Origin of the sequence: Ulvibacterium marinum (assembly GCF_003626755.1) — a bacterium.
Lineage (GTDB): Bacteria > Bacteroidota > Bacteroidia > Flavobacteriales > Flavobacteriaceae > Ulvibacterium > Ulvibacterium marinum.
In genome coordinates, this window is sequence record NZ_RBCJ01000006.1 from 1 (window position 1) to 57,671 (window position 57,671).

Genomic DNA, 57,671 nt, shown 5'->3' on the forward strand with positions numbered 1-57,671 from the left:
AGCCCGCCAGCGCCGATGGTACTGCCCGAAAGGGCGGGAGAGTAGGGAGCCGCCTTCCTCAAGGCCCCCCTCCACATAACAGTGGAGGGGGGCTTTTTTTATACCTGTTTCTTTCCGAAGATGGAATTTTCAGAGAATATTTCATCCATAAATTTTCATATGATCTATATATCAACTTTTATAGGATAAAGCGCTATCCTTACGTCTTTCCTTTAGTATTTTTATGGAAAAATAAATCTGGCTTACAAAGAATACTTTTTTGTATACTTGCAGCTATTTGAAATACGGTGTATTCTTTAGGAATTATATGGTTTCACAATGCTCTAACTAACATGTGCACTGGAATTCTCATATAGTCAGTAAATCCATAACTATTTATAATAAACAGGATTTTTCAAGGTATACCGGTATCGGTCAATTACGTGATACGATTAGGCAATTAAACCTAATGGTCTTCATGGACAAATTTTGATTTTTAGAATGCCAAAAGAACAATTTTACAAATGGGAAGAAAAAGGTAATGCCATTTCCCATGGTTTTGGCGCAATTCTAGCCCTTTTTGGACTTTTTCTTCTTCTCAAGACCAATTCATACAAAACGATTTACGCAACTTTTGGAATAGTACTCTATAGCCTTACCTTGATTTCCATGTTCGTGGTGTCCACACTGTATCATGCAGTACAAAGTTCCACGCTTAAACACCGATTACGGATTCTGGATCATATTACTATTTATTTTCTGATCGCTGGTACTTACACACCATTGACCATTATCACTTTGGAAAGTGGCAATGGGTGGTGTATTTTTTATACGGTTTGGAGTATTGCTGCCCTGGGAACGGTCCTTAAATTATTTTACACCGGGAAGTATGAATTGGTTTCTCTGCTTCTTTATTTGGTGATGGGTTGGCTTATCATAATAGATTTTGAAAATCTTTTGGAAAGAACAACAACACTGGGAATTTGGCTTTTATTCGCTGGGGGCGCTTTTTATACATTGGGAATTTTATTCTATGCTTGGGAAAGAATACCCTATAACCATTTCATTTGGCATCTATTCGTTTTGGGTGGAGCAATTAGCCATTGGTTTTTTATATATAAAAACGTTGTATGACCGAAGTTGAAAAAGGGAACAATTTGTGATATGATGACATTTGATAAAATAAGGGAATTGAAAATCAAAGGCTGTTTTTTGTGGGTACTTTTAGTATTCGGTTGCAGAACTTCTTATGAAGAGCCTAAAATTCTTTTGGATGAATACCAACTGGAGAATGGTTTTACGCTACAAGTGGTCGCTTCGGAACCACACTTAAAAGCACCTGTAGCTATTGATTTTGATACCAGAGGTAGGATTTGGGTCACCCAAATACCTGGTTATATGAATGATATGCAGGGAAGCGATGAAACCAATCCCGTAGGAAATATCAAAATTTTGGAGGACTTGGACAGGGATGGTGTGGTTGACCATTCCAAAATATTTCTTGATAGTCTTGTTATGCCCCGAGCCTTGGCCCATGTTTATGGTGGATTGTTGTATGCAGAGCCTCCTAAACTATGGTTCGTTGAGATTGAAGATGACAAACCTGTACATAAGGTGCTTGTCGATTCGATTTACGCAGCAGAGGGAAACCCTGAACACCAACCTAACGGACTGCTTTTAAACATCGATAATTGGATCTACAATGCCAAATCGAATTTTCGATACCGTAGAAAAGATGGGGTTTGGGAAAAGGAACCAACTACCTTCCGGGGGCAGTGGGGAATAAGTCATGACAATTTCGGAAGATTGTACTACAATGATAATTCAAGACAATTATTAGGAGATCATGTCCTGCCAAATCGCATGGTACGCAATCCATATTTGACACCCAAAGCAGCTGTGGATCAAATGCTTACCAAAGATCAGCGTGTATATCCGCTACACGCAACTACCGTGAATAGGGGATATGCCGAAGGTGTTTTGAACAAGGACAGCATTCTTGTAAATGCCACCGCTGCTTGTGGACCATTGGTATATAGAGGAGGAACATTCCCTAAAGACTATGAACAGAATGTATTTGTCTGCATTCCCGAGGGAAATTTGATCAAACGGAATATTTTGAGATTTACAGGAGATTCTACAATAGCGCAACAGGCATGGGAAGACCGGGAATTTTTGGCTTCGACCGATGAAGGTTTCCGTCCCGTAAATTTGAACAATGGCCCGGACGGTAGTATGTATATAGTGGATATGCATCGCGGTATGATTGGGCATCACGCTTATTTAAGTCCCTATTTAAAGCAGAAAGTAAAGGGGAATCAATTGGATACCCTCATTAATTTTGGCCGTATTCTAAAGGTGCAAAGTGGAACGAACGTGGCCGAGCCCCTTCCAGATTTTGGCACTTTAAGCACAGAACAGCTTGTAATTCTATTACAACACAAGAATGGATGGATACGTAGTCGGGCCCAACACTATTTGATTTTCAAGGAAAAAGGGGAAGCAATAGAAAGTTTGAAAAATTTGGTGTTACAAGAGGGAAATCCATTGGCCAAAATTCATGCGTTGTATGCTTTGGAGGGGTTGGATGCCCTTTCCTTCGATTTTTTAGTTGACGTGGCGAAGAAAGGTTCTGCCGATGTTGTTATACACGCAGTTGTTTTGCTGGAAGCATATGTATCCAAAGAAAACAGTAGAAATGCCGAGTTGCTTTTTAAAGACTTGATTGAGCGCGAGAATAGTGGTATTGACCTTTACCTAGGTAGTTCATTGGGCTTATGGATGGGTGTGGACAAGGAGCGCTTCTTTCCTCAAATGGTCACGTTGCTTAGCAGATATCCAAACAAACCTATTTTTCACGAGGCAATTTCGAGTGGGCTAGCGGAGCATGAATTGTATGTGAAGGAGTCTTTGGCCATATTGCCTGATTTTGACGATGTGCAATTTATGTCATTGCTGACAAGAATTATCGAGCAACGAGAAAAGGGAACCATGAATCCCATTTTCACTAGAGCTTCCCTGGCCGTGGACAATAGAACACACGGAGCCAAAATGTTCTTTGAAATCTGTGCTTCTTGCCACGGCATCAATGGGCAAGGCATCCAAGGTTTGGCACCGCCCCTTATGAATTCCGAACATGTCGTGGATTCTGAAAGATTGGGATTAATCATACTTCATGGATTGGAAGGACCAATAGAGGTAAATGAGGAACCCTATAATTTTAATCTTGCCATGCCTGGCCTCATCAGAAATGAAAATATAACGGACAAAGATATTGCGGACATCATTTCCTATGTGACCAATGCTTTTTCCGACAACCCCAAAGCACTTACAGAAGAAAAAGTAGGCGAACTTCGGAGTACAAAATCTAGGAGCGGTTCGGAATATACTATGAAGGAGCTGTTGGAATATTCAAAAAAGTGAGGTCTTGTCAATTTCGCTACCGTACAAAAACTTAAACCTCCAACCTTTCGATAACCGCATCTTGCGGTACTTCAAAAACTTCTTCGTTTGAAATCTCCTTTAAGAATTGAATGTCGCTAAAAATGCGTAAGTGGTTCTTGCTTTTGCCCATTGCCCCATCGTTCCATTCAAAGTTTTCCATTTTATGGGGCATCATTAGCCCTTGCACTTTTTTATAGTCGGAATAGACCTTTGCACTGCTCACTACGGAATTTTCCTTATCGAAATAGGAAATGGAATAGGTGAGGATTTCCATAAGATAGGTTTCTGGATTTATATATAGATAGTACACATCCTCCGGGGTAAGGCCCACTTCCGAACCGAATGTCACTTTTAAGGATTCGAATGTCCGGTCATCGATTTTGGTTTTCCCCGCATAACTTATGTTCACCCCAGGGTCTTTTAAAAGAAAGGGTACACCGATGAAATAAAAATCCAAATTGTAATAAAAAGCGGCAGATTTCCCGGATACTTCATTTGCATTAGGGACTGCCCAAGCAACTTTTCCGTCAAAACCAACCTCATATTTTTTTGATTTAAGGTAAGCACGTCTGTCCTTTAAATGGGTAAGTTGATAGACTTGTTTTCCATTATCATTAAGGTTGTATTCCAATCCTACAAAGGATTTCCAGATATCCATTCCTCCATGGGCCTTGAGACAGTTCTCAAGGAGTTCCATTCCCTGTTTTTCTTCTGGACTTAGAATAATTGGGTCACTTTTCTGGGGTTCTTCGGAGGCACTAGTGTCCGCCTTTTTTTCGGTTTTACAAGCAAGCACTAAAATTAGTGCAGTACATCCCAACCATGTTTTTATTTCTCTCAAGGCATTGATGATTTAGAAGATTAATATTACGTTTTATTCTTGAAATGGCTAAGGTTCGGAATCATAATTTAACTCATGGACATATAATATTTTGCTGCTGAGTTCCATTCTGTCAATTCCGTTGACCTCAAAAAAAACTTCATAGTATTTGGGCAATCGGCCAAATTTAGATTGCAGTTCCGCCTCTAATCCTTGCAATAATTTTGCTTCGGTAAAATTCTTAAGGCTTTGTGTGGCACCCGTATCCCAAATTCCTGAGAAAAGATAAATGGTATTGCCGTTTGGTCCCGGAACTTTGGTCAAGAGGCTATAGTCCGTGTGATATGAATCCGCATTTCCACTTGGTTTGTAAATAAGGGTCTCCCCATTTCCATCAGTATTATATAGAAATGCGTCATTTTCCACATCATAGTCAAAAGCCGAATCTTTATAAAACGACTTAAAGACGCCCAAAGTTTTTTGCATGCCAACGACTATAATATCATAGTCTTGAAGTTGTTTTGGGTTGAATCTGGACATGGTGCGAATAACATAGCTTTTATCGATCGAGTAAAAAACCTCCGAGAGTTTTCTTATCCATTGAGCACTACCTAATATAAGATGTGTATACGTTAATGGCTCAATTTCGGTATGGGTTCTTGTATTGGTTGATTTGAACATCTCGAACTCCTGTAGGGAATTTATGCCTGGATCCCGTATAGTGCGCGTCAATTGTATTGCGGTATCCCTTTCGTTATAAACAAAAAGATCGCCCATTATCAACATAGTAGGAAGTTTGCTATGCATTAAATCCCCCCAAAGTCCGTCTTCGTTTACTATTGGTCTTTTATTGTTCAAAGTGCCTAGATAGAGATTCAATGAAAGTGATATAAACAATATTGCAAGTAGCGGGATTATCCATTTTTTACTACGAGGTACGGACTGATCTGAAATGGCATTCTTCCTTTCAATAACTTCAATGGCATAGCTTCCTTTGGGTATCGTTAATCTTTTTTCATCGGCATCACCTTCATTTTGATAGTAGGTCTTTAATTTTTTACGTAGATTATAAACATATACTCGAATTAAAGTGCTTTGCGAGGGATCGAATTCGGTTTTTCCGAAAATTTCAGATGCGATAGTGGTTTCCTTGGGGATATTTTTATTTAGGGAACAAGCCACTAAGTACCTTAAAAGATTGGCATAGGTATCCGATCTACCGAAAGATTTACTGGCTATGATTTTTTCAACAATACCGTGAAAATCCTCTTTTAACATGTGCCAAACCTACGTTTTACTAAAGGTATGAATTTATTATTAACAGTTAATAAAACTGTTTTTACACCTTAGCTTCGCGTAGCATTATAATTATATTTGATTGACTGACAATTAATTATGACGGGATACAGAAAGCTAATACTAGGGTGTTTATCGGTGATAATCTTCTCCAATTGTACTTGGAACCCTCCAGATTTAATTGAAACCGCTTATGAGGAACTCCCGGATCAAATCGATTTTAATTATCACGTAAAACCCATACTTTCCGATAAGTGCTTTGCTTGTCACGGTCCGGATATGGCAAATCAGAAAGCTGGGCTTCGCCTTGATATTGCTGAAAATGCCTATGAAGCTTTAGAGGGGTCCGGGAAACATCCCGTAGTACCGGGTAGACCAGGGAAGAGCGAAATTGTAAAGCGCATGCTCTCCGAGGATCCGGAGGTTAAAATGCCTTCGCCGGAGTTTAAGGTGGAGTTGAGCGAAAGGGAAATTGCAACCTTGGTCAAGTGGGTAGAACAGGGTGCGGAATACAAACCCCATTGGTCTTTCATTGCACCAAAAAAAGAAGAATTACCAAAGGTTTCCACTAAAGATTGGACCAATAATGAAATTGATTTTTTTATTGGAAACAAGTTGGACAAGGAAAAACTGAAACCTTCCGTAAGAGCGACCAAGGAAAGTTTGATTCGGAGATTGAACTTTGATCTGATCGGCCTACCCCCAACCTTACAACAGATACAAGACTTTGTGAACGATACTACCGATCAAGCTTACGAGAAGGTGGTAGATCGGCTTTTGGCCTCTCCGGCCTATGGGGAGCGTATGGCCTCGGAATGGATGGATGTCGCTAGGTATGCGGATAGTGATGGATATTTGGACGACAAACACCGGGATTTTAGCCCGTACCGAGATTGGGTCATCAAGGCCTTCAATAAAAATATGTCCTATGAACAGTTCACCACCTGGCAGTTGGCGGGGGATCTTATTGAAAATCCAACCCAGGAAAGTAAACTAGCTACAGCCTTCAATAGATTGCATAAACGAAACTCGGAGGCCGGTATCGTTTTTGAAGAGTACCGCGTAGAATACGTGGCCGATCGTACCCTATCGGTGGGTAAGGCATTTTTGGGACTGAGTGTGGAATGTGCCCGATGCCATGATCATAAATATGATCCTATCAGTCAAAAAGATCACTACGAACTATTTGCCTTTTTCAATAGTACGAACGAGCTGGGTACAGCGGTATATGGCCCGGGCCAAGTTCCGGGGCCATCGCTTTTATTAACCAACGAGGAGCAGGAGAAGGTATTGCAATATATTGATACCAATATCAAAGTGGCCAAGAAGGAATTGGTTTCCGTACAGAACGAAAAGCTCAAGGGAATACCGGTCACCAAACTTAAAACCAATCTCGATGCCCACTTACAAAGGGGGCTTCAAAAAGGTCTAGTGGCCCAACTGAATTTTGATAGCTTTATCCCGGAGGATAAGAAAACCTTGTTGACCAAAAGCGGTGATCAAAGTGGGAATATGACCGTCATTAAAGAACCCGAACTTAAAAAGGGGGCAAATGGAAAAGCAGTATTCTTTAACGATTACACCGCCATTACTTTACCTAAGAAAGTAGGCTGGTTTGACCAATCCGATCCCTTTACGGTATCGGTTAGCGTCTTTCCGGATACACTTTATGAAGAGGCTTCCCTTTTTACCCATTGCGAAGAAACCCGATTGGGTTTAAAGGGATATTCCATGCATTTGGAGAACAATCATTTAAAATTTATTATGGCTCGTTCCTGGCCCAGTAATGCCATGCAGGTGAAGACCAAAAAACCTATTCCTGAAAAAGAATGGAGTAATATCACAGTTTCCTATGATGGGCTTGCCAGAGCGGAGGGTGTACATATCTATATAAATGGCAAGGAAGCTCCTGTCGAAATCGAAATCAATAACCTATATAAATCCATATTGTTTCGAAAAAACGTCCATAACTATCCGTTTTATGGTTTTACGATGGGCGTTCGGGATAAGTTCAAAACTTTTAAGGACGGCGGAATTGACAATCTTAGAATTTATGATAGGGAATTATCGGCCTTGGAAGTCTTGTATGATATTGTCCCTGAGGAAGCTTTAAAATTAGTTAAAGAGGAGAAGAATAGCGATTTCCTAACCGACTTCTATTATACCAGTATAGATCAAGAAACCGAAGCGAAGCGAAAGAAGTTGCAAAAGTTACGGAAGGAAAGAATACAGGAGTTGGAACCTATCAAGGAGATTATGGTCCTTGGAGACCTCCCAGATCCTCGACCCACATATATACTTGACCGTGGCATGTACGATGCGCCTACGGAAGAAGTGGTTCCCGATGTACCGGAAGCTGTTATGCCTTTTGGTGAAGATTTACCAAGAAATAGATTGGGGCTTACCAATTGGTTGTTCGATGAGAATAATCCCTTGACATCTAGGGTTTTTGTTAATCGATTATGGCAAATGCATTTTGGTCGTGGTCTTGTGGCCACATCCGATGACTTTGGTAATCAGGGAAATCTTCCATCGCATCCTAAATTATTGGATTGGCTGGCCGTTGAGTTCATGGAATCTGGCTGGGACATCAAAAAAATGCACAAATTTATGGTCATGTCCGCTACTTATCAGCAGAGTTCCGAAGTGAGGCCGGAACTACTTGAAATAGACACCGACAATGTATTATTGGCACGAGGCCCCAGTCGGCGCATGACCGCCGAAATGGTAAGGGACAATGCCTTGGCCATAAGCGGATTACTTTCTCCAAAAGTTGGGGGTCCCAGCGTGTATCCCTATCAACCCGAAGGCTTATGGGATGAAATCAGCAATAAACCTTGGCGTTACAGATATAAACAAGAACCTGGGGAAGGGCTCTACCGGAGAAGTCTCTATACCATTTGGAAGCGCACATCGGCTCCACCTTCCATGCAAATTTTTGATGTTGGGGACCGAAGTGTATGCACGGTAAGTAGGAGACAAACAAGCACTCCTTTGCAGGCATTGGTGTTGCTGAACGACCCACAGTTTGTTGAAGCTTCCTATATATTGGCCGAAAACATCATCGAGGAAGTTGGAGATCATACCGAAGAGCAATTGGAGCAAGCATTTCAATTAAGTACGGGACGTGCGCCCAAATCGTTGGAATTGAACCTATTGAAAAAGTTCTATGGTGATGAACTGGAGCGCTTTCTGGCAAAAAAAGAAGATGCCATGGCATACTTGGGCATGGGCGATGCAAAAATAAAAAATACCTCCGATCCGATCCAAGTAGCAGCCTTGGCCACTGTCATTAACGGAATTATGAATACTTCGGAAGGGTATACCTTAAGATAAATTGTATGTTATGAACGAGTTTCAGGAAAATCAAAAATTTGAAGATACCCGAAGAGGTTTCCTAAAAAAGGCCTCATTAGGCTTTGGTTCCATAGCACTGTCAAGTCTATTGGGACCAACGAATTCCTTTGCCAATGATTTATTGGGTTCTAAGAAAGTTCCTATAGTGAATGGTGACGGTGGAGTATTGAATGGCACACATTTTCCGGCAAAGGCAAAGCGTATCATTTATTTGTTCCAGAGTGGTGGACCTTCCCAAATAGAAACCTTTGATTACAAACCAGAATTGGCCAAATGGCACGGACAGGAAATTCCGGATTCTGTACGAGGGACCCAAAGAAACTCGGGAATGGTTACGTCCCAGTCCACATTTCCATTGGTACAATCGATTTATAATTTCAAACAATACGGTCAATCAGGAGCTTGGGTCAGTGAATTGTTCCCCTATACGGCAAAGGTTGCTGATGACCTTTGTATTATTAAATCCATGTATACGGAGGCTATTAACCATGAGCCTGCCGTAATGTTCTTACAGACAGGATCACAATTAAGCGGTAGGCCTTCCATTGGTTCCTGGTTAAGCTATGGACTGGGGAGTGACAACAAAGACTTGCCCAATTTTGTGGTAATGCTTTCAAAAGGTGGGGGTGCCCAGCCACTGAGTTCGGCCGCTTGGGGCAATGGTTTTCTTCCGTCCCATCATCAAGGGGTACAGTTTCGATCCGGTAAAGATCCCGTTCTATATTTAAACAATCCACATGGTGTTCATGACCATGATCGTAGAAGGGCATTAGATTATATATCGAAATTGAACAACCATCAGTATGATATTTGGAAAGACCCAGAAATTCAATCAAAGATCAACCAATACGAAATGGCATACCGCATGCAAAGCTCGGTGCCGGATGCAGTAGACACTTCCAATGAGCCGGACCATATTTATGAATTGTATGGTGAGGATGCGAAGATACCCGGTACCTATGCGGCCAATTGTCTTCAGGCAAGGCGTTTGGCCGAAAAGGATGTGAAATTCATCCAATTATATCATATGGGTTGGGACCAACATGGTGGACTCCCAGGGGGGATTAAACGACAGGCTTTAAGCACAGATCAGGCCACTGCCGGACTCATTACCGATTTAAAACAAAGAGGGCTTTTGGAGGACACTCTGGTGATCTGGGGCGGTGAATTTGGCCGTACCAGTTTTTCACAGGGCAGATTAACAGCCGATAATTATGGCCGGGACCACCACCCGGGTTGTTTCACCATGTGGATGGCCGGCGCCGGGGTTAAACCAGGCATGGTCTACGGCCAAACGGATGAGTTTAGTTACAATGTGGTACAGAACGGGGTACATGTTCATGACTTTCAGGCAACCTTGATGCACCTGTTGGGTATAGATCATGAAAGACTTACCTTTAAACATCAAGGCAGAAGATACCGCTTGACCGATGTACATGGGCATGTGGTAAAGGATATTTTAGCGTAACCAAGAGATTCATGGACAGAAGAAAATTTTTAAGAAAAACAGCAAGGACCAGTGGGGCTACTTTGGCCTTTACGTCGGTTCCCTTCTATATTATGCCCACAAAAGCAAGATTAGCCGGAACTATTCTTGGGCATGGTGATTTTAAATACCGTTTGGAAAAGGAATGGGGAGATTTAAATCCCGAGAAGTATCCTGTGAATAATTGCCATGAAATGGTAATGAATGGTCAAGAAAGGCTTTACATGCTCACAGATCATCCGAAGAATAATATTCTGGTTTATGATACCTCCGGAAAACTTTTGGATCATTGGACCTTGGATTTACCTGGAGCACATGGTCTTACCCTGCATGATGAAGGGGGAGATGAATTTCTATATATCACCGATCCTGGGCTGGGCAGGGTCATAAAAAGCACACTCGATGGTAAAATTGTCATGGAATTGGACCATCCCTCAAGGATTGGGGCTTACGATGAGAAATCAGCTTTTCGACCAACGGAAACGGCCATAGGCCCCAATGGAGATATTTATGTAGCCGATGGTTATGGCTCGCAATTTATCCTGCAGTATGATGCAAAGGGAAAGTTTATTCGGAAATTTGGGGGTGATAGCTTTTTGCAGGAGTCCAAGTTTAAGCAGGCCCATGGCGTAGCATTGGACATTAGGAATCCGGGCAATCCTACCTTGATTTGTTCCGCGAGGATAAAGAACTCATTTAAACGGTTTTCCTTGGATGGGGAATACTTGGAGACGTTTTATATGCCAGGCCTATTCATAAGTCGACCCATCTTGGACGGTGAGAATATTTATTCCGGAGTCTGTTTCGGGATGGAAGAGGGTAATTACAATATGCAGCTAAATAAGGGGTTTGTTACAATTTTGGATAAGGACAATAAAGTAATCTCCAACCCAGGGGGTACTGAACCCATCTATGAAAATGGCAAATTGCAATTGATGCTCCAAGATCAACCTATTTTTAAACACTGCCACGATGTTTGTGTAGATCGGGATAAAAACCTTTATGTATGCCAGTGGAATGCCGGAGGAGTGTATCCCTATAAATTACATCGGGTGTAAGCCCTAGGAGTTGATTTTCACTTTGGTTTTCCCATGGGGGAATCGTCACACTTCAAATCCCCCAAAACATACTGGAGACCGTCCAAAAAGTATTGTAACAATTCCGGATTTTCCAAACTCTGTGCATTATGGGAGGGAGAAGAATAGAACACCCGTCCCTTACCGTATCTTTTAATCCAGGAAACGTAATTGATGTTGTTATTAACCGCTTTTCTTACATCTTCTAATTGGTCTACTTCAATATACAGTAGCGGCCTAAAATTGTAGTCGAAATAAGCATTTTTAAAAAAATAAGGTTCGTCTACATGAGTAAGTCCCTTTCCCTTGAAAGCTCGGACCAGGGGATGGTTTGTATCTACTTCCTTCACATGCATTTCCTGTTGCTTGGGATGGTAGTCAAAGCTGCCTCCCGTCATTTTACTGAATTCCATTGAATTGTTCTGCACGGTAATGGCGCCATGCAGTATCATTAGCCCACCTCCCTTTTTGACATAGTTCATCATATTCTCCTCATATGCTGGAGCCTTGATTTTAATTTCGGCATCGGACAATGATGTGTTTTGACGGAGCAAATCGGCAAAAAGATCTCTATCCGGGCCACTGGGGTTACAATTGTTAAAAACCACGGCATCATAGTTTTTGAGGCTTTTCTTTTCGAATTTTTGAATATCGTAACCCACATGAACCTCAAAGATTTTGGTCTTTTTGGCAAGAATTTTTAGCATCTCAATATTATGTGGGATGGTCCAATGGTAGAACCCAGTCGCTTTGGAAAAGACCAGGATTTTCTTTTTACTTACATTTTTGACCGTTGGTTCGTTCGGTGCAATTTTTTCTATTTTGGCCAACCATTCATCATTGGGCTCAAACTCTTGAATGTTCTGTGCTTTGGCAAGCAAACAAAAAATGGATAGTAGAGCGGTTAATGTTACTTTTTTCATAATAAGCCGATTATTTTTGGGTAGATTCCCGAATTATCAAGGTATGCCTAAGGGTAATTTGGTTTGCGGACTGTAGGTTTATTGCACCGTTTAAATGCCCAATAATACTTTGCCCGGCCAAAACGCCCATTTTATAGCCAGGATAGTCCATTGTACTCAGATTAGGGCTAATGACCTCGGATACTGGGTCATTATTGAAACCCATGACTTTTATATCCTGGGGAATGTTATATCCTTCTTTTTTGAGTTCTTTGATGCAATGGACTGCAAAGGTATCATTGGCCACGAACAGCCCATCAATTTTTGGGTCGGATTCCTTTATATGGGTTATTACTTCCGGTACCCTGCTTAAATCCAGGTCTACTTCAACCAAGTTATCCTCTTTAAAGGTAATGCCATATTTTTCCAAAGCCCTTTTATAGCCCTTGAACCTTTGGCAATATACATTTCTTTTCAAACCCCCGGCAATATGTAGGATATTGGTGCAACCCTGATTTATTAAATGTTCCGTGGCCTCATAGCCCGCAGCTTCATTATCAATTAAAATGGTAGGGCAATTAGGCAGGTCAAATACCCGGTCAAAAAACAATAGAGGTATCTTTCGATCTATAAATGTGGTAAGATGATCAAAGTTTTCGGTTCCATAGGCCAAAGAAATCATGAGTGCATCCACCCCACTATCATATAAGGTCTTGGCATTCAATACCTCCTTTTCGGCCGATTCCAGGGATTGACTAATAATAAGGTTATAACCTACATCGTTGGCCACTTTTTCTATGCCCGCCAGTACGGTAGACATGAAATTGGAATTCAACCTTGGCACGATTACACCAATGGTATTGGATTTTTGTTGGCTGAGGTTAGCGGCAAATTTATTGGTGCGGTAGCCCAAGGATTTGGCCGCGTCAATTATTTTTTCCTTGGTTTTTTTGCTTATGGATGGATGATCGTTCAAACTTCTACTCACCGTTGCCGGGGAGACATTGAGCTTTTTTGCCAAGTCGTAAATCGTAATTTTTTTACCCATAATGGCCGCACTTAATGCAACAATAATACGCAACAAATATGGAATCTAGAAAAAAAGCAGATAAAAACTTGTATTTAATCCATTTTAAGAGGACTTGAAATACCTATTTAACATTTATTGCGTTAAAAAAACCATTTGTTTCATAAATTTTTACGCAATCGATTGCATTAATGCGATTTTTGTTTAGATTTGTTTAACAATTCAACATTCTAAACTTAAATGACCGATTTTATGAAACACTTATTTGAAAAAGCGAAAGTTCCAAAAAAGGCATGGATTCTATGCTTTTTTGCCGTGATGTTCACTATATTTTCGTATAGTCAGGACTCTTTTACGGTGACGGGAACAATAGTGGATGATGCGGGAGTGCCCTTACCTGGAGCCGCCGTGGTAGAAAAAGGCACTACCAATGGTACGTCCGCGGATTTTGATGGAAACTATTCCATAGAGGTCGCCAATGCCAATGTTACTTTGGTTTTTACTTACATTGGTTTTGAAGCCCAGGAAATACCCGTAGGGGGCAACTCATCGATTAATGTTACTATGGTGGCTACGGCTTCAACCTTAGACGAGGTTGTTGTGGTGGGCTATGGTGCCGTTAAGAAAAAAGATTTAACAGGGGCGGTCGCACAGTTGGATGCTACCCAGATTTCCAATCAATCTGTTAACACAGTCACTGATGTTTTACGAGGTAATGTTGCCGGTCTAAATATAGGATTTTCGGCTTCTCCAAAAGGAAGCAGTGAAATCCAAATACGGGGGAACAACAGTTTGGCTGCAGGGAGTAGTCCTCTGATTGTCGTGGATGGTATTTTGTATACGGGAGACCTTTCCGATATTAATCCGGCAGATATTGATAAACTGGATGTATTAAAGGATGCTAGTTCCGCAGCCGTTTATGGAGCCCGTGGAGCGAGTGGTGTTATCTTGGTAACCACAAAAAGGGGAACAAGCGATAAGCCTATAATCAACATCAACACCAGTGTGGGGATAACCCGCGAAGCAAATCCTGTTAGGCCTTATAGTCCAGAAGGTTATGCTAACTGGAGGGTAGATGTTTTTAAGAGTAGCCGAGGCCAGTTAGCCTCAGAAAATCCCGGAATATTTGATAACCCCAATAACTTACCGGCCGGGGTTACGCTAGATCAATGGTTGGGTTATACCGGGGCACAAGGAGATCCAACAACAGTTTGGTTGACAAGAATAGGGTTTCAAAACGTAGAGGTCAATAATTACTTGGCCGGCAATAGTATCAATTGGTATGATAGGATTATGCAGACCGGTTTTAGAAATGAGCAGAACGTGAGCATTTCCGGAAGCAATGGTGGACTGAACTACTACTGGTCCATAGGTCGTATGTCCAATGAAGGCATAATCGCTGGCGATAAATTTGAGACCTTGCGATCTCGTTTGAATTTGGATGCCAAGATCAACGATTGGTTGACCGTGGGGATGAACACCCAATTTGCCAAAAGGGACGAAGGCTTTTTACCGGCTGACCAAAACCAGGTTTTTTCCTCCTCCCCTTGGGGTTCCGAGTTTGACGATTCCGGGGAATTCTTGAGAATCAGTCCACAGGACGACCCTGGGGCAGGTGCCCAAAGTGCCTTTTTAAGACCTACTTACGATGATTGGGTAGATTTGGAACACTCCTTCAATTCCCGAATATATGCCAAGGTAAAACTCCCTTTGGGTTTCTCCTATGAATTGGGTTATACCAATCGGTTGGATATTGAGGAATACTTCGTTCATGCCTCATCGTTGAACCCTAACAATCAGGTAGGGCGGTCTCAACGTTGGAATCGTAAGCAAACGGAGTATCAGTTGGATAATATTATCCGTTGGGATAAGACCCTAGGTAAACACACCTTCGGTTTGACCGCCCTTTTCTATGCGGAAAAGTACCAAACTTTTACCACCATCGCCAATTCCAATACCTTTGAGCCCAATGACGCTTTGGGTTTTGGTGCCTTACAGGCGGGGCTTATCCAAGGTGTATTCTCGGATGATGAGGAGACCACGGGCGATGCCATAATGACACGTCTGAACTATAATTATGATTCTAGATACAATCTAAGTTTAACCATGCGTAGGGACGGTTATTCGGCCTTTGGTGTTGCCAATCAAAGAGGTTTTTTTCCCTCTGTTGCTGGCGCATGGACCATTTCCGAGGAAGATTTCTTTAAGTCCGAGCTCATCACCTTTTTAAAACTTAGAGCCTCCTATGGTGAAAATGGAAACCGGGGTTTTGGTAGTGGAAGACGAATCAATACAAGTCCCAGTCCAGGAGGCTTTAGATCCTTTGCACCTGAACGCGGTTTGGGAGCGTATGCCCAATTATCCCAATTGGCGGCAGGCAACTATCTTAATGTAGGTGACTCCGGAGTAATACCGGTAGCTACCCTTAATAATACTACCCTTCAAAACCCTGATTTGCGCTGGGAAAGGACCAAAGCGGTTAATTTGGGACTGGATTTCAGTTTTGCCGGAGGTGTTGTTGAGGGATCGATCGATGCCTATAGAAACATCACTACTGATTTAATAGTTGAACGCGAATTGCCCAATGTTACAGGATTTCAAAATGTCTTTACCAATTTGGGAGAAGTACAAAACCAAGGGTTGGAATTTGTAATATCCACTCAAAATTTTAATAGGGAGAACTTTGCGTGGAGTACTAATTTTAACTTTTCCTTTAACAGAAACAAGATTAATGAGCTTTATGGGGATTTGGACGAGAATGGTAATGAACTGGACGATATTGCCAATAGAAGATTTATTGGTCAGCCGGTGGATATTATTTGGGATTTTGAGGAATTAGGGGTATGGCAATTGGACGAAGCTGATGAAGCGGCCGCTTTTGGTGTAGAACCTGGCGACTTTAAACTTCGGGATGTGGATAATAACGGAATTTTGAATGATGATGATAAGGTTTTCGTAGGGAATCGTGCTCCCCAGTACATTTGGGGTATGACGAATAGGTTTACATTTTTCAAGAACATCGATTTTGCCTTTGAATTATACTCCAATCTGGGCCAAAAACGCCTCTTTAATGAGGCCAAGAACAGAAATGGTTTTGTAGATCGGGTAAACTCTCCTGTAACCCCTTATTGGACTCCGGAAAACCCCTTGAACGACTACGCACGTCTGTTTTCCAATGATGGTAGTGCCGCCTTCGATATTTATCGGAGCAGTTCCTTTATTCGATTGAGCAATATTACCTTGGCATATAGACTCCCAAAAGCTTTATTGTCAAGGCTTAGGATAAACAGTGTACGCATTTATGGTAACGTCCGTAATGTAGCTGTTTGGGCACCGGACTGGGATTTCTATGACCCCCAAGGTTCCAATATTAACGGTGCTAGCAGGAATAGTCAAGGTCAATTGGTGGGTAATGGTCGGGAACCTGTGCCAAGGTTCTTTACACTGGGTCTTGATATAAGTTTATAATAAAAAGAAATAGATAGAACTATGAAAAATTTAAGTAAGAAATACAGATACAGTGTAGTGCTACTGTTTGTTTTGGCATGCATCCCACTTTCGTGTACCAAGGAATTCTTGACACAGGAACCAAAATCCTTCTTTACACCTGAGAATGCCTTGAATACTCCTGCAGGATTGAATGCCGTGCTGTCCCAAGCTCTAACGGGTATCAGGGCAGAGTTTTATGGAGACGGGGCCCCAATGATTACGGAAAACATTTTTTCCGAGGTGGCCATAGAAGGTACTACGGATAAAGCGGGTCCTGCACAGGACTTGAATGCACAGATTCTGCCGGATGCCAACCTCAACAGTTCCAACACCAACAAGATTGGATGGTTTTGGGAGGAATTTTATGAAGGCATTAAATTCGCCAATACCGTAATAAACCGATTGGACGATGCCGAATTCGATAGTGAGGCCCAGCGAAACGATATCTTGGGTAGGGCCTTGTTCCATAGGGCATATCGCTATTATCGCCTTACCCATCAATTTGGGGATATTCCCTTTGTCTTGGAGGAGGTCTCTGGACCTCGATTGGATTTTGTATCCACCGAAAGGGATGTTGTCCTAAGGAAAATTCAAGAGGATCTTAATATGGCGGTACCCATGGTTAACGAAACCGCTGCGGGCGGAGAGGTCACTAGAGGTGCCGTATTACACTTATTGACCAAGGTAAATTTGGCATTGGGTGATTTTGACGCGGCGATTGCATCAGCATCCCAAGTTATCAATGGAGGCAACTATGATCTCATGAGAAACAGATTTGGGGTCGATGAATCCAATGCTGATAAAGATGTTACCTGGGATTTACACCAAGTAGAAAACAAAAGTCTCCCGGGCAATACAGAAGGGATTTTAGTGGCCATAGATCGGCTTGAGTTTAGGGATAGGGGTGCTTTCGGTAGCGGTACCAGTATTATGCGCCAGGCCGTTCCGCTATGGTGGCGATTTATCAATACCCCAGATGGCCAGGACGGTATGTCAGACGACCCCTTGGCGGATATCCCATTGGTTTTGGAAGTGGGCCGGGGTATCGGTAGAAACCGGGGTACACGTTATAGCACCATAGATGTTTGGGAGGATGCCAACAATGACCAGAGACATAATCGTAACAATGGGAATTGGATCGATATGGAGGATTTGGTCTATAACGAACCTCAGTTGTTGGCAGATGGCAATTCATTTTACGGCCAAAATTTACAGTTATACCTACCGGATGGTACGCCTTTGTGTTCGGATACCATACGTAATTGGTATGGTTTTCCCCAGTATAAATTGTTCGTGGAAGATCCTACCGCCACCAGACCATCAGGAGGACATGGGGATTGGTACATCTATCGTTTGGCAGAAACCTATCTGTTAAGGGCCGAAGCTTATTTTTGGAACAATAATAACGCCATGGCCGCTGCGGATATCAATGCAGTTCGCGAAAGGGCGGAGGCAGATCCAATAGACGCATCCGATGTTAATATTGCTGTGATTTTGGACGAACGGGCCAGGGAACTCTATTATGAGGAACCTAGAAATACGGAATTGACACGTATAGCCTATATTTTTGCGAGAACTGGAAGAACATCTTACCTAGGAACTTCCTATAGTTTGGATAATTTTTCGCAATCCAATTTTTGGTTTGACCGTATTATGGATGTAACCGATTTTTACAACGTTCCTGGACTTCGAACCATATTTGGTGTAGCGTTTACCATGAGTCCTTATCATGTATTGTGGCCCGTGCCCGCACCGGCCATAAATGCAAATACGCAGGGTACCATCAACCAAAACGAAGGATATCCAGGGGCGGAGAACAATATTCCTCCGCTGACCAGCATACCTGAATCCGGTGAATGATATAAGTTGAGTGAGTTTGAGTTTGTTAGTTTTTTCTTAAATTCCGTCGCCTAAGCCTTTGTCTATGAAACAGATTTTTCTTTTTTGCCTTGTCATTACCTTAGGGTCATGCCAGGAAAAAGAGATATATCAATTTGAAGTGAAGGAAGGCGACGGTTTTTTAAACGCTATCCCAGTGATTCTGGAACTTGACTATTTCAAGAATATTGCTGACGATGATTACATGATTTTCAATGATGGGGAACCAGTTTCGTACCAACGGGATAAAGAGGGGCAAAAACTCTGGTTTCTTCATCATCCTGATAAAAAAGCTTCTTATAGTTTAAAAAAAGTTGAAAGGAAGCTCATCAATGGACCAGATTTATCGACTACCAAGGATAACGGGAATCTCCAATTGTCTATTAAAAATTCACCATTGGTACAATATAGGTATGAAATGATGCATCCTCCTCCGGGTGTTGATTCCCTCTATAAAAAATCCGGCTATATACATCCCATAATAACACCGAAAGGAGATACGCTCACACGTATTCAGCCTCCGGACCATTACCATCACTATGGACTTTGGGGACCTTGGACCCATACGCAGGTCGATGGAGAACGAGTGGATTTTTGGAATTTGGGTCAGGGTATGGGAACCGTACTTTTTAAAGAGTTTAGGGAAACGCGTTCCGGAAATATCTTTACATCCTTTACGGCAGCCCAGGAACACATCGATTTAAAAACGGCCAATGCGCCTCAGGTGGCATTAAAAGAAGATTTAAAGGTGCAACTTTGGAATTTAGATCGGCCCGATCGGTACATGTTGGATTACACCACTACCTTTACCTCACCCTTGGAATCGGGAATACTTTTTGAAGCCTATCGGTATGGTGGTGGTATTGGTCTGCGATTTAATGAACGCTGGCATAAGGATAACTGTTCCGTGCTCACTTCCGAGGGGAAAGATCGGCTGACGGCCGATGGCAGTAATGCCCGTTGGTGCATTGTAAGCGGTGCATCTTCTGATGGGCAAGGAACCCATGGTATTCTGTTTCTGAGTCATCCTGAAAACCGGATGCATCCGGAACCTATGCGTATATGGCCTATGGATGCCAATGGGGGTAGAGGCGATATGTTCTTCGAGTTTTGTCCTATTCGACATGAAGAATGGAAAATTGAGCCCGTTAAAGAATATGAACTGAATTATAGAATGGTGGTATTTGATGGTGAACTTAAAGCCGAAGAGGCCGAAGCCTATTGGCAGACGTTTGCAAACCCACCAAAAGTACAAATGATCAAAGAGTAAAAATAAAACTAGAATATCGTGAAGCGAAGAAATTTTATGGAAAAAACAGCAATGGGAACAGCTGCAATGGTAGGTTTCCCCAGTATAGTGCCCGCACATGTCTTGGGCAAGGAAGCGCCTAGCAATAAAATCAATATTGGTCAAATCGGTTGTGGACGTATTGCCCGATCTCATGATATTCATGATACAATACGTTTTGATGATGCGCGGTTCGTTGCCGTCTGTGATGTGGATTCCAAAAGGGCCGCGGATGCCAAAACTTTGGTCGATGGCTTTTATAGGGAAAAGACGGGCAAGGCCAAATACATGGATACCAAGACCTATGGGGACTATCGGGAAATGCTCATGGACAAGGATATTGATGCCGTGGTGATAAGCACCCCGGACCATTGGCATTCGCAACCCGCTATGGAAGCAGCTTTGGCCGGGAAGGACATCTATTTACAAAAACCGACATCCTTGACCTTAAAGGAAGGCCAACAGTTGCGGGACGTCATTAAAAAAACGGGGGCAATTCTTCAAGTAGGTACACAACAACGTGCTATGCCCCAGTTTAGGGTTGCCGCGGAACTTGTTAGAAATGGAAGAATTGGAAAGATACATACCGTAAAAATCGGATTGCCCGGAGATCCATCGGGTCCTGTAGCGCCCGAAATGCCTGTGCCTTCCAATCTGGATTTTGACATGTGGTTGGGTTCTACCCCTGAGGTGCCTTATACAGAAATCGGCGTCCATCCGCGCGAAGGATATAGTAGACCTGGTTGGTTAAGGTTACGAAGTTATGGAGCCGGGATGATTACCGGTTGGGGGCAGCACCATTATGATTCTGCAGCCTGGGGAATGGATACGGAGTTGACCGGGCCAATTTCCGTAGAGGCATTGGCTGAATTTCCAAAGTCGGGGCTATGGAACGTACATGGTGATTTCTTTGTGAAACATGAATATGATAATGGCATGACCGTCTATACGAGTGGAGGTTATACCAACGGAATTCGATATGAAGGTACAGATGGATGGATTTTCGTCTCTCGTGGCGCCTATCAAGCGTCTGCATCCGATCCCGTGGATAAGGAAAAAAGCGCAAAGGCCCTAAATTCCTCTGACCCTAAAATATTGGAATCTGTCATAAGTGATAACGAAATACATCTTGAAAAAATCGAAGATCAGCACGGCAACTGGTTGGAGTGTATCAAAACGCGAAAGCAACCCATTTCACCTATTGAAAAAGGGCATAAGGCCTGTGCCATTTGTTTGATTAGTGACATCGCCATGCAATTCGATAGAAAATTGGAGTGGGACAATGAAACGGAAACTTTCGTCAATGATAATGAGGCCAATGCCATGTTGGCACGGGAACAACGTAAACCCTATGGAACGGATTACGTAAAGGTTTAAGGATGTAAGTACTCTGGCCCATTTCCGTTTATGGATTCAAAGTAGAAATACCACGTTTCGAAAGAATTATATTTCATCTAAAAATCATATCTTCCCCTTCGCAAGCAATGAAACCAAAAAGAATGAAACTTAATGCCTTGTTTTTATTGATACTCTGCCTTGCCTGTGCAGAAAAAAAAACCAATGAAAAAATGGATGGGGAAGCAGCAGTGGAAAAGGTGAAATTGATGACTTTGGATCCGGGCCATTTTCATGCGGCCCTAGTACATAAGACCATGTATCCCCAGGTTGATTCCACCATCTATCTTTTTGCTCCCGAAGGGCCAGAGGTACAGGACTTTTTGACAAAAATTGAATCGTACAATAGTAGGGACGAATCACCAACAGATTGGAGCATAAAGAATTACCTTGGCCCCAATTATTTGGAAAAGATGCTTACCGAAAAACCTGGAAATGTAATGATCGTTGCCGGGAAGAATTCAAAAAAAATCGATTATGTATTGGAAGCGGTCAAGGCCGGCCTCAATGTATATGCAGATAAGCCGTTGGTCATTAACCCAGAGGGGTTTGAAAAATTGAAGGAAGCCTTTCAAATCGCACAAGAAAAGAACCTTCTCATCTATGATATCATGACCGAGCGTTTTGAATCGACAACGGTCATGCAGAAACTTTTTTCCACAATACCTTCCGTATTTGGTGAATTGATGGAGGGTTCCCTAGAGGAACCGGCCATTAGTAAGGAAAGTGTCCATCATTTTTTCAAATATGTCTCAGGGCAACCTTTGGTACGTCCTCCCTGGTTTTTTGATGTAAACGAAGAAGGTGAGGGTATAGTAGATGTAACCACACATTTGGTAGATTTGGTACAATGGGAGGCCTTTCCCGGCCAAATTATCGATTCTACTAATATTGAAATGCTTAGCGCCAAACGTTGGCCTACGATTTTAACCAAGGACGAGTTCCAGAAAGTTACGGGTCTTGGTACTTATCCGGACTATTTACAAAAGGACATTAAGGACGATAAACTACATGTATACTGCAATGGGGAAATGCGTTACAAGATAAACGGAAAGCTTGCTAAGGTTTCCGTAATTTGGAATTACCAGGCTCCTGAGGGAACTGGCGATACCCATTATAGTATTATGAGAGGCACCAAAAGTGATTTGATCATTAAACAGGGCACTGAGGAGAATTATAAACCTATACTATACATTCGGCCAAAGCAAAAAGAAGGTTTTGAAGCAGACCTAACGAATGTAATCGATACCAAAATAAACGCCGAGTTTCCAGGTACAGCTATGGAAAAGCTTTCAGATGGTACGTATCGTATTACCATTCCCGATGAATTCAAAATTGGTCATGAGGCGCATTTTGGTCAGGTGACCCAAAACTATTTGAAATATTTAGAAGCTGGAAAACTTCCGGAATGGGAAGTTCCCAATATGATTTCAAAATATTATACAACAATTGAAGCTTTAAAAATGGCACAGCAAAAATAAATTGCAAGAACCACTTTCTTTCCTATATTTATAAGCGGTAAAGAGAATATTCCATACCACCTGACTTCATTACTTAAAATATGCACAATAGATACCGTTACACTTTTTTAACTCTCCTATCTATTGCTGTATTAGCCCTTTTTCAAGTTTCCTGCTCTGAGATTAGAGACCAAAAAGTACTCTATTTTGCGCATTCCTTGCCCATAACGCATCCTGTACATAAAGGTATTTTGGATATGCAAACGTTCGTGGACGAGAAATCCGATGGCAAGCTTCAAATAAAGATTTTTCCGGACGGCCAATTGGGGACGGAACGTGAGGTTTTGGAACTATTGCAGATTGGCAGTATTGCTATGACCAAGGTAAGTGCGGCGTCCATGTCCAATTTTGCCCCGGAATACAAAGTAATGGGAGTACCTTACCTTTTTAGGGACAGGGAACACCTTTTTACGGTTTTAGAAGGTGAGGTAGGACAGGAGTTATTAGAGGGAGGAACGGAGTACCTTTTACGCGGGCTTTGCTTTTATGACGCAGGCAGCAGAAGTTTTTATACTAAAAGAAAGCCCATCCAGACTCCGGATGATTTGAAAGGCCTGAAGATACGGGTCATGAACGATCAAATGTCGGTTGATATGGTCAATACCTTAGGTGCTTCTGCCACACCCATGGCCTATGGTGAACTCTATACCGCGTTGCAGCAAAATGTCGTGGACGGCGCGGAGAACAATATTCCCTCCTTCGTAACCTCCAATCACTATGAAGTATGCAAGTATTATTCCTTTGACCAACATAGTATGGTCCCTGACGTAGTAGTAATAGGAACCAAGTTTTGGGATACCCTATCCGACCAAGAAAAGGAATGGCTACATTCGGCAGCTTCCGAAAGCGTGGAAAAACAGAAGCAATACTGGCAAGAAACGGTAAAGGAGAATATGGAAGTGCTTAAAGAGGCCAAAGTGGAATTCAATTATCCGAAAAAGGAACCTTTTGCCTCAAAGTCAAGTCCTGTAATGGAGCGATTAATGGAAGACCCAAAAATGAAGCAGTACATCGAGAAAATTAAATCGCAATGATGAAACGTTTGTACCGCTCATTGAATAAAATCATCGAAGCCTTTCTGGTGCTCATTTTTGGGCTCCTAGTTATTGATGTCGTATGGCAGGTGGTTTCTAGGTATATCGTGGGACAGTCCAGCTCGTTTACCGAGGAGTTTGCGCGGTTTGCACTTATTTGGCTAACCCTTCTGGGGGCTACCTACATTAACGGGATGGAGGAAGGACATCTTTCCATGGATTTTCTCGTCTCCAAACTTTCTCCTGAGAAAAAAAGGAAACGACAAAGAAAAATACAATGGCTTATGGCTCTTTTTGCCTTGGTGGTCATGGTCATTGGTGGCGGTAATTTGGTGTACACTACCTCGAAATTAGGTCAGATTTCGCCTGCTTTAAATGTTCCGCTTGGGTTTGTATATTCCATTGTGCCCGTTAGTGGACTTATCATAATTTTCTTTTGTTTGTACCACATAACCATAACCTTTAGCCCAAAAGCCCATGAGCATTGAAACCATAAGCATTCTAGTCTTGTTCATCAGTTTTATCGGTCTGTTGGCCTATGGCGTCCCTGTTGCCTATTCCATTGGTATCTCTACTACGCTTACTTTGCTTTTGAACATTGTTTTTATGCCGGCAACTACCACTGCAGCGCAACGCATGACCACAGGAATAGATAATTTTGCCCTATTGGCCATTCCGTTCTTTATTTTGGCCGGGGAACTCATGAACCGTGGGGGGATTGCAAAACGGTTGATCGACTTTGCCAAATCGCTTATCGGCAGCCTTCCTGGAGGCCTGGCTTACGTGAATATCATAGCAGCTATGTTGTTTGGTGCAATTTCAGGATCGGCCATTGCTGCGGCATCGGCAATAGGTAGTACACTTACAGATAAGATGGAAAAGGAGGGCTATCCAAGGGAATTTAGCGCTTCGGTAAATATTAGCTCTTCGACTACCGGTCTTTTGATTCCTCCCAGTAATGTACTTATCGTTTATGCCCTAGCCAGTGGAGGAACGGCGTCTGTAGCAGCTTTGTTCATTGCCGGCTATGCTCCGGGTATCTTGGTGGGACTAGCTTTGATGTTTATGGTGTTCCTTTATGCCAAGAGAAAAAATTTGCCCCGTGCTCCGCGTGTTAGCTTCAAGCAACTTTTGATCGATTTCAAGAATGCTTTTTTAAGCCTTACCCTTTTGGTTATCGTCGTGGGGGGAATCGTTGCCGGAATATTTACGGCTACCGAGGCTGCCGCCATAGCTGTGGTCTATGCAGTCCTGTTAGGGTTTTTGAATCGGGAACTGAAGTTTACGGATTTTAGGCCCATTTTGCTACAAAGTGCTAAAACAACTGCTGTAGTCATGTTCTTGATTGCTACTTCAATGGCCATGTCATGGTTGTTTTCCTTTGAAGGTATACCACAAATGTTGACATCACTTTTGGTAGAATCTGTAAATAATCCCTTTTTAGTGCTTCTATTGATCAATATTACATTGTTGATTGTGGGTACTTTTATGGACATGACCCCTGCTGTTCTCATTTTTACGCCGATTTTTCTACCGGTGGCCATGGCCTTAGGGATGCATCCCGTACAATTTGGAATGGTCATAGTACTTAACCTATGTATCGGTGTCTGTACCCCGCCTGTTGGAACCCTGCTCTTTGTAGGAAGCGGAGTTGCTAAAGTACCTGTGACAAAGGTCATAGCACCATTGCTGCCATTACTGGGTGCTATGGTTCTGATTTTGTTGATCATCACTTACTTTGGCGAAATTTCCCTTTGGTTGCCACGCCTTTTTGGTTTGATAGAATAGTAAATTCCTTCAGTTTTCTTTTCATATGATTTCCTTCAAAAGGATTTCGGTTTTAGTACGAATAGGATAATCCGTGTCCATATGGATACAAGGGATTTTCCGAATCGTAGGGAACGTCCTCTAGCTGTTTTTCCACGGCCTCTACTGAGGATGGAATTTCAATGGGGAGTTTTCCACTGGGGTTGAATTTTCCGAAAATCAATTCCAAGATAATATCGTCCTCGCATTCAAAATCCGCGATCACGGCTTTGCTAGCCGCATTTATTTCTGGGATTACCGGAGGCCTTTGTATAGTAAGTACTGTAATAGTAGGCTTGGAACGGGTACGTTCCAGGATTTCCTCTTTTTCGTCCTTTGGAAAATCCAACCTTCCTTGGGGGATAAGCCTTTCCAAAAGACTACCTCCCTCGGGTGGTGAGGAAGGGGTTTCCAATTTTTGAACGATGATATCTGCTTCATCGATATCCTCCACGATTTGCGGAAATTTCTCATTAAGCCCTTTTTGTTCCATTCCTTCAAGATATATTTTCGTATTGGCGGAGAGCGGCAGTAATTTCCCTTCATTTTTTAACAAAACCAGGGATTTTCTTTGGGCCTCTCTTCCTTTCCTAACAAAACCGGGATTCCCAACGATATCTACGCCGTCCAAATCAACATAGGGATTGTCAAAGAGCCCCAATCTGAACTTATCCCTTAAGATTCGTCTTATCGAGATATCGATTCTTTCTTCCGACACCTCGCCGGTTTCAACAAGATCAATGATATGCTCGGTTACATATTCTCCTCCAAAGACGTCGCACCCGGCGTCCAAGACCTTTTTTACCCGTTCTTTTTCAGATAGGTGTTCCACACCCCAGGCCGAGGCATCTTTGACGACCATATCGGAAATTATGCCCCAATCCGTGGCTACAACTCCATCAAACTTAAGAGAATCACGTAATAGTTCCTGGATCATTTCCCTACTAAAGGAAAAACCTACCTCTTCTTTTACCTGACCTTTTGGAACTCCATAGTACGGCATTATTTGGGCTGTATTTGCCATGAAGGCACCTTCCGTAAAGGGAATCAGATGATAATCAAAATTATCCCCCGGATATGCCTGGCCCTTACCACTTTTAAAATGAGCGTCCCATCCATCTTCCTGCGGCCCGCCTCCGGCGAAATGTTTGGTTTGGCATGCCACGCTTTGCGGACCGAGACTATCGCCCTGAAAACCTTGAATGTATGCTTTTGTGAGTGCCGCGCTTAGCCGAGCGTCCTCACCAAACGTACCGTTGATCCTGGCCCAACGTGGATCCGTTGCGATATCCGCCATGGGATGTTGCGCCAAACGAATACCGAGAGCCAAGTATTCTTGCCGCGCAATGTCGCCAAATTCCCGGACCAAAACTGTGTCCCCAATGGCACCAAGCCCTAGTTGGGATGGCCAGACGGAAATCCATTTGGCCTCGGCACTCGCACCGGGCATGGCCATGGTACCATGCCTTGGATCGGAAATAAGGGTTACGGGAATCCCTAGACGTGTTCGTTCCGCAAATTTCTGTAGGTTGTTGTTCCAGGTAGCGTAGACCTTGGCGGAAGCTCCGCCAAGATTCTGAACATGGTTCATTTTCTTCTTCAGTATGGTTCCGGAGGTACTTTCGGTCATAAACGAAAAAGGGTCGGAGAAAGTTGGAATTTCAAGTAATGAACCATCTTGTTCCATACCTAGAAAATGAGCGAACATGAGGCCGGCTTTTTCATCTAGGTTCATCTGCGAGATTAAATTTTCCACCCGCTTTTCCAAAGGTGCCCTGGAATCCTCATAAACATCTAATTTCCCATTTTTGTTCAAGTCCCGGAATTGGTATCCGTTGGCTGTTAAAACCGGGGCTTCATCCCCGGCCAATTCCATATTGGCGGCTGATTCCCGATGCCATTTAATGGTGAAAACAAGATAGATCAACAAAAGGATTAAAATCAATCCTGCTAAGATGAATCCGGTAATTTTTAGAAACTTTTTCATGGGTTTGTTTTTAGGTGTTATCAAATTAGTAGGGATACCAGATAGGATAAAGCCTTATGGGATTGTTTAAGCATAAGAATTTCGTTCTTGAATTTTCGAAATAATGGGATTTTAAGTTCATGACTATTTATTGTGGGTTAGTTTATTGTTGGTTTTTGATTAAAATTGGCGAACAAATCCTTGAAGGCAACTCCAATTCGTAAGTTATTTACACTTCTATTGTAATCAATGAGATCTTCGGAGTAACCCCCGAAATATTGCAAGTATATGAACTGGTTACTATTTTTTGAAATCTTAAGACTTAGTCCGGCCTCAACACTACCTCTTAATCGTGCATCATAGGCGGGCTGGAGGTCTAAATCAAAAAAGAAGTTCTGAGTGATTCTATGGGTAGCCCCCAATTTAAAATATCCCCTATATGAGGTAATGTCCGGATTACCGTCAATATTACCAACAGGTAGCCATGCTTTGGCCCGAAACTGCCAATTCTGACCACCAACTTTAAGGTATTGTATGGAAAAATAATTCCAACTCCTGGAATCGTCTCCACCTAGACCATTGGACTCATGTTCAAATGAAAACCAAAGACCTGCCTTGATGCCTTTGTTATCCACAAACAATTTGGCCAATCCCAAAGTGGGATTATAATTGGTCTCACGAAACGGGAAGGAATCCTTATAAATATCCCAAAATGATTTTTGCTGATACGTAAAGAACAGAAAGGTTTCCCACGGCATTTCAAGATTTGTCAAACGCTGTTTGAACCCCAACTGAAATTTGGCATCGCTTGTTTCCGAAGAAATCGTTTCGTTCAGGGAAGTTCCGGTAATGAAATAGTTGTCTTTGTACATGGTAAATGCTGGAAGATTCTTTACATACCTTTTAAAATTAGTGCTGTCAATTTTATCTTGGGCCTTAAGTCCCGCCCGGATGGTAACTAGGAATACTACCAAAACAAGGGTTTTGTTGGAAATGCAGTTTGGTTTGCGGTTTTTTTTCATCGTATGGATGCGGTGCTTCAATATTTTAAGGCGTACACTTTGCTCTCATTGGCCTTACCCCTTAATTTTAAAGTAGCAATAAGCTCATGTTCAAAAAAAGGGTGTCCCAAGGATTTTAAATAAAATTGGGTAAACAGAATATCTCTTTTATATTTTTTACAGAGGCCCAAATGTCTGGCGGTCGTGTTAAGTACATCGCCGTGATAGGCTATGTTTTTCATCTTCCCTCCAACCAAGGTTGCAGTAACCTTGCCCGTACTCACGGCCGCCTTAAAAAAAGGCCGGACACCAAACTTTGTTCGATATAGATTATCAAAAAGTCGGAACTGATTTTTTATGGACAAATACATGTGCACGGCCTGTCCCTTATCGTTCTGGGAGGCGGGCCAGGTAAACACCACTTCATCGCCGACGAATTGATAAATATCATATTCGTATTCCTTTACTGCATTTATAATGTCATCAAAACAACGATTCAGGAATCGGCTATACTTTACATGTCCCAGTTCCTCGGCTATTCGGGTTGAATCGTTTGAATCCAAAAAAAGGAAAGTTCTATTTTCCTCCAAAGGTTCTGTATATCTCTCTATAAGGTAATTGTAAAAAACATGTTGTCCAAAGCTCGTGTGCAAACGTCGCAAAAAACTCACCAGGATGCTTAAAAAATAGAAATAAATGAAAAAGGACAGAAAGAGCCCAGTAGCCATAAATGCCAAGGATTCCTTGACGGCCAATTTTACGGAAAGTTTGTCTTCAATAATCCCAAAAAAAATGTTCAGCACAAAGATGGGAATCAGAATAATGAAGGCTACATCTACTTGCCAGACCAATCTTCTAAAAAATAAGGATGAAAAACGTTTGGTAATCTTTGGATGTATGTGGGACTCATACCAAAGAATAAGCATACCGATTATAGCACCCCCTATGCTTATCCGCAAATGAAGAATGGAAGAGGGCTCGTTTATCCGGGAATTGATGGCCATGGCGGGATTTTCAATCCCAGCCATTTTTAAGAAAATGAAAAAATTGGCCCCCGCAACAAAGAGCAATATCAAAATAACATTTTCTATTAGCGTTTGATGTTCGTTCCGTTTGGACATAAGGTCAATTGCGAATCATTGTTGTTTTTTGTAGCTCCATACAGCTGCTACATTAAATAGGATGGCCAGTATGATGGTGTATATAAATTCCCAGCGTATGTCCCAAAAACCACTTCCTTTTAAAAGTACTTTCCGTGTTACGGAAATGAAATGGGCCAATGGATTGGGTATTGTGGCGTATTGTGCCCATTTGGGCATACTCTCGATGGGGGTAAAGAGCCCGCACATTAAAATAAAGATGAGCACGAAAAAAAAAGCAACGAAAATAGCCTGTTGCTGGGTGTCCGCAAAATTTGAAATGAGCAATCCCAGACCTAGGACACATATCAAATTTATGATGGCATAACCAAAAACGAGCAAAAGGCTGCCGCGTATTGGAATATCGAAAATCAGTTTACTGGCCACCAAGCCTACCGTGACCAAAATCAGTCCAATACACAGAAAAGGTACCAGTTTTCCTAAAATGAATTCCCATTTTTTTATTGGGGTCACGTTGATTTGCTCTATGGTACCTATCTCTCGCTCACGCACCACGTTCATGGCGCTTAGTACAATGGTCAACAAGGCAGCCAATTCCGCTAAAATTCCCGGGGCCATGAAGTGTGGATATTTTAATTCAGGATTATACCAGTTATTGGAGGATACTTCCACCAAAGCTGTTGCCCGGGGAGTGGAAGTGCTCATCACTAGGGATTCATCTCTCTGAATTTCAGCACTTAGGGAAGCAATGATATTGTTGAGGTATCCACTCCCAACCGTGGCCTGTTGTCCGTTAATGGCGTTTACCAGCATCTGCACTTTTGGGGTCTCTCCTCTATAGTATTCCCTTTCAAAATTGGAGGGCACTTCCAAAATGATATCGACTTTATTGCGCTGCATAAGTTCAAAGGCGGCATCATGGCTAAAAGAGACTTCCACCAATGTAAAACGATCGTTGGCGGAAATTTTCCGGGTTAATGAACGGGAAATTTCCGATTGGTCATTATCCACCATGACCAAACGTACGTCCTTTACATCATTCGAAGCCGCATTGGAGAGTACGATTAATTGAATAATGGGCAACAAGGTCATCATGGGCAACAAAGCCTTGTTCCGAAATATCTGGATGAATTCTTTTTGAATAAGGTATCGCAACGTTTGCATTATGCCATTTTTAGTTAAACCCTTAGGGTATTCCTCTACTCCAATCGAATTTTAAATTTTCGCCAAGCAAAAAATAGAAAGACTATGGTCATTACTGCTAGAATTACCACTTCGTACAAAATAAAATTGAGGCCTACCCCCCTCAACATAACTGCTTTTAGTATTTCAATAAAGTAAGTTGCAGGAACAATTTGGCCAAGGTATTGTAATGGTATGGGCATACTGGTCAGTGGAAAAATAAAACCTGACAAAATCATCGATGGCATCATTAGACCCATTAAAGATCGCATCATCGCGTCCTGTTGCGTTTTTGAAACGGTTGAAATCAAAGTACCCAAGGCCAAGGCCGTCACCACATATAAAAAGCACATCAGCAATAAGAGTCCTATGCTGCCCACAATGGGCACATCAAAAACAAAGTGGCCCAATAAAAGCACCAAAATGGCATTTGTAAAGGACAAAATGGCATAGGGAGTTACTTTTCCCACAATTATGAGAAGTGGAGGTAGGGGGGAGACCAAAAGTATTTCCATAGTGCCCGATTCCTTTTCCCGTGCGATGGTAAGGGAGGTCAACATGGCACAGATAATGAGCAAAATCAATGCAATGGTTCCTGGCACAAAATTGTAGGCACTTACCAGTTGGGGGTTATATATCATCCTGGATTCCACATTTATCCGATATGCATTGGGCGATGCCATACCCCGTTCCATTTGGAAACGGCTGACCATTTGTGTAACGTACTGTACCAAGGTATTTGCATTGTTAGGGTCTGAACCATCGGCCAGTACCTGAATTTTCAAGGGCTTTCCACCATAAAAGTCGGCCGAAAAATTTTCAGGGATCGCAATGACCAACTTGGAATCACCTGCTTTCATTCCGGCCTCCATTTGGGTTTCAGTAAGCAGGACCTTGTTCAATTGAAAATTCCCTGAACTTTGTAAATGCTCTATAAATTGAATACTGGTCTCATCTTTTGCGTAATCCAGTACATCTATTTGGGCATCGTTAAATTCATTGGTCACTGCATAACCGAAAATAAGGATCTGTGCCAATGGCATTCCAAAAAGGATGAGCAAGGTCCGTTTATCCCGTAAAATGTGATAGAACTCCTTTTTTACAAATGCCCGGAAGACTTTTGCCATGCTTTTAGTTTATGATAAACTTCATACGAAGCTCTTTGTTTTGGCTATTGAGCTGAAACGAACACTTTTTAAATGATGGTTTGCCCATTTTGGTCATATTGCTAGCTCCGACCGGTTCTTTGGGCATACCGATAAAGTTTGATTTAATTTCGCCGTTCTTGTCCTTGTCCTGAAATACAGAAACCGCATACGTCCCATAGGGAACTTTCTTAAATGTATAGCTGGCCGAGGCGGAGAAATCGGTGACCACGCCTTTTTTAAAGGCCTTGGAAGGTTCTTTGGGAAAGCCATCCTCTTTAGCAAAAAGCATAAAAACAATCTCCCCTTCCTTACTTTCAATATCCGTTAGGTTAATAGTTAAGTTACCCGAACCAGGTTTTGTGAATCCCATCAGGACAACGGTCATTACTGCAATAAGGTGTTTTCTCTTCATAGCTTACTTTTTTAATAGCGGACGAGTTTTAAAAAGACTTCGTCCATCGTGTTTGCATTATATTCTTCTTTTAGTTTTTCAGGGGTGTCCAAGGCTTCTATCTTACCGGTCACCATGATAGACACGCGGTCACAATACTCGGCCTCGTCCATGTAGTGGGTAGTGACGAAAATGGTTCTTCCTTGTTCGGCAACTTGGTAAATAGTCTCCCAAAACTGCCGCCGCACATAGGGATCTACACCCCCAGTGGGTTCATCCAAAAAGACGATGTCCGGATCATGTACCATGGAAATAGCGAAGGCCAAACGCTGTTTCCATCCCAAGGGAAGTGCAACTACCGGTTTGTTGGCGACTTCCTCAAGATGTAACTCTTTTAGGATTTCCCGGGTCTTTTCCTTAATACGATTTTTGGAAAGGCCGTATACCCCCCCGTAAAACCGTACGTTTTCCTTTGGGGTCAAATCGTCATAGAGACTGAATTTTTGTGACATATAACCAATATTCCGCTTTACCTGCTCAGCTTCCTTATCAATGTCAAATCCGGCTACCTTTCCCATCCCTTCGGTAGGTCTGCTTAAACCTATCAACATCTTCATGGCTGTTGTCTTACCTGCTCCGTTGGCCCCGAGAAACCCAAAAATTTCTCCCTTCGCCACCTGAAATGAAATGGCATCCACAGCGGTAAAATCACCAAATCTTTTGGTTAAACCCTCAACCTCTATGGCGTTTCGCTTATCCATTTATAAATTCGTCGGTGTTGGAGAGATCTAGAAAAATATCTTCAATGCTAGGGGCAGCGATTTTCACCTCTTGAATCGGAATGCCCACCCGTTCCAAATCGTCCTTTATCTGAAAAGGTTTGTATGGCTTGGCTGTGGTTAGGTGAATGAACTCGCCAAAAGGCAAGGCACTTCTGGTATATGAAGCACTGCGTAAATAGTTCAATGTAGAATAGGTATGTTCCGTTTTAATGGCATATAGAGGCTTTTTGAAATCCCTAACCATTTGCTCGGGACTGTCGATCTTAAGTATTTCTCCATTTTGAATCAAGGCAATACGGTCGCATAGACTGGCCTCATCCATATAGGGAGTACTTACCAAAATGGCAATATTTTTTTCCTTTAGGCTTTGTAACATTTCCCAAAATTCCTTTCGGCTCACGGCATCTACCCCCGTTGTGGGTTCATCCAAGAAAAGAACCTCAGGTTTGTGGATGAGGGCGCAACAAAGAGCAAGTTTTTGCTTCATGCCCCCGGAAAGTTGTCCGGCCAACCTTTTTTTAAAGGGTTCTATCTGCACATAGATATCCTTGACCAAATCATAGTTTTCTTGAATGGTGGTACCAAATATTGTAGCAAAAAAGGACAGATTCTCTTCAACGCTCAAGTCTTGATATAAGGAAAAACGTCCAGGCATATACCCGACTTTTTTCCGGATTTGTTGATATTCCCTTATGACATCATGGCCTGCCACGGAGGCCCTTCCCTCATTGGCCAGAAGCAAAGTCGTCAAGATTCGGAACAGGGTTGATTTACCGGCTCCATCGGGACCTATTAGTCCGAATATTTCCCCATCGTTTATCCGAAAACTGATGGATTTCAAGGCGGTAACATGGCCATATTTTTTGCTGATATTTTCCAGTACTACTGCTGCCATTATTCATTTTCCTTTTTGAAAACAACTTCGCCGGGCATACCAATTTTTAAGGTTCCATCATTTTTGACCTTTACCTCCAAGGCATAAACCAGGTTTACCCGTTCTTCTTTGGTCTGTATGGTTTTTGGTGTAAACTCGGCTTCGCTTGCTATCCAAATTATGGTTCCATCCAGTTCCCGGAAATCATCCTCACCCTTATCAATTCGCACGGTTACCGTGTCATTTAATTGCACATCCTGTAAAAGTGTTGCACTGGTATAGGCACGCAACTTTATTTCATCCAAATTGGCCACTTTGTAAAGTGGTGTTCCCATACTCATTAGTTCCTTGGGTTCAGCGAATTTGGTGAGTACCGTGCCGGAAATGGGGTTTTTTACTTTATGGTCTTCCAGTTGTTTTTTCACCAGGGCAATTTGAGCTTCCAAGGGTTTGCGTTCGGCCAGGATGCCTCTATTGGCGATATTGATGTTGCGTCTTGTGGAATTAATACGCTGTTCGACTAAATCAATTTTACCGTTATAGTCGTCCAATTGTTGTTGAGTGGCCGCTTTTTGTTGCAATAGACGTTGCGTCCTGTCCCGTTCCCGGACCAGGTTACTTCTGTCGCGCACCAATATGGCCACCTCCGGTGCGGCCTCTTGTAACTTTAAGTCCAATGCTTGTAGCTGTGCTTCCAGCCGTACTTCTTCCAGATGTATTTGAGTCGTGTCTATAAGACCTACCCCTTGATCGGCCTTTAATTTTTGGCCTTCCTCAATGTTGAGAAAAACAAGCTCTCCATTGCCCATTGCGCTAACGGTTACACTTGTCGCTTCAAAGTTTCCATAGGCGTCGGCAATTTTGCCGTTACCGCAGCTAGCCAGGAAAACCACACAAAAAAGCGAAAGGACCTGAGGTAATTTGGTGTGCATTCTTTTGATTTTATAGTTGACCGATTAAGGTTAAATAATTTATTATGGTCTGCTGTAATTGAATTTTATTGAATTCCAATTGTTGTTCGGCATTGAGGGTGGCATTTACCTGGGTTACGTAATCATTGGAATTGATTACCCCATTGTCCAATTGGACCTTAGATTGTGTTAGTATGTCCTTTTGCATAGAGACAATGGCTTCATCATTTTTAATCTGCACCTGCAGAGCGGCCATGTCTTCCTGATATTCCAAACGATCGGAATCCAAATCAAAGAGGAAGAGTTCACGATCTACTTCAATCTGTTCCTGTTGCAACTTGATGCGTTCCCGTTCTTTTTTTCCTTTGCCCCAATCCAAAAAGTCCCATTTGAGCTTAACGCCACCCAAGGCGTAAGTGGCGGTACTGATGTCCGAAAAGTCTAAAGGATTTGGATAGCCAACCCCTCCCTGTGCAAAGAGGGATATTTTAGGGCGGGTGCTGGCGGCAATGGACGCTTCCTGGGCGGCAAATAACGATTTTTGATTATCAAAAAGTAACTCTTCAGGCCTATTGATGGCTTCCGCCTGAAAAGTTGGAACAACATAGGGTAGTTCAAATTGCACATCCTCAGGAAACGTCTTGCCAGTTAATTGCTCCAGAAGGGAAACATAGGTTCGGATATCCCCTTCTGTTTTTATGATTTCGGAGGTAAGTTCCAATTGCCGGACCATCAGCTTCGTAACTTCGCTTTCCAGTACCGTACCATTTTCAAAACCTGCCTGAAGGCTCTGAATATTTACTTCTAGATCCTCTTTGGAGGTTTGTAGGATCTGCTTTTGCTTTCTTGAAAGGGCGATTACGAAAACAATGGTGTTTACTCTATCCTTAAGGGAACGCAATTGTACCTCTAAAGATTTGCGTTCTACATTGGCTGATGCAATTTCCGAAGCCTTTTGTGCTTTTTTAATGCCGCCATCATATAGATCATAGTCAATGCCCACATATGCGGAGAAGGTCTCCAGGGGGGCATTGATAGCGTTATCGCCGATGGGAATGTTGATATTTTCGGACTGCAATTGTCCTTGCCCATTTAGACTGATTTTTGGTAGTCCGGTCTTACCTATGTTATTTAAATTAATGGCTTCTATTTTGTCAATAAGGTCACTATCCTTTATGAGGGGATAGTGCTGCTCCGCCCATCGGTAAGCTTCTTCAAGTGGAATTGAGTTAGATTGGATTTGTCCAAGAACGGAAACACTGAAAAAGCATGAAGATAAAAAAAGACTGAGTTTTAACTGATTCATTTTTAGTTAATTGAAATTAACCAAATGGTTAGTTTTTATTCAAAAAATATATGCCGATCAGCATATTAACCAAATGGTTAATGCAAATATAAAAAATTTAGTTCACGAAACTGGACTTTATGATTTCTTTGACAATCTGTTTGCGCTCACTCATCATTTTAACGTAGAGGTGAGAGGGAATTTCCAACATTCGTTCAAATATGGGACGTGCAATAAACGGGAATACGATCAGGGACATTGTAGTGAGCATGATGTGCTGGGGCGGTACGGGTTTCAAGATACCTTGTTGCTGCTCTTCTTGCATTTGCTCCAAAAATTTTAATAAGGATTGATCATCGTCGATAATCTTTTTCATTTTCTCAATGGAATCTTTGTTGCCCTGCGCCATTTCATGTAACAGGAACATAGGCATGTCCGGATTTTGGACAATAGTATCGATATAGGTATCTACCAACAAACAGAGTTTATCATACACACTGCCCTTTGTATGGAGCACCGCAGAAAGTTTTGGGGCCATGATCTGTATGTTGGCCACAACGATGCCTTCGAACAATTTGCGTTTGCTCTTGAAATAATAATGCAACATGGCCTTATTGATTTCGGCCTTGTCCGCAATTTCCTGCATACGCGCCCCGGCAAACCCCTTTTGAATAAAGATAACCTTGGCCGCTTCAAGAATTTTTTGTTCCGTTTCGTTTTGCATAAGTAACCCGTTTTAGCAAGTTCAAATTTAGGAAAACTATTGTTTTGTATATTTTGTGCCAAAGTAGAAAACGCGAACAACAAAATGAAAACACAGGTAATTTTAGTTTTTCGTAAAAAAGGCACCTCACACTACCAAGGACAAACAATATGGATAAGAGACCGCTGGATTTCTGTGTACAATGGCATAGGCGCCGCAGAAATTCGGTTTTGACAATGGGTTCTTTTTTTTTGAGGAAACTACTGCTCGTAAGGGTTACAAATCCGTCGTTGACAGATTAAAAAAAGAGTAAAGAAAAAAGATGAATATCTTTAAGAAGAACTTCATCACAGATTGCTTTTAAAATTGATAAAATGCAAGGAAACAAAATCTCAATAAAAGTAGTGTCCGGTTTAACATCATTTATGTTGTTTTTACTAGTGTTGAACGTGCAGTCTCAGGAAATAGCCCCTAAAACCGATCTCGATAAAAAAGTAGAGGCTTTCCTAGAGGATTATGAGGGAAAGTGGCGTGATATGAATATCCCAGCTTCCGATGGAAAGTTACTTTATGACATTATCCTGAAAAACGGCTATACCAAAGGTCTGGAAATAGGCACTTCAACAGGGCATTCTGCCATATGGATTGCCTGGGCGTTCAGTAAGACCGGAGGAAAATTGATCACTATCGATATCGATGAGACTCGGCACAAGCAAGCCCTAGCCAATCTAAAAGAGGTAGGATTGTCAGAATATGTTGATGCCCGCCTTGCCGATGCCCATAAGTTGGTAAAGGAATTGGGCGTTACCTTCGATTTTGTATTCAGTGATGCGGATAAAGGTTGGTACATTAATTATTTTAAGGATATTGCGCCAAAATTAAAAAAAGGAGGTTGCTTTACCGCCCACAATGTAAGACCAAAAAATTCGGGACAAAGAGGAATGCGAGGGACAGGGGAGTACTTGGAGTACGTTTTAGGCCTGGATACTTTTACTACAACAGTGGATAATTCCGGTGGAGGTTTGGCCATCAGTTACAAAAATTAGATTCGTTTGGCTAGCAAGGAAAAAGATAAGCTTGATCGCAGTCTGGGGTTTTTTTCATTGACGAATATCGTCATCGCCAACATGATCGGAGCAGGAATATTTACGACTTCCGGCCTGTTGATGGGCGACATCGGAAATCCGTGGATACTTCTTCTTTTTTGGGTGATCGGCGGTGTTTTGGCACTATGTGGTGCCCTAAGCTATGGAGAATTAGGGGCAGCCATGCCCCAAGCGGGAGGAGAATACAATTTTTTATCCAAGCTTTTCCATCCCATATATGGCTTTTTAAGCGGATGGGCATCTTTCATTGCAGGGTTTTCGGCACCCATCGCCGCTTCGGCCATCGGTTTTAGCGCATATTTTTTTCGGGCATTTCCGCAGTTCGGTTCTACCATGGGTCTTTCCATGGACACCAACAAGAAATTGGTGTCCATCTGTGTAATTCTCTTATTTTCTGCAGTACACCTTAGAGGGATTAAGTTTGGCGCCAAAGTCCAGAACTATCTTACCGTATTCAAGGTGGTATTGGTAGTCGGTTTACTGATTGTTGGCTTTTTATGGGGCAATGGTGACCTATCTCATTTCTCAGATCAAGTAAGGGTTACATCGGATTTCGGAAGTTGGAAAACGGCCGGGCTCTCATTAATGTGGATTACGTTTGCCTATACCGGCTGGAATGCATCGGTGTATGTTGGTTCGGAAATCAAGAATCCCAAGAAAAACCTGGCCAAATCCCTTATTTTTGGAACCATTATCGTTATGCTTTTGTACTTGTTGTTAAATATACTGTTTATTTATGCCATTCCTCCGGCAGACATGAAAGGGGTGGTCGCCATTGGTGGGCTGGCCGTCAATAATTTGTTCGGCAGTTCTGCAGATGCGGTAGTTTCACTTCTGATTTCATTTGCACTTTTTTCTTCCTTAAGCGCCTTTATAATACTAGGGCCAAGAATCTATTATGCGATGGCGAAAGATGGCTATTTCTTTAAATTCCTAGCCCAGATTCACCCCGTTTTTAAGGTTCCCTCCAAGGCGATTCTTATTCAGGCACTAGTATCAATATTACTGGTACTTTCGGGTACCTTTGATCAAATATTGACTTATATGGGTTTTGCATTGGGAATTTTTCCAATCCTAGCCGTAGTTGGCCTATTTAAACTTAGGAAATCGGGTCAATCTGTCCTGAAACTACCTGGATACCCATGGGTACAAGTTTTTTACATTGTAATAAGTCTTTCGATTCTGGTTTTAGCTTTTTTTGAACGGCCAAAGGAATCATCCATAGCCCTGCTTTCAATGCTGGTGGGGATTCCTATTTTTTTTGCGTTCAAACACTTTCAGCATAATACAAATTTCAACGCATCGGAGAACCAGTCTAAAAATAGATAATTGGATAAAAATCGGTTCGAATTTAAGCATATGGAGTTTAACCCAATATAAATCTATTCCTCTCTCTTTTAGCTACCCAGATAAAGTATTTTTATGATTTCGATATATTGAAAAGTGAAGAAGTTATTGTAAACTAATATGGTAATAGGTCATTGTTTACAACATAAATGCAATGACTATTCCCAAAACGATAGCCAACAATTTTCTTAAATTGAACGTATGTCCCTCCGAACTCTCGAAAAGAATGACTGTGGAGATATGCAGAAACACCCCAATGACCACTGCATTGATATAACTTAAATAGGGTGAAATAAGATCAACATTGGTGGCAAAATAGCTGCCCAAAGGAGTCATCAATGCAAAAAGACTTATAAACATTAGCGCATAAGTCATTTTTAATTTAGAGCCTAGAAGAAAGATGCTAAGAATAACGGCTATGGGAACTTTATGTACCAGTATGCCATAGATAATGGTGCCATTTTCCTGAACCGGGAAGCCTTCCAAAAACGCGTGAATGGAGAGACTAACGAATAAAAGCCAAGGAAAAAGGGTCTTTTCCCCATTCGTGTGAATATGACCATGCTCAGCTCCCTTAGAAAAAAATTCCAAAAATATTTGGAAAAGAATGCCCAGCATAATAAAAACCCCAACGACTTTTGCATTGGAATTTATATAGGCTTTCGGGAAAAGTTCAAAAAGGGTCAAAGCCAATAAAAATGCTCCACTAAAGGCCAAAAGGAGCTTGAAATTCGCTTTATTTTTTGGTTTGAAAAGAACCACAAAACCAAAACTTAGCAATACGGCCAGGAAAGGCAAAAGGTATTTCAATGGATTATTGGATTAGGTTGTTTTTAGGATTTATAGTATCACAAATCCATAAGGCTCAAAAATACTGTATTTTTGCTTCAATTTGATTATGGGGGATGAATAACAACTTTACCATGGTGGCCAAGACCTTGTTCGGTTTTGAGGAAATATTGGCCAAGGAATTACGCAATCTGGGTGCTGGAAATGTAAAAACAGGCACGCGAAACGTATCCTTTGAAGGGGATACCGGGTTTATGTACAAGGCCAACCTATGTCTACGCACTGCCATAAAGATTGTTAAGCCCATCCATTCCTTTTCCATTCGCAATACCCATGATCTATATCGAAAGATCTATGCTATGGATTGGTCGGATTACCTCTCTGTTGATGCAACATTTGCCATAGATACTACCTTACACTCCGATAAGTTTACACATTCTCTTTACGTTTCCCAAAAGGCAAAGGACGCCATTGCGGATAAGTTTCGAGCGTTAGATGGTAAGCGGCCCAATGTGGATATTAAGAATCCGGATATCCGAATAAATATCCATATACAAAATGACCACTGCAATGTGTCCCTGGATAGTTCCGGGAGTTCCTTGCATCATAGAGGCTACCGAACCGCTACGAACATAGCCCCTATAAACGAAGTGCTTGCAGCCGGATTGTTACTTTTAAGCGAATGGGATGGTCGGTCGGATTTTCTAGATCCTATGTGTGGTAGCGGCACTTTTTTGACGGAAGCGGCGATGATCGCATGTAACATTCCAGCAAACATTAATCGTAAGGGCTTCGCCTTTGAAAAATGGTACGATTTTGATGCCGTTCTTTTTGAGAAAATTATAGATACCAGCCTCAACAAGGCCAGGGAGTTTCATTATAAGATCGTTGGGTATGACAAGGCCCCCTCAGCGGTACGAAAGGCGCAGGACAATATTGAAAATGCAAATCTTTCTGAATATATAACCATAGAACAAAAGAATTTTTTTGCCAGCGAAAAGTTTACGGAAGGAAGATTGCATATGGTATTCAATCCGCCGTATGGAGAGCGTCTGAATCTGGATATGGAAAACTTTTATGCATCAATCGGAGATACCTTAAAACAAAAGTATCCTGGGACGGATTCCTGGTTCATTACTTCCAATTTGGAGGCCTTAAAGTATGTGGGTCTTCGGCCCTCACGGAAGATAAAGGTATTTAATAGTCATTTGGAATCACGTTTGGTCAAATATGTAATGTACGAAGGGAGTAAGAAGGCAAAATATCAACAATCCCTATGATTCATTGAAATTCACCTGAACCATGCGACCCAAGTATAAGGCTCTTCTATTCAATTTCATTGCTTTTGTAACGCTATTCCTTGTCGCCCGATTAATACTTGGGTACTTTTTACCGATCAACCGAATTTTTTTAGCGGTAACCTCTGCGATTATTGCCAATGTATTGGCACCTAAATTCGGCGCTATCAAGACCGATGAAGGGGAAAAAGTATTGATGAAGTGGATTTTTATAAAAGGAATGCGCGAGTTATGAATTATTCCTCGGTTTCCTGTTCTTCTACTTCCTCCGGTTTTTTGGTTTTCTTGTATAACGGTATCAAATAGGAAATGGAATAGTTATAGCCCACGCCAAACTTACTTCCTTCGGTAACCTTATTAAATCCGGGGATAAATAAATTGGGAAAAGGCTCTACATTCGGATCACTAAATAAAAAGCCCAAGCGAATACTGCCACCTAGATAAATATTGGCAAATAGCTCTACTTTGGTCCCAAAAACAAATTCGATCCAGGATTGTGAGCGACCACTGAATTCTTGAGCTTCCGTGGAACCCGGTGCAAATTGATCCCTACTCCAATAACTGTTACTTTCGTAAAAACGAAAGCTGTCCACAGTTTGGCTAAAACTACTGATGGCAAATCGTCCACCAACAAAAATAGAATTGTTCATCCCATACCAATTTTCATAGGTATTGTAATCCACTCCTAATTTTAGATAGCTCCCAGAAGTAGTGAAATCATAAAGTTCCGCATCGTTGGGAACATCTATACCACCTAATTCTTCTATTCTGGTTTTATTCTCGTTGCCCAATTCCGCCGCCAAATATAATTTTTGGGTCAGCCGATAATCCCCCACAATTTCAAAGCCCGTATAATTATCCTGAAAAGAGGACACAATAGGCCGGCTTAGGTCTATTCCAACCCTAATGCCATAAGGTTGTTCGTAGACAACGGTATCCTTGGGCTGAAGGTCTATAGGTTCTTGTTGCGCTATAATTGGCACAAGTCCCAGGAAAAGAAATAGGTTAATGAAATATCTTGACATGCGCTGCAGTTGAGTTTTCCACCAAAGGGGTGACAATTTGTATTTCATTTATCCAAGGAGCATCTCCTTCAGAGCTCGCTGAGCCTTCCAATGCATCATAATTGGCCACAAATCCACAAGCTCTGGAAATAAATACTTCATTTACCCCATAGGAAAAAGTAAGTACATCGAAATTGGTCGGATCGTCTTCACTCAATGTTTGCGAAATCAAAAATGATGTGCTGGTTTCCGCAGCTCTTAGCGGTAAGGCAATTGAATCCAAAGAGGCGTTAGTCAAGATTTCCAAAGTATCACTTCCAATAATCAACCCGTTTACCTGTAGGCCTGGAACTTCCTTGGTTTGGGTAATGTCTTGGGAATCATAGAAGCGAACGATCAATAATGGGGTATCACCATCAACACAGATATCGTCCTTTTCGCATGCAGAAAAAGAGATAATCCCTAAAAGGAAAATTAAAATTATAGAGATTTTCTTCATAAGTCCAGCTTCTCCAAAAGTACAACATTTTCCACGTGATGGGTCTGGGGGAACATGTCCACGGGTTGAACCCTTGTTATTTTGTATTTTTCTTTCATCAGCTCTAAGTCCCTAGCCTGTGTTGCACTATTGCAACTTACGTAAACCACTTTTTTTGGAGCGATATTCATAATTTGCCGCACAACATCCTTGTGCATCCCATCGCGTGGAGGGTCTGTTATAAGCACATCCGGACTTCCATTTTCAACAATAAACGTTTCATCAAATACGGTTTTCATATCGCCCACAAAGAAATCAACATTTTCTATTTCATTGCGTTTTGCATTTTCCTTGGCATTGGCAATAGCCTCGGGAACCGCTTCAATACCAATTACCCTTTTGGCCTGTTTCGCTACAAATTGGGCAATGGTACCTGTACCGGTATAAAGATCATATACCAACTCCGTTCCTTTAAGTGATGCAAACTCCCTAACCACCTTATACAGTGCATAAGCCTGGTCGGAATTTGTCTGATAAAATGATTTTGCATCAATTTTGAATTGGAGACCTTTCATTTCCTCTAAAATGTAATCCCTTCCCGAATGGCATATTACTTCCTGATCGTAAATAGTATCGTTCTGCTTTTGATTGATAACGTATAAGAGCGATGTTATTTCCGGAAAACTTTTACCCAAATGATCCAAAAGCAAATTTCTTTGGGTTGAATCATCTTCAAAAAACTGGACCAGTACCATAACCTCACCCGTTGAGGATGTCCGGATCATTAAAGTACGCAGTAATCCATATTGATTTCTTGGATTAAAGAAAGAGAGCCGGTTTTTAACAGCAAACTCTTTGGTCGCCAAACGAATGGCATTGGATGGATCGGGCTGTAGGTGGCACTTTTCAATATCCAAAATTTTGTCCCACATACCTGGGATATGGAATCCAAGTGCATTCTTATCCGAAATTGTGGCGTCGGATTTAATTTCGTCCAAAGTCAACCAGCGGCTGTCGGAAAAGGAAAATTCCATTTTGTTGCGATAGAAATATGATTTCTTCGAGCCTAGGATAGGTTGTATTTCGGGAAGTTCCAGATGCCCTATACGTTTTAAGTTATTCTCTACTTCCCGCTGCTTATAATACAACTGATGAACATAATCCATATGTTGCCATTTGCAACCACCGCATACCCCAAAATGCTCGCACACCGGTTCCGTTCGTTTATCCGAACGGGAGTGAAAATGAGTGGCCACTCCCTCAAAGAAGGATTTTCTTTTTTTTATGGTCTGTACGTCAACGATATCGCCAGGAACCGCATTGGTCAAAAAAATGACCCTTCCATCGGGTGCCTTGCCTATGGTTTTACCTTTGGCACCGGCATCGACTACTTCCACGTTCTCAAAAAAGGGGCGACCAGTTTTTTTGCGCATTGGACAAAAGTACTAATAGGATTGTATTTATACGGGGTATCTTTAAAAGGAATACTATTAAAAAAAGTTAAAAAACATTGAACCTTTTTGACTTTTTTGTGTCTTTGGAATAGAATGGGATACCATGAACCCGAATAAGATATTTGATGCCCTGCTGGTTCTACAATACCAATCTGGGGACAAAAAGGCCCTTAGTTTATTGGTAAAGCGGCACCATACCAAATTATGCAGGCATTCCTATTGGTACACCCATAATTTGGATGCATCCAAGGATATTGTTCAGGATAGTTGGAGTATCATCATCACAAAGTTGGGCAGTATTAGAGACCCCAATGCCTTTGGCAGTTGGGCCATGCGCATAGTTACCCGAAAATCACTGGATTTTCTTAACCGTAACAAAAATGACAGAGAGAAGTTAGCGGGCTATCGTAATACACCCCATAATTTGGATGCAGAAGAGGACAAAGAGTCGGATTTGATACAACTTGAAAATGCTATAAAGCTATTGCCAAATGACCAACAAGTGGTACTTCGATTGTTTTATACAGAGGAATACTCCTTAAAGGAAATAAGCACTATTCTCGAAATCTCCATAGGAACTGTTAAATCTAGGTTGTTCCATGCGCGAGAGAAATTAAAAGCCATTCTTAAAAAATAAACCAATGCAACGAGCAGTAAAAATTTTAAACATATGAAAAAAGAAAAGGAAAAAATCGATGAGCTGATCAAAGAAACTTTGGATAGGGAAGAAGCCAAGTTTTATGATCAATTGGAAGAACAAGATCTTTTTGGGAAAATGGGCGGGGTCTATAAAGGTAAATTGGGATGGTTGGCCATCATCATGAACATTGTACACCTTGTGGTCTTTGCTTTTTTTGTATACTGTGTTGTCCAATTTTTCAACACCACGGATACCAACTTACTTATTAAATGGTCTTCTGCAGGTTTCCTTTGTCTGATCGTAATGGGCATGTTGAAACTTTTTATGTGGATGCAGATGGATAAGAACGATATGCTGCGAGAATTGAAGCGCTTGGAGCTTCAGATAGCTGCATTGTCTCACAAGCTGGATAAATAATTGGAAAATAGTCCGTAATATTTATTAATTTTGCACTTCTACAAAGGATGATTTCTCTCCCAAAGAAGGAATTGCTATAGTCTCATTTAAAGGTATTTATCGTCATGTCGGTTATAAGCAGTATTACTTCCAAGGATGCTATTGCATTGGAGCAAAAATATGGAGCGCAGAATTATCATCCCTTGCCTGTAGTTCTAAGTAGAGGTGAAGGAGTGTATGTTTGGGACGTTGAAGGACGCAAATATTTTGATTTCCTTTCTGCCTATTCGGCCGTAAACCAAGGACACTGTCACCCCAAAATCATATCCGCTCTAAAGGAGCAGGCAGAAAATTTAACACTTACCTCTCGCGCATTCTACAACGATATGCTCGGTAGGTATGAGAAATATGTTTCGGAGTATTTCGGATTTGATAAGGTGCTTCCTATGAATACGGGGGCCGAAGCTGTTGAAACGGCTATTAAGTTGGCCCGCAAATGGGGTTATGAAAAGAAGGGAATTCATGCGAACAAGGCGAAAATAATAGTTTGCCAAAATAATTTTCATGGAAGGACCATCACCATAATATCCGCTTCCAACGACCCAACGGCCACGGAAAATTTTGGACCATTTACCCCAGGAATCGTTTCCATCCGTTACAATGACCTTAATGCCTTACAAGAAGTTTTGAAGGACGGGGATGTAGCCGGATTTTTGGTAGAACCCATTCAAGGAGAGGCAGGGGTTTATGTCCCGGACGAAACTTACATTCAAGAGGCTTATGCTCTTTGTAAGGAAAACAATGTGCTTTTTATCGCAGATGAGGTTCAGACCGGCATCGCGCGTACGGGAAGGTTGCTGGCCACTTGTGGTAACTGCTCCTGCCCGGATAAGTCATGTAGTGGTGCACCCGAGGTTAAACCGGATATTTTAATTTTAGGCAAGGCTCTTTCCGGTGGGGTGTTCCCTGTTTCGGCGGTTTTGGCCAATACCGAGATTATGGATGTCATACGTCCCGGCAACCACGGTTCCACATTTGGAGGGAATCCATTGGCCTGTGCCGTTGCTATTGCAGCCTTGGAAGTGGTAAAGGAAGAGGGCTTGGCGGAAAATGCCGATTATTTGGGCACCATTTTTAGGAAAGAAATGGAAAAGCTGATAGAGCGGACCGATCTTGTAAGGTTGGTTCGGGGGAAAGGGCTTCTGAATGCTATAGTCATTAACGATACCGAAGATAGTTCCACGGCATGGAACATTTGTCTGGCCTTAAAGGAAAATGGACTTTTGGCCAAGCCCACTCATGGGAACATCATTAGATTTGCACCTCCCTTGGTAATGACAGAGGACCAGTTGCTGGAGTGTGTAGCCATCATCACCAAGACCATATTGGATTTTGAACACTAAAAGCTTATCTAAAAAGCAAAAAGCTTAAACTTTTTGTCGCATTGAGCCTGCCTTTGTTGGCGGACAGGTGCAGTCGAGATGTCTGGGAAGTCCTAAATGGAAACGCTTCGACTGTGCTCAAGATGATATGTTTCGCTAATTTTGGAAACGTTTTTAGTGTTTTAGTGCCCTAAATTCCGGAGCCAAATCCGTCCGTACCTATAAAGGCAATTATTGCCCCGAAATAAAGGATAATAAAAATCAGATAGATCAATGCCACGGCCATCCCAATGTAAGATAGAATTCTCCCGGTCTTTACATTTTCATAACCAGTATACATCTCGGGATTGGCCATGTACAATTTTTCCGCTTTTTTGGCACTGCTCAGGCCAATGATGCTAAAAATGATGGCAAAAGGCCCACAGCAAATGAAGGCGCCCACAAGGGATACGATACCCATAGTAAGTGCATTACTTGCACCAGGTAATGGATTTTGACTCATACTATACTTTTTGCTATTCCTCTATTCCGTATTGTTCCATCATTTCCCTGGATTGTTCCAATATGGCATCCCAATCGCCTGTAGAAATAACGTAAATCCATCGGATCGCAACCAAAGCTGATAAAATCAATGCTATCAAAGCAACGATTTTACCTGTTTTTATTTGGCTTATATTATCGTACAATTCTGGATTTTCAGCATAGATTTTTTCCGACTTTCTGGCCATTATAAAAGCAATGGCAGAAGGAATAATTCCAATACCGGCAAAGCAACAGCATACGTATCCGAAAATTCCAAGAACAAGTATTAGGGTTGCATTAGGTAATTTTTGTTGTTCCATTATATTTTAGGTTTAGTTAGATAAATTTTAGGATATAATTCCCTAGGATAAGCCCCACGCTTAGCATCATAAGCACAACGACTATTTTATTGATGTAGGGAATCTTAAAAAAGACATCGGCCAATAAAAGGCCAAGTAAGGGAATAATTGTATATACAGCAGGATACATATGGAACGCAGCGATAAAATCACCCTGAAATAAAAAGACCACCGAACGTTGTAATCCACAACCCGGACAATCCAGGCCCAGAATCTGCTTGCTAAAACAGGGGATCATATAATCCTTAATGCCCAAAGGTAACATTGCCAAAAAAAGATTCATCCCTTTAAATTGGTTTTCCAGTTGAAAAATACCATTATTTTTGGGTATAATAAAATAAAAATATGGAGGATTTTGCTGTTGGTGATGTTGTAGAAGCTCTTGATGACACCATTCGTGGAGTCGTTGTGCGTGTGGCCGTCAATGAAATTACCATCGAAGACAAGGACGGTTTTTCCTTCAGCTATGTTCCCAACGAACTGGTTAAGGTTTCAGATGGAATCACCGTTTCCAATGATGAGGTGACCCAAGTAAAGGCGGAAAAAGAGCTTCCTGGTAAACCAGTAAGAAAGGTTCCAAAGCCTAAGGAGCGAAATGCCCCAAAAATGGAAGTGGATTTGCATATAAACCAGTTGGTCAAATCATCAAAGGGCATGACCAACCATGAAATTTTGAACCTACAGTTGGATACGGCCAAACGTCAACTGGAATTTGCCATACGCCATCGCATCCAAAAGATAGTCTTTATCCATGGTGTAGGAGAGGGGGTATTACGTGAAGAGCTGAACTATTTATTCGGACGGTATGGAAATGTGAAGTATTACGATGCGGACTATCAAAAATATGGACTGGGCGCCACAGAGGTTTATATTTTACAAAATCCCTAGAAATGACACTACTGACTACTTGTTGTTACTATACCAAATTCGTTGACGCTTAAATCCGTAATTCTTTCATCGGTGCCGGTAATAAAGGAGATATTGTCCAAGCGTATGGTATGTTCAAAAGTTACGGTATCCACGGCTATTGTGGAGACAAAAACGCTTCCGCTTTCCGCCACTATTTCTTCCGTTACCATAGGCTCTATAGGAGGTACGGCATCGCAAAAATAGTCATTGGAGACCTGGTCGGAAAAAATGCGGTATACCAATTGCGACTGACCTGGAACCGTGCTTTCGATTTCGCCTTCGGAAACCTCATTGTTTAGAATTCCGCTTTGCAAAGTAAGTATTAAGGCCTCGTCGTCATTTATCTTGAAAAAAATTGTGCTTTCCGTTGTTACCGTGCTCTCACATGTTTGTGGGTCCACACTATCAAAATCTATGGTCTCAATTGAAAGATTACCATCGTTACAGGATATCAACAGGGCAAGAAAACCAAGGTACAATACGTATTTCATGGTTCAAATGTAAATGAAATATGTCATAAGTTTGTTCCACTTTGACTAGAAATTAACTATAAATCGGTTAATTTTGGCAAGTCTAATCCCAATAGGTTTTTGATGGAAAAGGTGTATCTGGACAATGCGGCCACTACCCAGGTAAGGAGTAGCGTAATTCATAAAATGCAAGAGGCGTTGACCCAATTTTATGGGAACCCATCTTCTACACATAGCTTTGGAAGGTCTGCTAAAACGGTAGTGGAAAGTGCCCGAAAAACCATTGCCAAATACATGAACGCACATCCATCGGAAATCATTTTTACTTCGGGAGGAACCGAAGCTGACAATATGATCTTGCGCAGCGCAGTGCGCGATTTGGGAGTTACCACCATTATTACTTCCAAAATAGAACACCACGCTGTACTCCATACTGCCCAGGATTTGGAAAGGCAGGAGGGAATTAATCTTCGGTTTGTTGATTTGGATGAATGGGGCAATCCCAAGCTTTCACATTTGAGAAAGCTTTTGCAAGAGGACGATACCAAAAAATTGGTAAGCCTTATGCATGTGAACAATGAAATTGGGAATAAGATAGCCATCGCAGAAATTTGTGGCCTATGCAAGGAGCATGGTGCCTTTTTTCATTCGGACACGGTGCAATCCATCGGCCACTATCCTTGGGACGTGCAGGAAATCCAGGTTGATTTCCTTACCGCGGCGGCGCATAAGTTTCATGGCCCAAAGGGTATCGGGTTTGCTTTTTTACGTAAAAACTCCGGTTTAAAGCCCTTAATTTCAGGTGGCTCCCAAGAACGAGGTTTTAGGGCGGGGACAGAATCTTTTCATAATATCGTTGGATTGCAGGAAGCCTTTGTTGCTGCCTATGATAACTTGGAAGAGGAACAAGCGTATGTAACCGAATTAAAAAAATACTTCCTGGAAAGCATACAAAGGGAAATTCCCGAGGTTAAGTTTAACGGTCTTTCGGGAGATTTGGAAAGTAGTACCTATACATTGGTCAGTGTACGCTTGCCCATAGATTCCGATAAGGCAATACTTCTCCTGTTTCATTTGGATATAAAAGGTATCGCTTGTTCCAAAGGAAGTGCATGCCAATCCGGTAGCGATATGGGATCTCATGTACTTTCCGAAATATTGCCCGAAGAAGAGCTGAACAAGCCTTCGCTTCGGTTTTCATTTTCCAAATACAACACCCGGGAAGAACTGGATTATGCCATTGAAGTTTTAAAGGATTTTATCGCGAATTAGTTTTTACCCTTTTTTCTATCCCTTCTTTTTTCGCGATCATAAGGAAACTTTCGCGCTGCCAGCTTCATCATCCTGTCAATGAGATCGTTGGTGTTCTTGCCCGATTTCTTATTGATTTTTTTTTCATATTTCCACAACAACTTACCGGTTCTTCCATCGCTTATCTTTACGCCGATTCTTCCATAATCGGCATCACCCAAAAAATAATCTATCAAGCTGAATCCTTCGGGTATACCCTTGGAAAGCAATATATTCAGATCTAGGCTTCCACTAATAATTCCATCCACGCCAAGCAATTCACTTAATTGTTTAGTAGTGTATACATCTATGTTGGTATAGGAAATGCCGTTTTGTGACAACAAGGCATTGGTGTTTTTTATGTTTTGAAACTCTACAGAAAACTTTTTCTTTTTCTTTCGTTGGGAAAAGTAGGTTTCCAGGGCATTTTGAACCGCGTAGCCTTCTTTTTCTTCCAGTTTCTTCAACTCATCCCTAGAGATCTCCTCCTTTAAGTCCAATTTGGTAATAAAAGGTACAATGGCAAGGACCTGATGTCCATCGCTTAAGGCATCGAACTTATCGCTCTCATAAATGTTTTTTTGAGCGTATAGAAAGGTGGAGGCAAGAATTAGTGTGCCAAAAAGAACGTTCCTCATAAATCGGAAAAAATATATCATAATCTTATAGCAATCTTCGAGGACGGTTAAAAGCCCATACTTAGACGCAGGTTCAAAACCCGTGCAGTCATAAAATTCGGTACGGCAAACTGCTGTTTACTGTCCACATCCCTGACCCAGGTATTGGTAATTGAGTTTTGGTTGTTAAAAAGATTGAATACTTCAAACCCTACGCTCAACTCCTTGAAACTATATAACCAATGGTCTTTTGGGTATGTTTTATCCCCATTTACAAAAATATGGGAAATTCCTAGATCTGCCCTTTTATAATCTCTTAATCTATTCTGAAAAACATAAGGGTCCGCATAGCTTGGAGAACCCCCGGGTACCCCGGTGTTGTAAACCAAGTTCAAATACATTCTTAAGTTAGGGATGTCCGGGATGTAATCTTGGAACAGAACCCCTAATTTCAAACGTTGGTCGGTAGGTCTGGAAATATAGCCCCTATCATTAATGTTCTCCTCCGTTTTAAGATAACCAATACTTACCCAAGATTCCGTTCCCGGTACAAAAGCGCCGCTCATTCTTAGTTCTCCGCCATAGACGTATGCTTTTGCACTATTGTTTGCCCTATACCGGATGCGAACATCCTCCAGGGTATACGGATTTACGTTGTCCAGCTTTTTATAGTACCCTTCCCCGATAAGGGTAAAAGGCCTGTTCCAAAGGGTAAAGCTATATTCGTTGCCCACAACGAGATGAAGCGATTTCTGGGCCTTTACTTCAGGACGCACAATACCTAAGCTGTCTCTTAACTCCCTATAAAAAGGAGGTTGTTGATATATTCCTCCGGAGATTCTAAAGAGCATATCCTTCTCCCAATTGGGTTTTATTGCCAATTGCGCCCTTGGGCTAAAAATGGTATGGGATGTCTTGGCCACATTGGTTCCACTAACCGTCCAGTGCTGAGAGCGTATTCCGATATTGTAGTAAATATCATTGCCATTCCATGCTTTCCGGTCGCTAAATTGAATGAAACCGGAAAAACGATTGGTCTTCACGAAATTCCGGGAATTTATTCCCTCAAAGGGCACCAAGGGAGCTGTAAAGGGTTCCCCAGGTTCGTTATTGTTGAATTCTGGAAAGGGAGGACGTACAGAAAACCCGGCGGAGTCTATAAACTCGGATTCCCTCAATTGGTCCCTAATATCCTCATGTGTGTATTTAACACCCCATTCCAATGCTCTTTCGTTATGTGCATAGTTACCCTTATGTGAAATATTTAGGATAAGGGCGTCCAAATCGTTTCTGGCCCTGTTAATTTGTGAACCCAAACCTCTGGATGAGGTTACCTCACCCAAGGTCTCGCTGCCAAGATTGGTATCTATTTCGCCCAGTTCATATTGGGCCACTACATCCGAGTATTCTTCCTCCGTATTATGGTAAATGGACGAAATAAGTTTTAGATTCACTTTTTCATTCAAAAAATAATCGCCCTTTAAGGCGGCCAATTGCGTATTATAGGCATTGTTTTCCCTACCTTGGTAGAAAACGACAAGTGCTCTGGGGTCGTTCAAGGTTCCGAAATTGGTCTGTCTGTTCAAGGGTTCATTTTGATAATCGTTTAGGGAGATATTCCCCAGGAAACCTAACTGGAATTTTTTCGAAAACCTATAGGTCATGTAACTCTGTACATCGGCAAAGACTGGATTGAAGTTGGCATTGGTTTGTTGGCTATTTACAAGAAGGCTATTGTTGCGATAACGAACACCGGAGATACTAGTGAAATTTTTGTTTTTGGAAACAGTTTCCACCACGGCACTTGCCCCTAGGAGACTTAAATCCAATTGCGCGCCAAAGTTGACCGGGTTTTTGTAGGTGATGTCCAATACCGAAGATAGTTTGTCCCCGTATTTTGCTTGAAACCCACCAGGTGAAAAACTCACGTCCTTTGCCATATCGCTGTTTACGAAACTTAGGCCTTCTTGTTGCGCCGATCGGACAAGAAAAGGGCGGTACACCTCTATTTCATTAATATAAACCAGATTTTCATCATAATTTCCACCACGGACTGAATATTGCGTGCTCAATTCGTTGTTGGAAGAAACTCCAGGCAATAGTTTTAAGATATTTTCTACTCCAGCATTGGCCCCTGGTATTTTTCGTAATTCCTGGGGAGCTATTACGGCAATACCTTCTACACTTTTCCTGCCGGTGGGGGTAACGGTAATCCCGTCAATTTGGATAGCGTCCACCTTCATTATCGGATTAAACTCGTATGTCTCGTTGGTGATAAGTATCAAATCCTTAAGAATAACACTTTTATGTCCTAAATGCGAAAAGGTAATCGTTGTTTTTTCATCCGCAACGATTTCTAACAAGTAAAACCCATTTGCATCGGAAAATGTACCTGTTCTGCCTGAAGAAATATTTACATTGGAAAGCGGTACCTTCCTTTCATCCAAAATTACGCCCGTAATAGTGGCAGTCTGTGCATTTGCGAAAAAGGCAAGACAGAATATCAGAAGCGCAAGAATGTACTTTAGGCATTTCAAACCCCTTATTTTCTATAAAATATTGTTGATAAGGTACTACTGTTTCCGACATTGTCGGTTACCACAACCTTTAGCTCACACTGCTTTTTGTCCAAAATAACATCATCAAAATTATACGTAAGGGTTTTGGTTTTGGGTTCATATTCCATTAAGATCCATTCACCGTTCAAGGTTGCCGAATAAGAATCGATACCACTCAGATCGTCCGCGATATAAAGGCTTAGGTAACGGTAATTGTTGAGCCACTGCTTTGCTTTAAAATTCTTGGTTCGGATTTTTGGGGCCGTGGTGTCCTTGGCCAAGGTGTAAGTACCTAGATTTCGCGTTCTGGCGGTAAACACGTCCCCTCTTTTATAGGTAGAAGTGTAATTGGGCTTAAGTTTCTTGTCCAGACGTGCTATAAACAGCTGTTTGCGTTCGTTTTCTGAATATTTTGAAGTATCAAAGGTTATCGTAAAATTACGGTGGGCAGGAACTGTGTTGTTGTGGATTTTAACCGTATCCTCTCCTTTTTCCAAATCCAAATAAAAATCCTCATAAAAGGTATTCGATGGAAAATATACCTTGGCCGCCCCCAAATCATAATTATTCGGTTTTTTGGCAATTACATAATAATCGGTCTTTTTTTCTTCCCGTTCCTTTTTTATCGTTTCCTTTTTGCCTTCTACTGGAATACGTAATTTAACAAGGTTGCCTTCAAAATCCTTGATCAACAACTCAACATTATAACTTAGGCCTTCCCTAACCACGATCTTTCCATCGTTATGAAGGGTGTTATATATACTAAGTCGATTTCCTGGCGACTTAAAGGATTTTTGAATACGCTGTTTGTACTTTCCGAAGTGATGGTAGTCTATCAATGTATTAATATACCGGGATTCGGAAAATGAGAATTTCTCAAAATTATAGTCAGAATATATCTTTCCATTTACCAATTGTTGTACTGAGTAGACCCCGTTTTTATTAGCTGCCATATCCTGTCTGTCATGTCCAACAAAACCAAAACCGATGGTGCCCGCAGCCCGAACTTTATCCGTAAGGAAAGTACCGTCCTTCTGCTTTGAAAAGTTGATTTGTATTTTATTCCGACTTTGGTTTATTTGGGCATCTTTGGAGAGCGGAAACCCATAAAGTTTTAATACTGTAGGGTTGGTGGCGTCCCTTACCTCATACCCATATAATAAGGGATTTGTAGGTTTTTCCGAGATACTGCTCCGTATCTCAAAATGGAGGTGGGGACCGGAGGATCCACCGGTATTACCACTGTAGGCGATTACTTCACCTTTTGCTACCTTTAGTTCTCCATAATCCGGGAATATTTCCACCTCATAGGATCTTTTTTGGTATTGTATTTTTTTGATGTATTCCTCCAAGCTGGGTGAAAATTTTCTGAGATGTCCATAAACCGAAGTATATCCATTGGGATGTGCCACATAGATTGCCTTACCATACCCCCAATGTGATATTTTAATACGTGTAACGCTTCCATCTCCAATGGCGTAGATGGGTAGTCCCTGTCTTTGCTGTGTTTTTATATCAATACCGGCATGAAAATGATTTGAGCGCAATTCCCCAAAGGTTCCTGCCAAGATAAGCGGGATATCCATAGGAGATCTAAAAGCATCTTTAGGATAATTTTCCTGTCCCCATATGGTCATACAATTTAGCAAGAGTACTCCTAAAACAACTTTTCGCATAACATGAATATGTGGGTACGAAAGTAATTAATCACTTTGAATCCTTGAAAGCACATTGATCCAAATATAGACGTACCATAGTACTCAACGATTTATGCTCAATTAAAGTATTGCTTCAAGAATAATTGAAAAAAGTATTGCTAAGTCGTTAGATGTATGTTAACTTTGTGTAACATGCATTGAAAAGCTACATGAGCGAATTGGTACAAATTGTTGATTCCTTGGAGAACAAAATTAGCAAGTTGTTGCGCAAAATGGAATTACTCCAACAGGCCAATTCAAAGCTTGAAAATGAATTGATGGCGGTAAAAAGCGATAGGGACAGTACTCTGGATTCCGTCGCGGAATGGCAGGAAAAATACAATTCGCTAAAACTCGCTAATTCAATGCTGGGCAGTAATACAAACAAAACAGAAGCTAAGCTTAAGATAAACACATTGATCAGGGAGTTGGATCATTGCATAGCCCAGCTCTCGGAATAATGCTTAAAAATTATAATGCAGGAAAGGTTAAAGATCAAACTTTCAATTGCAGATAGGGTATATCCTTTAACGATTGACCCTTCCCAGGAAGAAGGACTGCGGAAAGCGGCCAAGAATATTGAACAATTGGCCAAAAAGTTTGAGCAAAACTATGCTGTTAGGGATAAACAAGATGTGCTGGCCATGTGCGCGCTGCAGTTTGCTTCAAAAATAGAGCAAGGTGGTATTGACCAGTCCGAAGGGACCAAAAAGGCCAAGGAACGCCTAAGGGCGCTGGATGATCTTGTTAATTCCAAACTAAGCTTAAAATAAGTTCTTTTAAATACATAGTTACTGCCCACATTGGTATTATCTTTTGACGAACTCAACACTAATTTGTTTGAAAAGGGTGAGTTTAGGTTGTAAAAGCAGGCCTTACTAGTATAAGGATCCTTGAGCAGTCTGTTAGCCCTAAACTTGTTTATAGGAGTTTGTACAAAACTTCTCCAATGTGGGCTTTTTTTATGGATAAGACCCCATTTTTGATGATAGCAGAAATACTCATCAAAATCGTTGGTCACATTAATTTCGCTACGGGGCGAAATCTGTTTGTGCAAGCAGATTAACAATTTTAATTTTCGATAATATGGAAAGCACTATAGCAATAATAACGGGAATCATTGGACTTATTGTAGGTTTTGTCATTGCCAAGTTTATGGAGAAGGGCAAGGCTTCAAAAACTATAACAAACGCCAAAAGGGAAGCGGCATCAATTATTAAAGGTGCTAAATTGGAAGGGGAGACTACTAAAAAGGATAAGATTTTCCAAGCCAAGGAAAAGTTCTTGGAGCTTAAGGCGGAACATGAAAAAGTCATTATCAATAAAAACAAAAAAATTGCAGAAGCGGAAAAGAGAACCCGGGACAAAGAGTCTCAGATAAGTAATGAGCTGGCGCGGAATAAAAAGCTGAACGAGCAACTTGAAAGGAAAATGAAGGATGTGGATCATAAGACAGAGTTCTATGAAAAAAAACAATCCGAACTTGAAAAATTGCATAAAAGCCAAGTACAGCAATTAGAGGTTATTTCCGGTCTTTCTGCCGAAGAAGCTAAGAGCCAATTGTTGGAGTCCCTTAAAGAAACTGCCAAGACCGACGCTATGGCCTATATGCAAACCACTTTGGAAGAGGCCAAATTAACGGCGCAACAGGAAGCGAAAAAGATTGTCATAAATACCATCCAACGCATAGGTACGGAGGAAGCGGTAGAAAATTGTGTTTCCGTCTTTAACTTGGAATCCGATGATGTAAAAGGCCGGATTATTGGTAGGGAAGGTAGGAATATCAGGGCCTTGGAATCGGCAACCGGAGTTGAAATTATTGTAGACGATACCCCGGAGGCGATCATATTGTCCTGTTTTGACTCTGTGCGTCGAGAAGTAGCAAGGTTGTCCCTGCATAAATTGGTGACGGATGGCCGTATACATCCGGCACGTATCGAGGAAATCGTAAAAAAGACGGAAAAACAAATAGAACAAGAAATCGTAGAAGTAGGTAAACGTACAGTTATTGACTTAGGTATACATGGGTTGCACCCCGAGTTAATTAGAGCAGTGGGAAGAATGAAATACCGGTCCTCCTACGGTCAAAATTTATTACAGCATTCCAGGGAAGTTGCCAAGCTGTGCGGCGTAATGGCAGCTGAATTGGGTCTCAATCCAAAATTGGCCAAACGAGCTGGACTATTGCATGATATTGGTAAGGTACCCAATACCG

General features: G+C 41.7%; 51 protein-coding genes and 1 other RNA gene (1 of these 52 running past the window's edge). 26 read left to right on the forward strand and 26 right to left on the reverse strand.

Going from position 1 to position 57,671, the window contains the following annotated elements; genetic code table 11:
• The first annotated feature begins 480 nt into the window (after positions 1–480).
• Together trhA and D7Z94_RS23360 are read left to right on the forward strand one after the other, a co-directional pair.
• Entirely contained in the window at positions 481–1,113 is a 633-nt protein-coding gene (trhA, locus tag D7Z94_RS23355; protein WP_120714077.1) for a PAQR family membrane homeostasis protein TrhA, read from the forward strand.
• A gap of 30 nt (positions 1,114–1,143) precedes the next feature.
• Entirely contained in the window at positions 1,144–3,402 is a 2,259-nt protein-coding gene (locus tag D7Z94_RS23360) for a DUF7133 domain-containing protein (protein WP_245967293.1), read from the forward strand.
• A gap of 31 nt (positions 3,403–3,433) precedes the next feature.
• On the opposite strand, the gene D7Z94_RS23365 is transcribed toward D7Z94_RS23360, so the two are convergent.
• Positions 3,434–4,264 (reverse strand): DUF6503 family protein, encoded by an 831-nt coding sequence (locus D7Z94_RS23365; RefSeq protein ID WP_147415977.1) that lies wholly within the window; start codon positions 4,262–4,264, stop codon positions 3,434–3,436.
• 48 nt (positions 4,265–4,312) lie between these two features.
• Positions 4,313–5,521 (reverse strand): hypothetical protein, encoded by a 1,209-nt coding sequence (locus D7Z94_RS23370; RefSeq protein WP_120714080.1) that lies wholly within the window; start codon positions 5,519–5,521, stop codon positions 4,313–4,315.
• A gap of 117 nt (positions 5,522–5,638) precedes the next feature.
• Here D7Z94_RS23370 and D7Z94_RS23375 point away from each other — a divergent pair, with 117 nt between their 5' ends.
• Genes D7Z94_RS23375 through D7Z94_RS23385 form a run of 3 tightly spaced genes read left to right on the forward strand, consistent with a single transcriptional unit; the run spans position 5,639 to position 11,440 of the window.
• Positions 5,639–8,875, forward strand: a complete 3,237-nt coding sequence (locus tag D7Z94_RS23375) for a DUF1553 domain-containing protein (protein ID WP_120714081.1) — start codon at positions 5,639–5,641, stop codon at positions 8,873–8,875.
• A gap of 10 nt (positions 8,876–8,885) precedes the next feature.
• Complete coding sequence (locus D7Z94_RS23380) at positions 8,886–10,364, forward strand: DUF1501 domain-containing protein (RefSeq protein ID WP_120714082.1); 1,479 nt, start codon at positions 8,886–8,888, stop codon at positions 10,362–10,364.
• Between the two features lie 11 nt (positions 10,365–10,375).
• Complete coding sequence (locus D7Z94_RS23385) at positions 10,376–11,440, forward strand: NHL repeat-containing protein (protein ID WP_120714083.1); 1,065 nt, start codon at positions 10,376–10,378, stop codon at positions 11,438–11,440.
• 17 nt (positions 11,441–11,457) lie between these two features.
• Here the strand turns inward: D7Z94_RS23385 and D7Z94_RS23390 are convergent, their stop codons facing one another.
• Together D7Z94_RS23390 and D7Z94_RS23395 are read right to left on the reverse strand one after the other, a co-directional pair.
• Positions 11,458–12,381, reverse strand: coding sequence for a ThuA domain-containing protein (locus D7Z94_RS23390; RefSeq protein ID WP_120714084.1), 924 nt, complete (start codon positions 12,379–12,381; stop codon positions 11,458–11,460).
• Between the two features lie 10 nt (positions 12,382–12,391).
• The gene (locus tag D7Z94_RS23395) at positions 12,392–13,408 is read right to left on the reverse strand and encodes a LacI family DNA-binding transcriptional regulator (RefSeq protein ID WP_120714370.1); all 1,017 of its coding nucleotides are present in this window, start codon (positions 13,406–13,408) and stop codon (positions 12,392–12,394) included.
• Between the two features lie 231 nt (positions 13,409–13,639).
• On the opposite strand from D7Z94_RS23395, the gene D7Z94_RS23400 reads away from it, so the two are divergent.
• The 8 genes from D7Z94_RS23400 to D7Z94_RS23435 all read left to right on the forward strand — a co-directional run bounded on the left by D7Z94_RS23400 (position 13,640) and on the right by D7Z94_RS23435 (position 25,779).
• The gene (locus tag D7Z94_RS23400) at positions 13,640–16,855 is read left to right on the forward strand and encodes a SusC/RagA family TonB-linked outer membrane protein (protein ID WP_158594713.1); all 3,216 of its coding nucleotides are present in this window, start codon (positions 13,640–13,642) and stop codon (positions 16,853–16,855) included.
• 21 nt (positions 16,856–16,876) lie between these two features.
• Positions 16,877–18,736: a RagB/SusD family nutrient uptake outer membrane protein gene (locus D7Z94_RS23405; RefSeq protein ID WP_120714086.1), complete on the forward strand. Its 1,860-nt coding sequence runs from the start codon at positions 16,877–16,879 to the stop codon at positions 18,734–18,736.
• A gap of 64 nt (positions 18,737–18,800) precedes the next feature.
• Positions 18,801–20,024, forward strand: coding sequence for a DUF6807 domain-containing protein (locus D7Z94_RS23410; RefSeq protein WP_120714087.1), 1,224 nt, complete (start codon positions 18,801–18,803; stop codon positions 20,022–20,024).
• A gap of 18 nt (positions 20,025–20,042) precedes the next feature.
• The gene (locus D7Z94_RS23415; protein WP_120714088.1) at positions 20,043–21,419 is read left to right on the forward strand and encodes a Gfo/Idh/MocA family protein; all 1,377 of its coding nucleotides are present in this window, start codon (positions 20,043–20,045) and stop codon (positions 21,417–21,419) included.
• A 122-nt stretch (positions 21,420–21,541) separates the two neighbouring features.
• Positions 21,542–22,918 (forward strand): putative oxidoreductase C-terminal domain-containing protein, encoded by a 1,377-nt coding sequence (locus D7Z94_RS23420; protein ID WP_120714371.1) that lies wholly within the window; start codon positions 21,542–21,544, stop codon positions 22,916–22,918.
• A gap of 80 nt (positions 22,919–22,998) precedes the next feature.
• Positions 22,999–23,991, forward strand: a complete 993-nt coding sequence (locus D7Z94_RS23425) for a TRAP transporter substrate-binding protein (protein WP_120714089.1) — start codon at positions 22,999–23,001, stop codon at positions 23,989–23,991.
• A complete protein-coding gene (locus D7Z94_RS23430) occupies positions 23,988–24,479 on the forward strand; it encodes a TRAP transporter small permease (protein WP_245967294.1) in 492 nt (163 codons plus the stop codon). Before D7Z94_RS23425 ends, D7Z94_RS23430 begins: the two co-directional genes overlap by 4 nt.
• On the forward strand, positions 24,469–25,779 hold the full coding sequence (locus D7Z94_RS23435) for a TRAP transporter large permease (protein ID WP_211341852.1): 1,311 nt from the start codon (positions 24,469–24,471) through the stop codon (positions 25,777–25,779). Before D7Z94_RS23430 ends, D7Z94_RS23435 begins: the two co-directional genes overlap by 11 nt.
• 52 nt (positions 25,780–25,831) lie before the next feature.
• On the opposite strand, the gene D7Z94_RS23440 is transcribed toward D7Z94_RS23435, so the two are convergent.
• The 11 genes from D7Z94_RS23440 to D7Z94_RS23490 all read right to left on the reverse strand — a co-directional run bounded on the left by D7Z94_RS23440 (position 25,832) and on the right by D7Z94_RS23490 (position 37,161).
• Complete coding sequence (locus D7Z94_RS23440; protein ID WP_120714090.1) at positions 25,832–27,784, reverse strand: glycoside hydrolase family 3 protein; 1,953 nt, start codon at positions 27,782–27,784, stop codon at positions 25,832–25,834.
• A gap of 137 nt (positions 27,785–27,921) precedes the next feature.
• Positions 27,922–28,737, reverse strand: a complete 816-nt coding sequence (locus D7Z94_RS23445; protein ID WP_158594714.1) for a phospholipase A — start codon at positions 28,735–28,737, stop codon at positions 27,922–27,924.
• A 65-nt stretch (positions 28,738–28,802) separates the two neighbouring features.
• On the reverse strand, positions 28,803–29,792 hold the full coding sequence (locus D7Z94_RS23450) for an adenylate/guanylate cyclase domain-containing protein (protein WP_158594715.1): 990 nt from the start codon (positions 29,790–29,792) through the stop codon (positions 28,803–28,805).
• Positions 29,793–29,900: 108 nt separating this feature from the next.
• Positions 29,901–31,028: an ABC transporter permease gene (locus tag D7Z94_RS23455; protein WP_120714093.1), complete on the reverse strand. Its 1,128-nt coding sequence runs from the start codon at positions 31,026–31,028 to the stop codon at positions 29,901–29,903.
• A gap of 35 nt (positions 31,029–31,063) precedes the next feature.
• Positions 31,064–32,173: an ABC transporter permease gene (locus tag D7Z94_RS23460; RefSeq protein WP_120714094.1), complete on the reverse strand. Its 1,110-nt coding sequence runs from the start codon at positions 32,171–32,173 to the stop codon at positions 31,064–31,066.
• 4 nt (positions 32,174–32,177) lie between these two features.
• Positions 32,178–32,606 carry a DUF2141 domain-containing protein gene (locus D7Z94_RS23465; protein WP_120714095.1) on the reverse strand — a complete coding sequence of 143 codons (429 nt, stop codon included), beginning with the start codon at positions 32,604–32,606 and terminating at the stop codon, positions 32,178–32,180.
• An 11-nt stretch (positions 32,607–32,617) separates the two neighbouring features.
• On the reverse strand, positions 32,618–33,346 hold the full coding sequence (locus tag D7Z94_RS23470) for an ABC transporter ATP-binding protein (RefSeq protein WP_120714096.1): 729 nt from the start codon (positions 33,344–33,346) through the stop codon (positions 32,618–32,620).
• Positions 33,339–34,262 (reverse strand): ABC transporter ATP-binding protein, encoded by a 924-nt coding sequence (locus tag D7Z94_RS23475; RefSeq protein WP_120714097.1) that lies wholly within the window; start codon positions 34,260–34,262, stop codon positions 33,339–33,341. The genes D7Z94_RS23470 and D7Z94_RS23475 overlap by 8 nt, the downstream gene beginning before the upstream one ends.
• On the reverse strand, positions 34,262–35,173 hold the full coding sequence (locus D7Z94_RS23480) for an HlyD family secretion protein (protein WP_120714098.1): 912 nt from the start codon (positions 35,171–35,173) through the stop codon (positions 34,262–34,264). The genes D7Z94_RS23475 and D7Z94_RS23480 overlap by 1 nt, the downstream gene beginning before the upstream one ends.
• A gap of 10 nt (positions 35,174–35,183) precedes the next feature.
• Positions 35,184–36,458 (reverse strand): TolC family protein, encoded by a 1,275-nt coding sequence (locus D7Z94_RS23485; protein ID WP_120714099.1) that lies wholly within the window; start codon positions 36,456–36,458, stop codon positions 35,184–35,186.
• 97 nt (positions 36,459–36,555) lie between these two features.
• The gene (locus D7Z94_RS23490; protein ID WP_120714100.1) at positions 36,556–37,161 is read right to left on the reverse strand and encodes a TetR/AcrR family transcriptional regulator; all 606 of its coding nucleotides are present in this window, start codon (positions 37,159–37,161) and stop codon (positions 36,556–36,558) included.
• Positions 37,162–37,514: 353 nt separating this feature from the next.
• Between D7Z94_RS23490 and D7Z94_RS23495 the strand changes: the two genes are divergently transcribed.
• A complete protein-coding gene (locus tag D7Z94_RS23495; RefSeq protein ID WP_120714101.1) occupies positions 37,515–38,186 on the forward strand; it encodes an O-methyltransferase in 672 nt (223 codons plus the stop codon).
• 6 nt (positions 38,187–38,192) lie between these two features.
• Positions 38,193–39,575, forward strand: a complete 1,383-nt coding sequence (locus D7Z94_RS23500) for an APC family permease (protein WP_120714102.1) — start codon at positions 38,193–38,195, stop codon at positions 39,573–39,575.
• 156 nt (positions 39,576–39,731) lie between these two features.
• Here D7Z94_RS23500 and D7Z94_RS23505 read toward each other — a convergent pair whose 3' ends face one another.
• Entirely contained in the window at positions 39,732–40,403 is a 672-nt protein-coding gene (locus D7Z94_RS23505) for a ZIP family metal transporter (RefSeq protein ID WP_120714103.1), read from the reverse strand.
• A 95-nt stretch (positions 40,404–40,498) separates the two neighbouring features.
• On the opposite strand from D7Z94_RS23505, the gene D7Z94_RS23510 reads away from it, so the two are divergent.
• Positions 40,499–41,662, forward strand: coding sequence for a THUMP domain-containing class I SAM-dependent RNA methyltransferase (locus D7Z94_RS23510; RefSeq protein WP_120714104.1), 1,164 nt, complete (start codon positions 40,499–40,501; stop codon positions 41,660–41,662).
• 22 nt (positions 41,663–41,684) lie between these two features.
• Complete coding sequence (locus D7Z94_RS23515) at positions 41,685–41,915, forward strand: hypothetical protein (RefSeq protein WP_120714105.1); 231 nt, start codon at positions 41,685–41,687, stop codon at positions 41,913–41,915.
• Position 41,916: 1 nt separating this feature from the next.
• On the opposite strand, the gene D7Z94_RS23520 is transcribed toward D7Z94_RS23515, so the two are convergent.
• From D7Z94_RS23520 to rlmD, 3 genes are read right to left on the reverse strand one after another with little or no spacing between them, the layout of a single operon-like run.
• Positions 41,917–42,705, reverse strand: a complete 789-nt coding sequence (locus D7Z94_RS23520) for a DUF6048 family protein (protein ID WP_120714106.1) — start codon at positions 42,703–42,705, stop codon at positions 41,917–41,919.
• Positions 42,686–43,183: a DUF6452 family protein gene (locus D7Z94_RS23525; protein WP_120714107.1), complete on the reverse strand. Its 498-nt coding sequence runs from the start codon at positions 43,181–43,183 to the stop codon at positions 42,686–42,688. The genes D7Z94_RS23520 and D7Z94_RS23525 overlap by 20 nt, the downstream gene beginning before the upstream one ends.
• Entirely contained in the window at positions 43,180–44,595 is a 1,416-nt protein-coding gene (rlmD, locus tag D7Z94_RS23530) for a 23S rRNA (uracil(1939)-C(5))-methyltransferase RlmD (protein WP_120714108.1), read from the reverse strand. The genes D7Z94_RS23525 and rlmD overlap by 4 nt, the downstream gene beginning before the upstream one ends.
• Before the next feature lie 124 nt (positions 44,596–44,719).
• Here rlmD and D7Z94_RS23535 point away from each other — a divergent pair, with 124 nt between their 5' ends.
• The 3 genes from D7Z94_RS23535 to rocD all read left to right on the forward strand — a co-directional run bounded on the left by D7Z94_RS23535 (position 44,720) and on the right by rocD (position 47,055).
• Positions 44,720–45,253 carry an RNA polymerase sigma factor gene (locus D7Z94_RS23535; RefSeq protein WP_120714109.1) on the forward strand — a complete coding sequence of 178 codons (534 nt, stop codon included), beginning with the start codon at positions 44,720–44,722 and terminating at the stop codon, positions 45,251–45,253.
• A gap of 33 nt (positions 45,254–45,286) precedes the next feature.
• Positions 45,287–45,673, forward strand: coding sequence for a DUF6768 family protein (locus D7Z94_RS23540; RefSeq protein WP_120714110.1), 387 nt, complete (start codon positions 45,287–45,289; stop codon positions 45,671–45,673).
• A gap of 104 nt (positions 45,674–45,777) precedes the next feature.
• On the forward strand, positions 45,778–47,055 hold the full coding sequence (gene rocD, locus D7Z94_RS23545; RefSeq protein WP_120714111.1) for an ornithine--oxo-acid transaminase: 1,278 nt from the start codon (positions 45,778–45,780) through the stop codon (positions 47,053–47,055).
• 169 nt (positions 47,056–47,224) lie between these two features.
• On the opposite strand, the gene D7Z94_RS23550 is transcribed toward rocD, so the two are convergent.
• From D7Z94_RS23550 to D7Z94_RS23560, 3 genes are read right to left on the reverse strand one after another with little or no spacing between them, the layout of a single operon-like run.
• Positions 47,225–47,536, reverse strand: coding sequence for a CCC motif membrane protein (locus D7Z94_RS23550; protein ID WP_120714112.1), 312 nt, complete (start codon positions 47,534–47,536; stop codon positions 47,225–47,227).
• A 13-nt stretch (positions 47,537–47,549) separates the two neighbouring features.
• Positions 47,550–47,876 (reverse strand): CCC motif membrane protein, encoded by a 327-nt coding sequence (locus D7Z94_RS23555; protein WP_120714113.1) that lies wholly within the window; start codon positions 47,874–47,876, stop codon positions 47,550–47,552.
• 16 nt (positions 47,877–47,892) lie between these two features.
• On the reverse strand, positions 47,893–48,198 hold the full coding sequence (locus tag D7Z94_RS23560) for a DUF2752 domain-containing protein (RefSeq protein WP_245967295.1): 306 nt from the start codon (positions 48,196–48,198) through the stop codon (positions 47,893–47,895).
• A gap of 62 nt (positions 48,199–48,260) precedes the next feature.
• Between D7Z94_RS23560 and D7Z94_RS23565 the strand changes: the two genes are divergently transcribed.
• Positions 48,261–48,803 (forward strand): Smr/MutS family protein, encoded by a 543-nt coding sequence (locus tag D7Z94_RS23565; protein ID WP_120714114.1) that lies wholly within the window; start codon positions 48,261–48,263, stop codon positions 48,801–48,803.
• Between the two features lie 8 nt (positions 48,804–48,811).
• Here the strand turns inward: D7Z94_RS23565 and D7Z94_RS23570 are convergent, their stop codons facing one another.
• On the reverse strand, positions 48,812–49,315 hold the full coding sequence (locus D7Z94_RS23570) for a hypothetical protein (RefSeq protein WP_120714115.1): 504 nt from the start codon (positions 49,313–49,315) through the stop codon (positions 48,812–48,814).
• A 102-nt stretch (positions 49,316–49,417) separates the two neighbouring features.
• On the opposite strand from D7Z94_RS23570, the gene D7Z94_RS23575 reads away from it, so the two are divergent.
• Positions 49,418–50,566: a cysteine desulfurase family protein gene (locus D7Z94_RS23575; RefSeq protein WP_120714116.1), complete on the forward strand. Its 1,149-nt coding sequence runs from the start codon at positions 49,418–49,420 to the stop codon at positions 50,564–50,566.
• Here D7Z94_RS23575 and D7Z94_RS23580 read toward each other — a convergent pair.
• Genes D7Z94_RS23580 through D7Z94_RS23590 form a run of 3 tightly spaced genes read right to left on the reverse strand, consistent with a single transcriptional unit; the run spans position 50,563 to position 55,435 of the window.
• The gene (locus tag D7Z94_RS23580; protein ID WP_120714375.1) at positions 50,563–51,222 is read right to left on the reverse strand and encodes a hypothetical protein; all 660 of its coding nucleotides are present in this window, start codon (positions 51,220–51,222) and stop codon (positions 50,563–50,565) included. The genes D7Z94_RS23575 and D7Z94_RS23580 overlap by 4 nt on opposite strands.
• A 47-nt stretch (positions 51,223–51,269) precedes the next feature.
• Positions 51,270–53,738 (reverse strand): TonB-dependent receptor, encoded by a 2,469-nt coding sequence (locus D7Z94_RS23585; RefSeq protein ID WP_120714117.1) that lies wholly within the window; start codon positions 53,736–53,738, stop codon positions 51,270–51,272.
• A 5-nt stretch (positions 53,739–53,743) separates the two neighbouring features.
• Entirely contained in the window at positions 53,744–55,435 is a 1,692-nt protein-coding gene (locus D7Z94_RS23590) for a M23 family metallopeptidase (protein WP_120714118.1), read from the reverse strand.
• A gap of 191 nt (positions 55,436–55,626) precedes the next feature.
• Between D7Z94_RS23590 and D7Z94_RS23595 the strand changes: the two genes are divergently transcribed.
• The 4 genes from D7Z94_RS23595 to rny form a co-directional block, all read left to right on the forward strand.
• Complete coding sequence (locus D7Z94_RS23595; protein ID WP_120714119.1) at positions 55,627–55,917, forward strand: zinc metalloprotease; 291 nt, start codon at positions 55,627–55,629, stop codon at positions 55,915–55,917.
• A 15-nt stretch (positions 55,918–55,932) separates the two neighbouring features.
• Complete coding sequence (locus D7Z94_RS23600; protein ID WP_120714120.1) at positions 55,933–56,229, forward strand: cell division protein ZapA; 297 nt, start codon at positions 55,933–55,935, stop codon at positions 56,227–56,229.
• A gap of 50 nt (positions 56,230–56,279) precedes the next feature.
• Positions 56,280–56,389: non-coding RNA, 6S RNA (gene ssrS / locus D7Z94_RS23605), on the forward strand.
• Between the two features lie 153 nt (positions 56,390–56,542).
• On the forward strand, positions 56,543–57,671 hold the 5' portion of the coding sequence (gene rny / locus D7Z94_RS23610) for a ribonuclease Y (RefSeq protein ID WP_120714121.1). The gene runs 440 nt beyond the window's last position; the window shows 1,129 of its 1,569 coding nt (coding positions 1–1,129); it begins with the start codon at positions 56,543–56,545; the stop codon falls past the right edge of the window.

Coding starts and splice junctions, on each gene's coding strand:
- D7Z94_RS23495 (WP_120714101.1), top strand. CDS start 37,515: ATGCAAGGAAACAAAATCTCAATAAAAGTAGTGTCCGGTTTAACATCA.
- rlmD (WP_120714108.1), bottom strand. CDS start 44,595: ATGCGCAAAAAAACTGGTCGCCCCTTTTTTGAGAACGTGGAAGTAGTC.
- D7Z94_RS23450 (WP_158594715.1), bottom strand. CDS start 29,792: ATGGCTGGGATTGAAAATCCCGCCATGGCCATCAATTCCCGGATAAAC.
- D7Z94_RS23405 (WP_120714086.1), top strand. CDS start 16,877: ATGAAAAATTTAAGTAAGAAATACAGATACAGTGTAGTGCTACTGTTT.
- D7Z94_RS23515 (WP_120714105.1), top strand. CDS start 41,685: ATGCGACCCAAGTATAAGGCTCTTCTATTCAATTTCATTGCTTTTGTA.
- D7Z94_RS23420 (WP_120714371.1), top strand. CDS start 21,542: ATGAAACTTAATGCCTTGTTTTTATTGATACTCTGCCTTGCCTGTGCA.
- D7Z94_RS23575 (WP_120714116.1), top strand. CDS start 49,418: ATGGAAAAGGTGTATCTGGACAATGCGGCCACTACCCAGGTAAGGAGT.
- D7Z94_RS23425 (WP_120714089.1), top strand. CDS start 22,999: ATGCACAATAGATACCGTTACACTTTTTTAACTCTCCTATCTATTGCT.
- D7Z94_RS23375 (WP_120714081.1), top strand. CDS start 5,639: ATGACGGGATACAGAAAGCTAATACTAGGGTGTTTATCGGTGATAATC.
- D7Z94_RS23370 (WP_120714080.1), bottom strand. CDS start 5,521: ATGTTAAAAGAGGATTTTCACGGTATTGTTGAAAAAATCATAGCCAGT.
- D7Z94_RS23410 (WP_120714087.1), top strand. CDS start 18,801: ATGAAACAGATTTTTCTTTTTTGCCTTGTCATTACCTTAGGGTCATGC.
- D7Z94_RS23580 (WP_120714375.1), bottom strand. CDS start 51,222: ATGAGGAACGTTCTTTTTGGCACACTAATTCTTGCCTCCACCTTTCTA.
- D7Z94_RS23475 (WP_120714097.1), bottom strand. CDS start 34,262: ATGGCAGCAGTAGTACTGGAAAATATCAGCAAAAAATATGGCCATGTT.
- D7Z94_RS23565 (WP_120714114.1), top strand. CDS start 48,261: ATGGAGGATTTTGCTGTTGGTGATGTTGTAGAAGCTCTTGATGACACC.
- trhA (WP_120714077.1), top strand. CDS start 481: ATGCCAAAAGAACAATTTTACAAATGGGAAGAAAAAGGTAATGCCATT.
- D7Z94_RS23455 (WP_120714093.1), bottom strand. CDS start 31,028: ATGCAAACGTTGCGATACCTTATTCAAAAAGAATTCATCCAGATATTT.
- D7Z94_RS23590 (WP_120714118.1), bottom strand. CDS start 55,435: ATGCGAAAAGTTGTTTTAGGAGTACTCTTGCTAAATTGTATGACCATA.
- D7Z94_RS23470 (WP_120714096.1), bottom strand. CDS start 33,346: ATGGATAAGCGAAACGCCATAGAGGTTGAGGGTTTAACCAAAAGATTT.
- D7Z94_RS23480 (WP_120714098.1), bottom strand. CDS start 35,173: ATGCACACCAAATTACCTCAGGTCCTTTCGCTTTTTTGTGTGGTTTTC.
- D7Z94_RS23440 (WP_120714090.1), bottom strand. CDS start 27,784: ATGAAAAAGTTTCTAAAAATTACCGGATTCATCTTAGCAGGATTGATT.
- rocD (WP_120714111.1), top strand. CDS start 45,778: ATGTCGGTTATAAGCAGTATTACTTCCAAGGATGCTATTGCATTGGAG.
- D7Z94_RS23385 (WP_120714083.1), top strand. CDS start 10,376: ATGGACAGAAGAAAATTTTTAAGAAAAACAGCAAGGACCAGTGGGGCT.
- D7Z94_RS23465 (WP_120714095.1), bottom strand. CDS start 32,606: ATGAAGAGAAAACACCTTATTGCAGTAATGACCGTTGTCCTGATGGGA.
- D7Z94_RS23560 (WP_245967295.1), bottom strand. CDS start 48,198: ATGAATCTTTTTTTGGCAATGTTACCTTTGGGCATTAAGGATTATATG.
- D7Z94_RS23570 (WP_120714115.1), bottom strand. CDS start 49,315: ATGAAATACGTATTGTACCTTGGTTTTCTTGCCCTGTTGATATCCTGT.
- D7Z94_RS23430 (WP_245967294.1), top strand. CDS start 23,988: ATGATGAAACGTTTGTACCGCTCATTGAATAAAATCATCGAAGCCTTT.
- D7Z94_RS23395 (WP_120714370.1), bottom strand. CDS start 13,408: ATGGGTAAAAAAATTACGATTTACGACTTGGCAAAAAAGCTCAATGTC.
- D7Z94_RS23510 (WP_120714104.1), top strand. CDS start 40,499: ATGAATAACAACTTTACCATGGTGGCCAAGACCTTGTTCGGTTTTGAG.
- D7Z94_RS23595 (WP_120714119.1), top strand. CDS start 55,627: ATGAGCGAATTGGTACAAATTGTTGATTCCTTGGAGAACAAAATTAGC.
- D7Z94_RS23380 (WP_120714082.1), top strand. CDS start 8,886: ATGAACGAGTTTCAGGAAAATCAAAAATTTGAAGATACCCGAAGAGGT.
- D7Z94_RS23600 (WP_120714120.1), top strand. CDS start 55,933: ATGCAGGAAAGGTTAAAGATCAAACTTTCAATTGCAGATAGGGTATAT.
- D7Z94_RS23360 (WP_245967293.1), top strand. CDS start 1,144: ATGATGACATTTGATAAAATAAGGGAATTGAAAATCAAAGGCTGTTTT.
- D7Z94_RS23555 (WP_120714113.1), bottom strand. CDS start 47,876: ATGGAACAACAAAAATTACCTAATGCAACCCTAATACTTGTTCTTGGA.
- D7Z94_RS23400 (WP_158594713.1), top strand. CDS start 13,640: ATGAAACACTTATTTGAAAAAGCGAAAGTTCCAAAAAAGGCATGGATT.
- D7Z94_RS23540 (WP_120714110.1), top strand. CDS start 45,287: ATGAAAAAAGAAAAGGAAAAAATCGATGAGCTGATCAAAGAAACTTTG.
- D7Z94_RS23490 (WP_120714100.1), bottom strand. CDS start 37,161: ATGCAAAACGAAACGGAACAAAAAATTCTTGAAGCGGCCAAGGTTATC.
- D7Z94_RS23535 (WP_120714109.1), top strand. CDS start 44,720: ATGAACCCGAATAAGATATTTGATGCCCTGCTGGTTCTACAATACCAA.
- D7Z94_RS23435 (WP_211341852.1), top strand. CDS start 24,469: ATGAGCATTGAAACCATAAGCATTCTAGTCTTGTTCATCAGTTTTATC.
- D7Z94_RS23525 (WP_120714107.1), bottom strand. CDS start 43,183: ATGAAGAAAATCTCTATAATTTTAATTTTCCTTTTAGGGATTATCTCT.
- D7Z94_RS23550 (WP_120714112.1), bottom strand. CDS start 47,536: ATGAGTCAAAATCCATTACCTGGTGCAAGTAATGCACTTACTATGGGT.
- D7Z94_RS23460 (WP_120714094.1), bottom strand. CDS start 32,173: ATGGCAAAAGTCTTCCGGGCATTTGTAAAAAAGGAGTTCTATCACATT.
- D7Z94_RS23520 (WP_120714106.1), bottom strand. CDS start 42,705: ATGTCAAGATATTTCATTAACCTATTTCTTTTCCTGGGACTTGTGCCA.
- D7Z94_RS23390 (WP_120714084.1), bottom strand. CDS start 12,381: ATGAAAAAAGTAACATTAACCGCTCTACTATCCATTTTTTGTTTGCTT.
- D7Z94_RS23485 (WP_120714099.1), bottom strand. CDS start 36,458: ATGAATCAGTTAAAACTCAGTCTTTTTTTATCTTCATGCTTTTTCAGT.